This is a genomic window from Bradyrhizobium sp. in8p8 (assembly GCF_000426845.1).
In the GTDB taxonomy this organism is placed as follows: domain Bacteria; phylum Pseudomonadota; class Alphaproteobacteria; order Rhizobiales; family Xanthobacteraceae; genus Bradyrhizobium; species Bradyrhizobium japonicum_C.
Genome location: NZ_AUGD01000013.1, coordinates 1 through 57,671 on the forward strand (window position 1 = coordinate 1; position 57,671 = coordinate 57,671).

Sequence of the window (57,671 nt, forward strand, 5' to 3'; positions counted from 1 at the left end):
CGTAACCCTCCGGTGAGGGCCGCGGTCAGCAAAGTTTCGGGCGATGGCGTTTCAGTGGGTACCGAACTCAGGCCGAAGCTGGACTAGTAGTTGGGCAACCTGATCGCTCTTCTCAGCTAGGCGCCCGTGGTCGGTTAATCCCATATGCTCGGTGGCGACAATATAGAGATAGCCGGAGATTTCGCTCGCGGTCGCACCTTCGTCCATCAGCATGACGTAGGCCCTATTTGCGTAGGTGTCATACTCGTCGGTGGCCTGTGGTATGCCGTAGACCCCGATAGGGTCCCAGTCGCGAAGCAATATCTCACGGACACGAGCACGGTTCTCTCGTGATTGATACTTGTTTCGTCCGTGAGCCATTGTCTTGCCCTATGCTGCAACTGCTTCTGCTGATCCCGGTGTCCAATTCCAGGGCAGCAGCTCGTCGAGCCGATGAGCTGGGTGGGCGGCGATGCAGGCAAGGATATCCGTGAGCCATGCTTGCGGATCAATGCCGTTCATTTTGGCCGTGACGATCAAGCTATACATGGAAGCCGCACGCCGACCACCGCGGTCAGAGCCGCAGAACAGCCAGGCCTTTCGCCCGAGAGCTATACCTCTTAGTCCTCGCTCGGCGGCATTGTTGGAGAGGCAAACCCGCCCGTCCTCGAGGAAGAGAGTGAAGCTCGCCCATCGCTTCAGGATGTAGTTGAACGCCTTGGCCAGGTCGTGCCCACGGGACAGCTTGGCAAGCTGCTCCCGCATATAGACCTGAAGGTCCTCGACCAGAGGCCGGCTCAGCGTCTGTCGCGTCTCCAGACGCCCCTCGGGGCTCCTGCCATTGATGGAGCGTTCGATCTCGAACAGCGCATCGATCCGCCGCACGACCTCGACCGCGATGGGCGAGAGTGGGATCTCCTTTTTACCGGCGGCCTTGCGACGCGCATTCTCTTCGATGTCGGCCATGGCGAAGAATGGACGCCGCGCATGGACCCAACATGCGGCCTCCCGGATCAGTCCGGGCTGGCGCCCCGCCAGATAGAGCTGGTTATACCCATCATAGGCGTCGGCCTGCAGGATGCCGGCATACCGGGCCAGATGCGCCTGGGGATGCTCGCCCCTGCGGTCGCGGGAGTAGTAGAACATCGCCGCCGGCGGGCCGGTGCCGCCAAACGGCCGGTCGTCCCGGACGTAGATCCAGCACCGCCCCGTATCGGTCTTGCCCTTGGCCAGCACCGGCACGGTCGTATCATCGGCATGCAGGCGCTCGGCCGCCATGACATGAGCTTCGACCAGGCGCATCAGGGGATCCAGCGACGCGCAGACCGATCCCACGGCGTCCGCCATGGTCGACAGCGCGATCGGCACGCCTTCGAGGGCGTAGCGCTCAGCCTGGCGGTTCAAGGGCTGATGTTGGCCGAACTTCTCGAACATGATCATGGCCAACAGGCTCGGGCCGGCCCATCCCCGGGCGACAGCATGGAATGGCGCCGGCGCCTGGCTGATCTTCTCGCAGTCGCGGCAGGAGAACTTCTCCCGCACCGTTTCGATCACCTTCCACTGGCGCGGCACCACTTCCAGTGTCCTCGTCACGTCCTCGCCGAGCTTGCGCAGACGATTGCCGCCACAGCACTGGCAAGCCGTCGGCGGCTCGATGACCACTCGTTCGCGCGGTAAATGCTCAGGGAAGGTCTGTCGTTCGCCTCGCTTGCGCGTAAATCCGCGCACCGTCGTCGCCTTGGCCACAGCGTGCTCTGCCGCCAGCTCGTCTTCAGTGGCATCACTTTCCAGCTCTTCGAACGTCAAAGCCAACTGCTCGATCAGGCGCGACGAACGCTCCGACCGCTGGCCGTAGATCTGATGCTTTAGCTTGGCGATCTGCAGCTTCTGCTGGGCGATCAGCGCTTCGTCCTCAGACGACTTCGCGCGGGCGACCGCGAGTTCAGCTGCGATCTCCAAAGCCTTCGCGCGCTCGGCTGCCAGCGCCGCTTTCAGGGCGGCAATGTCATCCGGAACAGTGTCGCGCCCAGCATCCATGCGACACAGTGAATCACAGATTGGAAGCGTTGGGACTCCCCAAAAATGCAAAATCTGCTGGATTTTGTGCTCAACCCGCGCTTCTCGGTCGCCAGCTCAGTTGTGGATTCCGCCAGTCGATCCCTTCCAGCATATAGGCCATCTGCGCCGCTGAGATCGATACCGCGCCGTCTGACGCCGAAGGCCAGATGAACTTGCCTCGGTCCAGGCGCTTGGCATAGAGCGACATGCCCAACCCATCATGCCAAAGAATCTTGACCAGATCGCCGCTGCGGCCTCGGAAGATGTAGAGATCGCCGGCATGGGGATCGCGCTTCAGGCTCTCCTGCACCGTAAGAGCCAGGCTCCGCATGCCGCGGCGCATATCGGTGTGGCCGGTCGCGATCCAGACCCTGACGCCGCTCGGAATCGGAATCATCGTCGTCGCAAGAGCTCAAGAACCTGCTGCAGCGCCTCAACGTCCACGTCACGGTCAACGCGAACACGACAGCCGCCCCCGAGCTCAATCTCGATGATTCCAGCCCTTGCACGCTGCGCAGGCGGTGAAGACGCCAGTTGTGGTGTGCCGCTCGAGATCGGAGCCGCTACAGGTGTGATCTCGACGGGAACAAGAGCAGGCGCAGCATCTCCGCCCAGTCGCCCCTGGCGCGCTTGTCGACGCCAGGTGAACAGCAGGCTATGAGCCACCCCGTGCCGGCGTGCCACCCCGCAGACCGTCTCGCCGGGCTGCAAGGTCTCTTCGACAAGACGGACCTTCTCGTCGTAACTCCATCGCCGCCGACGCTCGGCGCCCAACACATTGACCTGCATTCCCGACGTGACCTTAAAGCTAGACTTAAGGTCAAATCCTCAGGCCGTCTCGCAAATTACGCAAGGCGGCCTTCGCCGGAGAGATACTATCATTCCCCAAACAATCTGTATTGATAAGCGCGGCTTCCGTTCGCTTTTCTTGACGACCGCGCGCGGTCCTTGAGCGATCATGCGCCTGCACCGCCTCGGCGCCAAAGCGCCGCCGGCATGACCGCTCTCATGCTGGTCGACGCGATCCTGAACGTGTTTCCAGCCCTAACCGCCCTGCCCTGCAAAGGACTTATGCGAGATTCAGAACACGATCCCTAGGCGCTGCACTGGGTGGCGAGACCGCAGAGTGGATCACCCATCGGGCGCTCAGGTCGGCAATAATATAGTTCCACGCCAATAATGATTGCTCCACGCAAGAATCTAAGATTAAATTACCTCATTGTTATATTTATTTCGGAGATCATAATGTCTCGCTTTTTGCCGCTGGCGGTGGGCTCAATTTTGATCGCAAGCGTGTGCCAGGTTCAAGCAGCTTCGATACTGTTTTCTGACGGTTTCGAGGCGCCCAAAGTCACTCATATCCCCGGACCGAGCGGCACTGCCGGCGGGTACGACAATTACGGCACTGGCTCGAACATTGGGCCGTGGACCGCGGTAGGGCCCGCTGGGGCGAGCGATGCAGTGTCAGTCGTCACGACTGACTTCAAACAAAGCGGATTTTCGTTCGTCGCCCAGAGCGGTCAACAGTGGGCAGATCTGGCCGGACAGAACGCCAATGGCACCGAGGGCGTTGCGATCACTTTGACTGGGCTCTTAGGAAAGACCTACTCGGTGTCATTCTGGGTTGGTAATGTCGTCGATCAACCTGGTGGATTTTTCGGCAATTCGACAACTGTGAATTTGCTGGTCAACGGCTCGCAGGTTTATTCGGCGGAGAACACGGCCGGTGCTGGCGAAACAACCCAGGCCTGGCAGCAGTTTACCTTTTCTGATCTGGCAAAAACTGACGCAGTCACCTTCACGTTCCTAAGCGGTGATCCTAGCGACGATTATAGCTCCGCCTTTGATAGCGTTGTTATTAGCGAGATCGGTGCTGTGCCCGAACCAGCGACCTGGGCAATGATGCTAGTTGGCTTCGCCGGGGTTGGTTTGATGACCTATCGACGTCGCGATCAGCGGTCTGCACTCGCCCGAGCCGCATAAACCGACCGCCTAGCGGCCGTGGCACGATGAGGACGCTCTCACCCGTTTTGTAGGTTTTTTCGATGCTCAGCCGCTCCCGGCGTCGGCAGTTTGATGATTGACTTCGGCCGCCGGTACTTTGTCCACACACGGCGCCGAGGATTGAACATTGCCAACGCAATGCTAGAAAGGTCGCGCGACCTGAGCCGGTCGCAATCTCAGTAACTCCCGCCGGGCTTCTCGGCGGGATTCTTTTTCATCTCTCGTGATGGTAGCTCGCGAATTCCCTGAGGCAGCTTGCGCTTATGCGCAGCACGAAAGGGTTAGGCGCGGACGACCAGCGCCATACGTATGGGGTGGCTTAACGCTAAGAAGTGAGGTTAAGCCGGGAATTGCCTTGCTGCCGGCCGACGAAGGAAATCACAATGCCTGTGAACTACCTCATACCACCAGACAGGGTCGTCGGGCATGGTCGCGCGCATTCGGAGCCGAAGCATGAAGTCGTCGCCAAAGTCGCCCCCGACCTCCCCGGCCCAAGCCGACGCTATCCGAGAGATACAGGAACGGCTTGCTGAGCTGGAGAAAAGGCGCCTGCGCATCGCTCGAGAGATGCAGGAAGACAGCAATCGTCCAGCACGGCGCAAGTGAAGAATTGGCGCGGCAGCTCGCGCCTCCTTCCGTAGCTCGCGAAGGCTGAGGACTAATACCCTACCCTTACGGCTGGGCGGCGACGTTCGCTTCTCCTATTCGCCCCACGCATCGTGCGAACCCGAGAAATCGATGCCGTTAAAATAAGTTAGAGACGCCAACCGGGAAATTCTGGCAACCTACCGATCTGGAGGACGGGCCCATGAAGAACCCGGCGCAGGTCTTGTTTCACCAGCAACGACTTAGGTCCATTCGCGAGGTCGAACGGCGGCTCGCCGTGATCCAGGAAATGCAGCGGCTCCTGGGAAATCGTGGGGTTCCTGACGACCCAAGCGCTGCCCGGAAAAGCACCGAGCAACCGCGCGCTCGGACGAATTCAGGAAGCACTAGTAAGACTTAAGTGAATGGACCTCAATCCCGCGGTAGCGGTCAGCATCGCCTCCTTTTTCCTCGGAGGCATCTGCGGCTACGGATTGCGACCTGCCAAGTCTGCACGACGGCGCGCACGCTCGAGACAACGCCGGACCTGAAGCCACGGACCTCGGCTCTCCCTGAGGCGACCAAGGTCGCGCTTGAAAACGCGAGCCAACTGGGGGTCGAATAGGACATTTCCTTTACGATCCTATTGCCGCCGACAGCCTCGGAATTTTTCGAATGAAAGTCCTTTTGCTCGCGCTGGGCAGTTGGCTACTGCTCAATGTTCTCTACGTCTTGATCGTCATCCCACCGCGCCGGCGAAAGCTGTCATCCGCGGTCCATCGAGCAATCAAAGCACTTCGCCGCTTTATCCTAGGTCGGCGCCTTCCACCATCCTGAAAGCAAGCCCGCCTGCCTTGCGGGGGGCGTGATCGGTTGCTGAGAAAGAAGGACTGCAACCGCCGAAGTGCCGGCCGAGCGCAATTTGCTGTTGCAACCTAACGATGGTTGGACCAAAGTTAGCTACTGTGAATGCCTCGACATTTTTGATTAAGGACCATTGCCGTGAAGCTCTTTCTCTCCTCCTTGCTCGCCTTTGGATTTTCGCGGCGATGTTCACCGTGATAACATCGGCTCCCGTCAGTTCGCCGGCATACGCCAGCAAGATGGACGGGAAGCCTGGTTGTTCGTGCGGACACTCTCATCATCGGCGGAGAAAGCGATTGCGGCCAGCTCTGGCTTGCGCTTTAGCGTATTGTTGCAGGTGGGCCTACTTATCTAGATGCGAGTCCAAGGCGACGAGAAACGAGACACGAAAGGCCGTCTTATCCGCATTGAAATTGAGCGAACGATGTTCGACAATGTCTTCGCGCACAAAATAACACGAGATGAGGTCACCATAGTCGGCGCTGGGCCCGCAGGACTCGCGATTGCCCTTGAGCTTGATCGCCGCGGCATTTCGAGCCGGATACTAGAATCTGGCGGCCTTCATCGAGATAAATCGCTAAGCCGGTTGTCGCAGGCAACCGTCCTCTCGGAAGCCACTCACGATCCCTTGGAAGCCGTGTCAGCTCAGATGTTTGGTGGCACATCAAACCTTTGGGCAGGCGCCTGTGTCCCGTTTGATCCAATCGACTTGAGCCGACGCCAATTCCTATCGAGTACAGTCTGGCCGATCGAATACCAGGAATTAGCACGATACTATGAGCCAGCTTGTGCCTTTCTAGATGCAGGCCCATCAGAATTTTCCGATCATCTGAGTGCCTGCTTTGACCAAACAACATTTCAAGCCAACAATTTGGCGCGGTTCGCGAAGATTCGTCGAACGCAAGTCAAGCACATGGCGCGGCTCAAGACATCGACGCGGATCAGCATCTCCCTCAACACGGTCGTCACCGATGTCCTTGTATCCGGACAAGGCAAAGTCGAAGCTGTGCGAGTAGCGTCATCGAACGGCGACCTCGTCACGACGCTGTCCGTCCGTACTCTGATCATCGCTGCAGGCGGACTTGAAACGACGAAGCTTCTCTTGAACATGCAGCGTTCTCATCCCGCCCTGTTCGGTGGGAGCGAAGGGCATTTGGGCCGATATTATATGGGCCACGTCACAGGTTCGATAGCGGACATTCGGTTCGCTCGCCCGGAATATACTGATCTTTTCGATTTTGCACTCCAGCGCGGAACATTCGTAAGACGCCGCTTCCAACCGACTGAAAAGACCCAAACTGAATTGGGCCTATCCAACACCGCCCTGTGGCCCGAAGGCGCAATTGCGGACCCGAGGCACGAAAGCGCAATGTTATCTACCCTCTATCTGGTGGTTGCAGCCAATCGCATCGGACGGTCCGCGCTACCGGAAGTAATGCGGCGGCGTCACACCGGTTCATCATTGACCAGTGCCTCCGATCACTTGCGCAACTTCAGATTAGGTAATTGGAGAAACTCCTACGCGGATATCTGCACGATCGTGAAACGACTAGCTGCTTCTCCGCGCCCTCCTGGGTTCTTTATCCGGAACAGGAAACACCAATATCGATTGATCTATCACGCTGAGCATCTCCCTCACGGCGACAGCCGCGTGAGGCTGACCCATCAAAAGGACTATCTGGGCCGAAACCAGCTGGCCATCGACCTTCGATTCCAGCAAGAGGATGCTGCTTCAGTTGCGAAGCTTCATTATAGAATGTCGCAATCGCTGGAGAATTCGGCATTCGCACGAGTGGAGCTCAGCAGTAGCAAAACAGATGATATAATGGCGAACGTCCTCCGGCAGGCCAGACATGGCACCCACCAGCTCGGAACGACTCGAATGGCTCTTAGTGCGGCCGATGGTATAGTGAACGGCGATCTCCAAACTTTCGATCTGCCCAATATGTACCTTTGTAGCGGGTCGGTATTCCCGACGTCGGGCCAAGCAAATCCAACGTTGACAGTGACTGCACTAGGGCTTCGATTGGCAGCTTTCATAGCTCTAAATCGAGATCATATTTAGCTGCGGCTAAGGGTGCGATTTCCTAAGAAGTACTGGCAGCCTGCTGAGGCGGAGGGCCGCCCATGAAAAAGCCTTCACAGGTTTTGTTTCAGAAGAACCAGCTTAGTAACCGTCCGGTGAGGCCGGTGAGGGCCGCGGGATGGTGGCCCGATCAGGCCGCAGACTGAACAGGGCTGTTCTTCCATGCCCAAGGCAGCAGCTCATTGATCCGACCTTGCGGGGTGCTGGCGATGCGGGCCAAGACGTCCGCCAGCCAGGCTTGCGGATCGATGCGCAATCCCGACCAGCTCCGCCGCTCGTCCGTTGCTCCACCCGCGCCGTTTGGCGTACACACCCCGAGACTCAAACTCCCGCTGGATGAACATTCAGTGGCAGGTCACTCCGCGCGCCCTGATCTGGGCGGGTGGCGCAGCGGTTCAAGACGAACGCACGGGCTCATTGTCAGGACCGCACCCTCAGGGCGCAAGAAAGACCGCCCGAAGGCGGTCTTTCAAAACTCTCGTGGCGTAGTTCGCTACGCCTCACTCATCGCTGTCGACTGGCGACGGCGGTAAGCCAGGAAGCCGACGCCAGCGAAGCCGAGGATCATCATGGCCCACGTGGAGGGCTCGGGGACCGGCGCGGTAAAGGCGAATTCAAAAGCAGTTTCAGACGTGCTGAACGTGATCTCGTTGGCGCCGTTGAGCTGCAGACCAATCAGATAGCCGGCCGGATTGTTCTGCTGATTGACGGTCGCGCCAAGACCCGCGGTGGTCAAGGTGTCATCACCTAAGGTGATTGTATTGTCGCCGTTCGGCGAGCCCCAGATGAGATAGAGAACATTGTCTTTGATGCTGTTCGCCAAAAGGCCCAAGTCGAAGGTCAAGGAGCCTGCATTGCCGATGTTGATCCAATTATGCGTCGCGTCTGACGTGCCAAAAGGATTCCAGCCGCAGTTGCTCAGACCGCAGGTACCATTGGGCTGGCCCACCCAATTTACAGCATTGGGACCAGGGACGGCGGGCTGAGCAAGGTTTGCCGTGATCCCGTCAGATGCACCATAGTTTGTGAACGGAATAGGAGCCGCGTTCGCACTGCCCGAGAACCCAAGAATTGCGGCAAAGGCCGCAGCGTATAAGCTGTATTTCATGACGACCTCATTTAAATAGATTTTAATATCTGCGGGGCGCAGCTTAAATTCAGTCTTTAAAGAGCGCAATACCGAATTAGGAATTCTTTAAGGGTTCAGTTCCCCCCAAGGCATCACCCAAGTCGTGGCGCCGCCGGCCTGATCGAGTCAGGAGGTGGAAATGCGGCACTGCGGGATAATTAAAGACCAAGGGAGCCCAGTCACGGACACCAATGGTCGTTTGACTGGTTCAGAGGTTCAGAGGTCGCTCCCGGGCGTTCTCTTGATCTGTCATTCCAGCCCGCAGGCACGACGCACCCGCGACTGATAACGTCGTCTGACGTTCGGGCTCAACTGCTCGACCTCGGCGCAATCGCTCTCATACACCGGATTGCCATAAACAAAGTTGCCTTTGTCGGCGGCACTCGGCGGCAAACCCTCGCGCTTGTTCGCGCGCCCATCGACACGCAGGTCGACAGGACCGTTGGGTTGACGCAGATCGACTTGAGCTGGCGCAGGAGCCGTCGCGAACATTATACAGATCAAGCAGGCGATGAACCGATACATTCTTGTCTCCGCAAACTACTCGCAGGGACAGGCCGCTACCGCAGGTGTTGTTCCCAGTGCTTTTGGCGTAATGCAGCGAAACCAGTCCGACGTGCGATCGGCAAACATGCTTTCCGTGAGTTGTGAGCCCCGCCTGAAGTCGCAACACACAATTGATTGATGCGCCGGCACAACGTCGTCGCCCAGAAAATACTCACCACGACAGAGCGCGCCCCGCATGCGCAGATCGCTATTGATATGTCCTGCGGCCCGCTTCCCGAAGCGAAGGAGCGCAACAATCGGAGATTTGCGGCCAGGCTCTCTAAGGGCAAGCGGTGATTGCTCCGGCTTTGGATCCGTCCATGCTGCTCATCGGGTCAGGCGGATTCGCCGGGCCGCCCCAAGACCTGCATCTTCCACTTCATCTTCGGCTGGCTCTGCCGGATGCAGAACCTGCCGTCGATGACTGGTAACTTGAGCACCGAGTTGGGCAGGTTCCGGCAGCAACTTTGAGCGCTGGCCGGGAAACCCGGCTGGTAAACATATAGCCGCGCGTAGAACGGCTCGACCGAAACCAGTAAGTCAATCGTCCTGACGGTGCGGGGCAGCTTGTCCCTGAGATCGATCAGCCGATCACCGGGAATGCAGGCGAGCACCGTCAACATAAGGGCCCAGCCTCATCGTGCCTCACCTTGCCGCTACGCCACCTCGAGTTTAGCCGAGAAGATGCTGATGATCACGTTCCTCTGAAGCACAACGAGACGGTGGGATCGTTGCAATTTCGTGCCGGACGATCGCCGGCACCGCACAAGAGACCGTCGCATTGAGGTTGAAAAATTCAACTTGAAACCGCGCTGATTGCCAAAAACTCCCGCTGCATAACGCACCGGCTTATATACATAACACTTTGATAATAATAATGTTATTACCCCGGAACTAATCAATCATACTATTTTTTCCCGACAAGGCCTCGACTAATAAAGTTCCCGAAATTACTATGCGCTCGATTTCTTCAAGGAGGCATCGGTGTTTTGTTCTGTTAGAGTTTTTCTGGGCGCCTCATTGGCCATTGCTGCCGCTTCGTCCGCCCACGCCGCCATAGTCATCCAGGCCGTAAATGGCCTTGGTGATTTCGATCAGAACGCTCTGTTTCAGGTCGCGCAAACCAATCAGCATTCCGTCACTGCAATCGGAAACCAGTCCCACGCGGATTTGATAACGATCACCAGCAATGATGCGCTGAGTACGAACGCCAACGGCCAAGCCAAGATCACAGCGTTCAATGTCGCATTCGATGACCTCTCCTTCGTCCCTGCGGGAACGGTTACAGGCTATAGCGCGGTGCTGTTCAACATCCAGGCCCCAAAGCTGGACAAGAACGAGGCTCCGACCACAGTCAGCTTCAGCTTCAACAACGGAGCCTATGGAGATCTGACGCTTGGCAACAACGTCTATGATTTCGTCCTGAAGGACGGCGGCAGCAACTTCTTTCTGGCGACCGTGGCCGATGGCAGCGTGATTACGCAAGGCTCCCTAATCACCAGCCGCAACATCGATGCGTTCGAACAGGTTAGGGTCGACATCGCGGCACCCGTGACCGCTGTTCCCGAACCCTCGACCTGGGCCATGATGATCCTCGGCTTTGCCGGCGTCGGCTTCCTGGCCTATCGGCGTCGCAGCCAGGCTGCTGCCAACCCAGCGTAGCCTCCCAGCATGAAGATCGCGATCTAAATTGAAGAGACCGCCGTAGCAGGCGGTCTCTGTTGCTGTTGCAGCTGCTCCAAGAAGCCTTCTCGTACCGGTCCACGGAATGCCCAAAGACCAGGGCCTCAGCCGAGACTATCGAGCACCTTAGGCTGGCGAGTGAGCGACGCTTCGCCGTCCGAAGGCCGGAAACGAACGCAGCAAACGATCCGAGTTGTCGTTGGTGGCTTCGTTCTGCTCGCAATCCAAGTCGGCGATAACATCCTCGAACGCAGAGATCGTCTGCTGGAGGACAGCAATTTGCGTTAGCTCGTCGTCTCCAATCGGGCCCTTATGATTTCTGAGCGCAACGACCAGCTCACGGCGGCGCTCTTTCAATTGAACCAGCGGCAATCCGTGATCTGGTGGATGATACATCTGGAACCCTCCCCTGCCAACTTGCTCAACTTTAAGCCAGATCAGCTGAAAACGAATTGAAACGACTGGTCAAATTTTAGATTTTCGCCGTTCTGAGCCAGACGAGATCAGAACACCGGGTGCTGAGCTCCTTCTCGTTGTAAGCGCCTGGATCTTTTAGCCCCCGCCCTGACCTCCCGCAGAGCCAATCCAACCCGCTGGAGCATCTCACGCGATGAGAAACGATGGTGCATAGGGCCCCTGGGCTGCTCCAAGCTACGATGACACCAGCCCACTGCTGAAAGAAGCACCGCCATGTGCGAGACGGAGCAGACGCATGACCCTGCCCCGCAGATGCCGCCAGCCAAAGAGGCTCGAGCAGGCTTGCTCTTATTGAGGCCCTTCTTCCGTCATGCGGATGAGCCACTGCCTTCCGTGCTGAATGCCTGAGAACTACCTCAGTAAGGTTGACTGGTTAGGTTAAGGGCTAAATCGAGTTGCTCGATCGCACGCCCCCGCTATGTCTCTTCCTATGAACAAGCAGAGATACAAGCCTCCGGAGCGTGATCTCCCGTCCACCAGGCTCGGCCGCATGCGTGACGAAGTGCTCAAGCTAAGGCGGGAGCTCGAAGCGGAGCAGGCACGAGCGGATGCCATTCAAGCTCGGCGTCTCGGTGGCACTACACTAACCAAGCAGGCCACCACAAAGGTCTCAACGCGATAAGCGAGACGAGATATTCCCGAGCTTTGACAGCCGGCAATGGCTGGCCTGAGCGCGATATTTTCGAAGTCGATCGCGGGAACTACAGCACCGGCTCTGGAATGACATGGGATCATCCAGCCTCGGCGGTTACACCCATGCTTTCAGCTCAGCTGCGTGCAGGACAAAAGCGTGCGAACCTGCATCAAGGCCCACGCTCAGAGGGATGGGGCCATCACCAGCGAGAGTCCTTCCTTCACAACCAGAAGCGCCGCGCCTGAGCGGACGCCCAGCAGACTTTTACCCGTTGTCGGCCCATGACCGGCCCGCATTCGCAGCAGAGGTCGGCTTCTTCGTTCCCTTCCCGGTGGGACCGAGCGAGTAGACATTGTACTCGCCCTGCTCCGAAACCGTGTACTGGTACGGCCGCCCCCACGGATCCAGAAGTGTCTTGGCGTTCTTCAAATAGGGACCGTTCCAGCGAGGCGCTTCCGGCGTCGCTTCGACCAAGGCTCTGAGGCCGGCGCTGGGACTGGGATAGGACCCATTCTCGACGTAGTACATCTCGAGAGCCGTGTTGATGTTCTCGATTTGCAGCTGCGCGGATTGTGTCTTCGCCTTTCCAAAATAGCCCATCACCTGCGGAGTCGCCATGGCGGTTAGCGCTGCGAGGATGCCCATGACGACGAGCAACTCGAGCAACGTATAGCCCGCTACCGCCGACCGGCGCTTGTCGTAACGCGGTTTCTTGAAGCACCGAGACGCTGAAGATTTACTCGTGTCGACGGTCATGACGACGCCCCCAAACAAGTACCCTTGCATTTCGGGGTATCCTCATCGCGCCACGTGTTCACCAGGTTAATTCGATGAATAACTTCGAGCCAGCCTGAATACGGCCGTAGTAGACCGGTGAGAATGCCAGATCTCGTGATAGGCTTGCGTTAAGCATTCCAGCAAGTTGACGGCGCTCGCTGCCTGGAGGCTTGGCTCCTCGCGCTTCACACTGCACAACGCATCGATCAACGTGAGGATCAGTCCCGCTGACGTCCGCCCAATCAGTTGCAGCGGTTTAGACTTCGCACTCGCGGGCCGTCGAACCAGACCAGTCGGCAACGCGCCACGTCAGGCCGGCCAAGAGCATCACGCGCCCACTTTCCATAGACGGCGTACTCGCCGTAACCGAAGGGGTAATCATATCCATCGTCGAGTCTGTTGTACGCGTAAGGCGCGACGGGATAGTAGAGATCTGGCGTCACGACGGTCACAATGGGAGGCGCGAGTCGAGCATGAAATCCGTATGCACTGCGCCAATGGTGCTTCCGATAGGGACCCGCCCCTTCGCGAGCCTCGGCCATGGAAGGTAAGAGCGCCGCTAATACGGCGGCAGCGGTGACCGTAATCCCCTTGGCTTTCATCTATGTACTCGCTTTCTCACGTCTCCCTGCTGGCACGACAGGGGTCATTCTATACCGCCCGTAGGCCGGACGAACACTGCTCGCCCGAGACGTGGTTAAGCCTTCAACCCCGGTCTTGGAGAGAGGCGAACCAAGTTGATGGCGTTACCGAAATAATTGAACGCCTGACACTTGGCCCTGCATAAGGCGACGATGAAGAGATCGACCGTCACAACCGTGCTTGCGATTGCCGCCTGGGGTGTCATTTCCCTCATCGGTTATGCCACGCTGACGAAGGTTCAATTCATCTACACAGTTTATGGAAAGATCAAACCGTTCCTTTTTGGGGTCGACATGGCGACATGGGCGCATCTGGAACACGCGATCGCCTTCCTGACGTTGGGCTGCCTCTTCGCCGCGACATATCCTCGTCGCACAGCTTTAGTCTGCCTGATCGTGGTCGGCAGTGCGCTAACGTTCGAGGTGCTTCAGACGCTGACACCCGACCGGCACGGCACCCTGTTCGACGCATTCGAGAAAGTCGTTGCGGGCTGCGCAGGGATTGCCGCGGTCAAGGTCGTCCAGTTTATTCGAGCCAGGAAACGCGCTTGAGACCCACAAGTGCCGCGACTATTGCGAACCTATCCCGACAGCAAGCCCATCGGATCGAACACCCAAGCGAGCCAAAGCCCGACGGCGAGATGGGGACCGAACGGGATGGCATGCCGACCATTGACTTCGTAGCGCTGCGACGCCAGCAGGAATGCGCTGGCGAGCGCCGAGACAACGGCGACCAGAAGCACGACCGGCAGCGAGCGAAGGCCGATCCACAACGCCGCAGCGGCCAGAAACTTTACGTCACCGAAGCCAAGCCCATCGTAGCCGCGGACCCACCGAAACATCGAGCGAAAGCTCGCGATCGCAATCGCCACGATAGCGGCGTCCGCGAGGCGAGACATGATTGCGTCCGGGTCCTGGAGCGATACCGCGGCCACCCCTCCCATCGCCAATGCGCCGACCAGGCTATCAGGGATAATGCCGAACCTGGCGTCGATCGCACAGATCGCCGACAGGAGGGCGAAAAGACCAAGGCTGAGTAGCAGGTGCAAGATCCACATGGAGCTTGGCTGCGCGTTCACCAGGATCCAGCACAACCCAACGACCAGAAGCCAGGCCAGTAGAAACTGATCGCGATAAGGAGCGCGGCCGCAAAGGGCGCACGCAAGGTAGCGGCTGATCCGCACCAGCATTTTGCGGAGCGGTTTGCTCATTTCGCCAAGACGGAAAGATGCAGGGTCTGTCTTTCGCCATCCGCCTCGAGCACGATCTCGTTAGGCTTGATCTCGGAGAGACGCCAGCCAGACCACTGCTCATTCAATGCAACCCAGGCTCCTACCGGGTTGTCCGACGAGGTCATAAACGCTTTGGCTCGCTCCCCGTTCATGAAGACCCCCCGAAGCGCGACGCTGGAGTCGAGCATCATTCTGTCCGGTGGCGGGGACGCGCCGAATATTGCGGGCGCTGCCGCGATTGCCGGCGCCTGACGGCTCCTCGAAAAGAGTGGATGCTGCAGGATGTTATCGTGCGTCCCGACGCCCTGGTTCTCCCGCTCCAGGGAAGTCCGGGCACCGGCGCCGCCGGCGGCGGATTGGCTGGCGATCGCGAACTCCAGAGACGCGATCGCCACGATAGGCGCTGCCAACGCGAGCAACAACAACCCGGCAAGGCCTAGCAAAAATCCCCGTTTGATCGGCGCGATAGACCTCAATTCCCGTTGGCCGGGGACATAAGCACGCAAGAGGTCACGGAAGGGCCCGGGCCCAAGCGCGCTCCGCGACGTCACGATGGCTTGCATCAGTTGCCGCCGACCGAGTTGGGTCGCCTTTTTGATCATCGGCTCGTCGCCTTCCCCTCGCCGCCGGGCCGAATCTCGCTCAACAGCGGGCCGCCCGGGGAGGGCTTTGGCGTGCGTAGCGCACCCTCGACCGTCAAGCTCACCCGCATACGACTATCGTCACCGTCGGCAAGTGTTCGCAGCGACAAGTCGGTGATGAACAGAAAAGGCGTCTGGGTTTCGATTGCGGCAACCAGTTCCCGCACCGCCGCGGCCGTCCCCTCCACCTCCAGCCCGACCGGAACGGCGCGCCATTGCGCGGCTTGACGTCCCGGCAGCCCGCGCACGGCCTGCACCGCCAATCCCTTGGCGCCCGCCAACGCTTGGAGGTTGGCTTGGAGGTCGGCACTGGCGATCCGTTCCTCGGCACCCGCAAGGTACGGATCGGCTTCCGGTGTCGAAGCCTTGGCGAGCCTGAACGTGTCATGCGCGACACGCCGGACCTGAGCGAGTTGCGCTGCGCTATCCAATATCTCGTCATTGCGCAGACCGAAATGCGAGACAATTGGCTCGAAGATTGCAAAGCAGACAGCCAGCACGATCGCTCCGTTGAGCCCGTAGAAAATCAGCCGCCGCCGGAGCAACTCGCCAGTCATGAACCGGACCTTTCCGCTGATTTGGCAACGCGTCCGGCGCCGAAATTCCGCAACTTCAAGCTGATGCGAAATCGGTCCCTTTGCTCGGTCGCGTCGGGGATAATCGCGCCCAGCAAAGTAGCCCCGGTGAAAAGGCGTGAGTCCTCCAGAACCCGCACGAGCCGGGCCGCATCGGAAGACAACCCCGACAGAGCCACAGCCCCGCCCGAAATCCGGAGTTCAGTCAGGAAAGTGTGGTCCGGAATGACGCGAGACAGTTCATCCCACGTTGCGAGGCTGCCCGGCAGGGCTTTGAGAGCCAGTAGAGGAACGGGTGATCCGGCTGCGTGCTGCCCTTGCTGGACGCCGCGCCGAGCTTCTTGGAGTTCGTCCTCGAGCGCCGCCGCTCGGCTTGACTGCCACCACTCGAATCCCAGCAAGCCGGCCGTCGTGGCGACCAGCAGAGCGGCTGCGAGGACGCGCATCGTTTGGATCACGCACGGCGGGTCGTCGTGCCGAATCTCGCGAAGCGGAACGACCGCGACGGGGACATCCGTTGCCGACTTGATCCCGATGGAGTCGACCTCGCCCACTTGCAAGCCCAATAGAACGATCTTGGCCTCAGCCCGATCCTTCGGAATAATCCAGTGGCGGAAAGTCGCCAGCCCACTACTCGGCTGGCCGTCCGGCGTGACGCCATGCCATATCTCGGCCGGCTGGAATGGTGTGCGGTGAACGATCTCCTGCTCGAGTATTCGTTTCAACGCGCCGATTTCGGATCGCGGAAGCCTGAACTCGCGTTGAAAGAAAAGAGCGGGCTCCAGCGCAACGCAAATCTGTACGGCATCACGATCGCAGCGAAGTTCCGCGAGCCATTCGTCGATCTGCGCTCCGTCAGGGGGGCCGTCGTGAAATCGGCGTTCCTGCACGCCCGACGGCGTCACCAAACGACAGACGACGGTACCTTCGTCGCTCCAGACGAAGAGCTGCGTTTCGACTCGAGCCTGCAGGACGTGACGCCAGGCCTGAGGTGCGCAGTCGCGCAGCTCGTTCAGCCACCAGCGCACGAATTGTCGCCCCCTGTCCGCAAGCCCATGCGAGCCCTGCAATCGCGCCACCGAGACTTCAGTCATCGGCCCTGTTTCCCTGCAAATACGAACATCGATCCGATCAGTATATTTACCAATTGTTTACGAGGCGTAACGCTCGGCCGCGGGTTAGGAGCCTCCCGAAGGCCCTTCGTTTCGAAGCGCCACGACGATGGCAGGGCCATTGCGCGCCGCATCCTTGAAGTTGAGGCTTATCTCGACCAGGGCAGGCAGCCCACCGAGCTTGATCCAGTCATTGCGCCAAGCCGCTTCACTTTTCGTAGCGGCGTTTCCAAAGTAGCGGAAGCGGATATCGCTCAAGCCCCTCACGATGGTCGTCGAGGACACCGGCAATTTGTGATCACCATTCTCTCTCGGCGATCCGAAGACCTCGACAATCAATTCATCGTTTCGGCGCCGAATACGGACGTCCTGCAGGCCCCCGCGCAACGCGCGGCCCTCGCTCAGGATGACCAGCCGCAACTCCTCGCGCTGGCCGTCGAACGAAATGTTGCCAGCCTGCGGCAGATTGATCGCAGAGGCGATCAGGCCTCGGAGGTTCTCTCCAGCAGCAGTCGTCGCCATTTCGAGCCTATTGCGGCTGTCCGCCTCGAATGCTCGGACAGCTGCAGATAATCCACCGACGGTAAAGCTTGTCAGGATCATCAAGATTGCCAGTGATACCAGCAGCTCGATCAAGGTAAGCCCGCGCTCTGAAGCACGACGAGCCAGACTGCGAAACTTTCGGATCCGTCCATGCCGGGTCATTGCGCCGTCCCCGGTGCCAGCTTGAGGACAGCCACCTTTGTCTCCAGTCCGGCTTCGTCTTGCACGACGATCTCCACCCAGGACGGCACGAGCATTGCGCCGAGCGGAGCCGCACGGTCCTGCACAGCGGCTTTCCCAAGCTGCACGGGCGTCACGTTCTCTCTCCAGCGGTAACGCCCGATCCGTCCCTCGCGGCGACCGATCTTCAGCGGGCCACTGCGGCCGATCGCTTCGAACCTGGATTCCGCAATCTGATCGATGACGTGCTTGCTACGCACTTTGGCGTCGGACCGCAATGCCGCCGTGACACCAACTGCCAGACTGCTGAGGCCGACGGCAAGGACAACGAAAGCGATAAGAACTTCCACCAGGGTGAAGCCGCGCTGAGCCGCGCGAAGGCGGCGTCGAATGGGCAATCTGCATGCCGAAACCCAGGCCGACATCACTCGATCCTCGCGGTGCCGGTAAACCAGTTGACGACGATGCGCTCCGAGCGTCCGTGATAGGTGAGGACAATCTCGCCACCGCTCGAACCACCGTCCGGATAGAAGCGAACGCCGCCGACGGCGCCATGACGTTCGCTAGTCGCGACAGTCAACGAGACCTCCATGCCAGTCGGTAATTGGCGCATGGCGCGGGCAACGCCAATGCGTCGATTCCGGGTATCGACGCTGACGATGATTTCGTCGTTGCCGGCACGAGCCCGGCTGCGAACCAGTTGAAGGTTTGCCGCGATCGCACGAGCTTCCGCGCTGACGCGCGCTGCTGCCGTCCTTGGCCTGGCCACCAGGACGGCGGCCGAGACCAGCGCCATGATCGAAAGCACAACGAGTGTTTCGATCAGAGAGAAGCCCGCTGACTTTTTTGCGTCCGACAGCCTCATTGATAGGCCAGATTGTTGATCGACAGGACGGCGCTCATCACCTGGAGGATCAAGGCGCCGACAAGGCCGCCGATGCCAACGGTGAGAAGCGGGGTGAGGAGGCCGACGAGTTGCTCGATCCTGCTCTGTACCTCGCCTTCCAGGCTGGAAGCGATACGGACGAGCATCTTCGCGAGCTGGCCTGTTTCCTCGCCGACCGCGATGAGCCTTATCATCGCCGGCGGCAGCAATTCCATGCCCTCGAGCACCTGGCTTAGCGCCCTGCCCTCGGGAACCCGGGTGATAACCTCGCTGTACCGAGCACTCAGATATCGGTTGGTGACCAGCGATCGCGCAGTCTGCAGCGCGGTCATGAGCGGCACCCCGGCTTCGAGAAGGGTGCCGGCAGAGCGCGCAAATTGACCCGCCTCGCGTCGCTGAACGATCGGCCCCATGACCGGCAGACGGCATATGAGGCGATCCAGCTTTCTCATCGTCAACTCGTGGCCGGCTATTCTGCGATAGGCGAGCCAGCAAACGATCGTTCCAAACAAGAACCAGGAAAGATACCTGGGCCAATGATCGGGCAGATCGGCAAGCGCGGCCAGAACGCCAGGCAGAGGAAGGCCTGCATCGGAAAAAATCGGTGTGAGATTCGGGATGAGCACGAACACGATCACGACGATTGATACCGCCGACATCGCCAACAGAATGGCCGGATAGACGAGAGCTCCGCGTATCTTGTTTCTGATATCGACGCGGCGCGCCAGCATCTCTCCCAGCAAGGTGAGCGCCTGCGCCGTCTGACCTCCAGCCTCGCCCCCAGCGAGAATCGCGATGTAGTCGGGAGGAAAGGCATCGGGCCTCCGGCTCATGGCCTCGGACAGTTGCTGACCAGCCAAGATGTCCTTCAGGAGGCCGGTCGCAAGGGCAAGCCGCCTGGGCGACGCGCCCGCGCCGGCCAGCACCCGAAATGATGCATCGAGAGAAACGCCGGAGTTGACCAGCGCCGCAAGCTCTGTCGTAAACGCGGATAATTCCTTCAGTCCTAGGTGCGGTGAGCTTTGCCAGCGCAAGCCGGGCGCGTTCCGCCCGATCGGTCGCGATGCTGAAGCGCTATCCGAAGAGAGCACCGTCTCGATCGGCGTAAGGCCTGAGCCATAGAGCGCCTCGACCGCCGCATCAAGTTCTTCGGCGACGATCGTGCCTGAGGTCACGACCCCTTCCCTGGTATAAGCGCGATAGTGGAATATGGACACGCCGCACCCTCTAACTCGATCGCGACACCCTGAGCACCTCCTCGATCGTGGTCTCTCCCTTGGAGACCTTGATGAGGCCGGCCTCATAGAGCGTGCGAAAGCCCGCATCTCGGGCGAGCGAGATCATGGTCCGCTGGTCATCGCTACGTCTGCCAACCGCTTCCCGCATGTCATCATCGATGACAAGCAGCTCAGCAACGCTGGTTCGCCCAAGATAGCCGGTGCCATGACAAGAGTCGCAGCCAACCGCTTCCCGTGCGCCCGACCAGTCGATTACAAGGTCATCCGGAACCGGCCATCTCATGCGCGAGGGAGCTTCGGCGCGATAGGCCGCCCCGCGCGCGCAATGCGAACATAGCCGGCGCACGAGACGTTGTGCCATGATACCGGTGAGCGTCGAGGCGAGCAGGTAACGTTCGATGCCGATGTCGATTAGTCGCGTGATCGCGGCAACGGCACTATTGGTGTGAAGTGTCGAGAACACGAGATGTCCCGTGAGCGACGCCTGAACGGCGATCCGCGCCGTTTCCAGATCGCGAATCTCTCCGATCATGATGATGTCTGGATCCTGACGCAGGATCGAGCGAAGCGCGGCAGGAAAGTCCAAGCCGATCTGCGGCTGGACCTGGATCTGGTTGACGCCGCCGAGTTGATACTCGATCGGATCCTCGACAGTGAAGAGCTTCAGCTCCGGCCGATTGAGCTCCTTCAGGGCGGTATAAAGAGTGGTCGTCTTTCCACTCCCGGTAGGGCCCGTGACCAGGATAATGCCGCTCGGCAACTCCATCAGACCGTGCAGCCCAGCCTGGATCGCTGGATCGAGACCGAGCTTGGAAAATTCGAGCTCGACACGGGTGCGATCGAGAATTCGCAGGACGAGACTTTCGCCGAAGGCTGTCGGTAACGTAGACACACGCACATCGATCTCGGTCCCGCGCACCGCAGTTTTGATACGGCCGTCTTGCGGCAGACGGCGCTCGGCTATGTCGAGCTTCGCCATAATCTTGATGCGCGTGGTTAGTGCGGCCCTGAACGTCGAGGGCACCACGCGCTCCTGCTGAAGAAATCCGTCGAGCCTGAAACGGACCATAACCGCGTCTCGTCCGGGCTCTATGTGAATATCGGACGCGCCGCGCTCGACTGCACTGGCGATGATCTGGTTCACCAGACGGATGATCGGAGCTTCATTTGCGATGTCCCGCAGCCGCTCGACATCGATTTCGTTCCCATCGCCTGACCCGACAGTGATCAGCCCCTGATCTCCGCCGACCAATTCGGCGCCATCGTCCTGGTAAAGCTTACGAAATGCCCGCTCGATGTCGGCTGGGGCGATGACCGCAAGATCGACCCTCCAGCCCAGCATATAGCTGATGGCCTTGTGAGCCTCCTCGTCGAAAGGGTCGACCGTGGCGAGCAGCAGGACCCCGTCGGACACCGATATCGGCAAAGTGCGACTGCCCTTGAGGAACGTCAGCTTCAACCGGTCCGCGAGGAGCGGCTGCAGCGGGAGGTCGGACGATCGCACGATCTTGAGCCCGCAATAGGCGGCATACGCGCCGCAAAGATCCGCCTCCGACAGCAGTCCGAGCTTCACCATCACGGCGTCCAGGCGCTCGAAGGTTGCTTCCGAGGCACGCTTGGCTCTGGTAACGGCCGCTGCGTCCACGAGGCCTTCGCGCAACAAAAGCGCCGAGAACGCGTCGACAAATCCGGCTTGCCTCGGCGACAGGACCTTCGCCCCGCCCGTCGTCGGCGGTTCCTCGCGCATCAACGTCTCTGCATCGGCCGACATAGGTCTTGCGGGGCCCTGACATCAAAGTATCAGGCGTCAGGCTAGAGCCATTCGGTTAATTAAGGCTTTTCATACTTTATTTGCCATTTTCATTTACCAGCTCGAAACGGATGCGGCGAAAGAGGCAACCCCGTGCAAGCACGATCCAGGTCGATTGCGCCTGCCCGACGCGGAACGCGACATGGCCGTGATGTTCCGCGTGGGCTTCCGCCGGGCTCACGCGGGCGCCATGGCTTCGCATTGATCACCGTGATCTGGAGCCTCGGGCTGTTGACGCTACTCTGCGCAACCGTGATCGTCGGCGCTCGCTATCGGGCAAGGACTGCGCTCACGGACGGCTCGGTGCTCGCGGCGGCAGCTGCCGCGGAAAGCGCGGTGAACTTCGCTCTTGCGAGCATTCTCTCGCCGACGCGGGAGGCGAGCTTTCCGAAGCAGTGCCGAATGCCGGGAGGTGAGCAGGCAGAGATCGTCGTCGAAGAAGAGGTCGGCAAGATCGACATCAACGCCGCCAGCCTCTCGACGCTGGAGCGTTTCTTCTCGGCGCTCGCGCAAGACAAGGCCCTCGGGAGCAAGATCGCGTTGAATGCCGTCAACTTCCGAACGGCACTTCAGCGCACGGAGTCCGGCAATCAGACGGGCCCCGGCGGGACGGCTCCGCTGAATGTTTCGGACGGCGCCAAAGGCCTGGGCTTTTCCACCATCCTGGAACTGGATCAGATCGACGGCATGTCGCCGGCGTTACTCCGCGCCGCCATGCGCTTTACGACCACGCTCTCTGGCCGGAGCGAACCCATGCCGGAAGCAATGTCTCCTGCTTTGCGTCTGCTGATGGGCTTCGGCCCAAACCGGGAAGAGCGCAGGCGGCCACCACCATCCGGGCATTTCACCATCCGGACCGACATCCGCACGAACAATGGCTCGCGATATATCCGAGAAGCTCTCGTATCCTTCGGAGCCTCGTCTGGGCAACCTTACACCATCCGCGAATGGCGGCGCGGCGATATCGCACGAGAGACTGCCGCCTCCTTCTCTTCCCCTTCGCCGGTACAAGCTTGCTTCAAGATGTGATGGCAGCGAGATGGCGTAATCATCCCTTCGATCGAAGAACGGCCTGAGGCCTCGAATTTCTCGCCGACTCTTCCAGCCTCGCTCTCTCTTCCACGACGGCGGGACCAGGCTCGATCACCGTGCATCCCTTCATACGCTGAAGATCCGTCAGGGCATCCAGGCGTCGACGCTCCTCGGCCAACTGTTTGGGAGCATCGAGTGGAAAACGGTCGGAATCATAGCCTGCCAGGGATCCAGCTGCGAGCCAGTACTCAAGACGAGCAGCGCGCCTGACCGAGAAGCGGAAGGATCCAGCGATTGCGCTGCAAGACATCGATTCATCTACGGGCAGAAGCATATAAGGTTGAGGCGGCTCGATCACATAAGGCTGCTCAGTCACGCACCCCGCCAAGAGAAGAGGCAGCGCACAGATTTTCGCCAACCCGCCTATCGTGAATGGAGTTCGTGTCACGGCGTCACCAGACGCTGGGCGGTGTTGAGAGGCGCCCGTTGGCGCGCCGAAGTGTGCGGCATATAAACGTTCATCTTGCGTCGGTACTCCTCGGTGATCAGCCGACTTTCCGTGCCGTCGCGGACCACTTTCGGGGTAATCAGGATGACCAACTCGGTCTTTTGAACCGCGTCCTTCCTGTTTGCGAACACTGCGCCGATACCAGGGATATCTCCCAGGATCGGCAACTGATTGCTGCTCTTGTTCGCGCTGTCCTGGATCATGCCGCCGAGCGCCAAGACCTCCCCATCGCTCACAACAACCGTTGTCTTGACCCGACGTTGCTGAATTGTGGGAGAGTTGATGTTCGAAGTCGTCGTCTTCACGACGCTGCTGACTTCCTGCTCGATATCGAGCTGCACTCGTCCGCTTTCGTTGATGCGTGGCGTCACCGAGAGAATGACGCCCGTATCCTGCATCGAGATCGAATTTACAATCGCGGGCTGCGTGGTTATCGTGCTGGTCGCCGTTTGCGTCGTGATCGGAACCTGATCGCCGATTTGCAAACGCGCCGTCTTGTTGTCCAGCACCATAAGCGATGGTGTCGAAATGATATTGACGCGCGTGAGGGCATTCAGAGCACTGAGGGTTGCCGCTATGTTTGCAGTGTTGACGGCATAATTGAACCCCGGGAACGAAGCGGCTACGCCTCCGGTGAGGGCATTGGAGAATGTCGCCGTAGGCGTGCCGTTCTTGGCAAACTGCCACTGGAGGCCGAACTGGAGATCGTCATTCAGCGACACCTCGGCGATCACCGCCTCGATCAGAACCTGGCTGGCGACCACATCAAGCCCCTGCACCACACGCAGCACGCGCTGGTAGTCGCGATCGTTTGCCATGATTAGCAACGAGTTCTTGGTGTCGTCAGCAACGATCTTCATCATGGGCTCTGCACCGGAATTTGGTACGACATTGCCGCTATCGGCCGTGTCCATTGCCGAAGCATCGGGATCATTATTCGTGGAACGTGAAGCACCGAACGGATCCGCGGCCTTCGCGACTCCCGCCTGCATGGCTGGATCCGAAAATCCGCCGCCAGTTGCTTGCGCCTTGGTCGATTCGCTGCCAAAGGAAACCTGCTTGGATTTCGGCGACACATTTCGGGTCGAACGCACGACCTTCATCTCTTGCGCAAACATCGACTGCAGGATGCCGGCAAGCTCGGCCGCAGTTCGGTTCTGAACCTGATAGATGTGCAGCTGCGGCTCTGTGCCGGCGGCACGAGCGTCGAGGCGCCTGATCCATGATTGCGCGCGCGGCAGATAGCTCGGGTTGGATGTCACAACGAGAATGGCACCGAGCCTCGTGTTGGCGATGAAGCGCACTCTGCCCTTCAGAGGCCCCTCCTTGTCTGAGGCAAATACCGCCTTCAGCTCATCGACCATCTTCTCGAGCTGTGCCGCTCGGACAGGCACGACAGCGAAAGACATGCCCTTCATGACGTCGACGTCAAAGATCGAAACCGAATCGAGCATACTGTCGATTTCGGCCTGAGAGCCCTTCAGCGCGATGATATTGCGTGCGTCGTCGGCTTGCACGATGGCCCCCTTGGGCACCATCGGCTCGAGCACGCGTGCGACTTCAGTGGCGGCCACATATTTGAGCTGCACGATGCGGACGCCATTCCCCGTCACCGCACTGTTCGTGGCGTCACGGACGGTGCTGACCGCTCCGGTCGCCGCCTGATCCGCCGGAGCGATCCGGTAAATGCCGCGGTTTTGGACCAGCACCGCACCGATCGGCGCAATCGCGGTCTGGAATAGCTCAAGGGCATCCGCCTTGGAGACCGGGGTGCTTGTCTGGACTGAAACCACCCCATCCACCCTGGGGTCGACCACGTAATTGACCCCAATCAGATCGCCCAACACGGTCTTGGCGGCCTGCTGGAGGGGAACATTGGCTAGATTGAGAACCACGTTGCCATTAGCAGCAGCAGAGCTCGGCTTCGTCACTGCCGAGCCGATCATCCGGCCGTCGCCTCCCTCAACGCTGGCAACCGCCCTGGATGAGGGCGACGGGAGCGCGATAGCCCCGGTAGGCATGAAATCCTGCGCGTTGGCTTCGAGAGATACCGGCTGGACGGACAGTCTAGGCTGAGCGTTCAGGGTCGGACCGATTGTCCCCGGGGCGCCACAGCCGGCAACAAGGCTTGCGAGCAGGCAAACCACAGAACCCGTAACTGGGCCATGAGATATCGGCAAAAGGGGCTCCGGACAGCAAAAAACGCGCGCGGGAAATGAGCGTAAAGAATGGGTAAATCATCATGGTTAACCCATCGTAAAGGCAGTTCCGGGGGATCTCTCGGCAAAGCGCAAGAGTCGGCAGACGGCGAACCACCGGCCAAAGACCAGTCCACAGCAGACAGTCGGGAGCATCCGACGATTTTGAGCCCAGCCGGAAGCTACCTGGGTCGGCAGCCCTGACGGCAAACTTGCGCCTGGCTGTCGCAGGACGCGGCGCAAGGAGCGCCGAGGGTCGTGGGGCAAACCCGCTTGCACGCCGCATTCTGATTGTCGCAATTTGCAATGCAAGCTTGGGTGCTGGCATCGGCAACCCGAAGCTTTGCGCGACTGAAATCTTCCGTCGATGCCTGCGCGAATTGAGACAATGAGAGTCCGATGATTAGGGCCACAACAACTCTCACAGCAGCCTCCTCGAATGCAGCATCAACAATGTCCGCCATGGCTGGCGATAGAGGAGCCGATCTAGCCCCTCGAAATCAGGAAGTCATCTATCGAACGCCCGGTTCGAAGCGCCGCGGTGAGCCACTTCGGCTGCTTCCCGCGGCCGGACCAGGTCTCGTAGGGAGCGTTTATATTGCGATATTTCGGGTGAACCTGAGGATAGGGCCGTCGCTTGCGCTCGGCGGGAACGGTGGGCGCGTTGGCGGCCTCGTTCTCACGGCGAAGCTGCGCCAGTCGTCTCTCCAGCGCCCGCTTCTCGGCGTTCAACCGCACCGATAATAGCTGATTGAGTTCCTCATGTAGTTGCCAGAGCTCATCCAGCGACAAGATTTCCAGGTTTAGCTTTTTCATCCGCTCTTCACAGTGTTGCAGCTTGGGCTGCATCATGATTCGATTTATTCTATAATGTTCCAATTCCCTAAATTCTTCCAAGTACGTTTTTTTGTCGCACGCGCGCCTACTGGCACCGCGCACCGCCTCGGTCAAGTATTTAATAATAAAAAGCTTTTCCTCGAGAGGCCATCGCGCGCGACTGCAACCTATTGGCGGCAAATGGCCGCCACATCGCGCGCTAATAGGCATTCCGTTTTCGAGCGACCTCGAAAATCGTCTTAATCAAAATCTGGACGTCAAGCCAGAGGCTCCAATTGTTGACGTACCAAAGATCCAATTTCACACGTTCGGCGATATGTTCCACCGTTGGTGTAGCGCCGCGCGAACCGTTGCACTGCGCCCATCCGGTGAGACCCGGCTTTACATGATGACGGAAGGCGTAGTCTTCAAGGATTTTTTCGAAATAGCTGTCATGAGCAAGGGCGTGGGGCCGTGGCCCGATCAACGACATCTCGCCGCGCAGAACATTGAGCAGTTGAGGCAATTCGTCAATGCTCGTGGCGCGAAGGAATCGCCCAATCGAAGTGACGCGCGGATCCTCCCGCGTCGCTTGAACCACGACTGGTCCGTCTTCCTGCACTCTCATGGTGCGGAATTTCAGCATAACGAATTCTTTGCCGTTGAAGCCTTTCCGGCGCTGGCGGAAAATAACGGGACCGCTGCTATCCAGCTTGATTGCCACAGCCGTGAGAACAAAGATCGGGAGCAGTGCAAATAAGGCCGGTCCAGCCACCAAGATGTCCATGGCACGCTTGACCACCCGCTCAATCGCGCTCAGCGGAGCGCGCTGAATTTCGATAGCAAGCACCCGTTGCCGCGCCGACGACACGAAATTGGACAGGGATCGGACATGCCGATCGGGCAGCAGCCGCGACGAAACGGGTAAGTTCTTGACCTTGTCGCGGGCGAACTCTATGCGTGCATCGTCGTTCCACGGCAGCACGAGGAGCACCTCCCGGCAGTTATTCCGCCGAACGAATGCCCCCAGCTGGTCGAACACGGCCTCGTCGGCAGCCGATCGGTGCTCGGAATCAATCTCACTGCTCAGCCGAAATTCCTTGACGTCCGTTGCCCCAAATAGCGCGAGGCGATCCCGCGGAGCGAGAGCGACGAGTTCGTTGCGATCCCCGACAAGGACCGCATCTCTGCGTCTAATTCCGCCTCGGTCGACAGCGGATGCCAAATGGGTCTTAGTGGCCTTGCGGACAGCAAGGAGACCGATTGGGGTCACGAGGTAAAAAGCGAAAAACGCGCCGCGCGAATAATCACCGCCGATCTTAAGAAGAAATGCAAAGAACGCCAGCAGGACCCCGGTGCTAAACCAACAGACAAGAATCCCGGTGATCTCGACCCCTGGCTTAGCGCTGTCCGGCAGGTCGTAATAACCCATCCCGCTCATGCGCAGGATGTGTATAAAGGCAGCCATTAGGCCTACCGCGCAACACGGCAACAAGTTCGGTACGGGACTGCCCGCGACCAGATGATAGACCAGTCCGCCACCTATGCTAGCCAAAATGATGACGAGAGCATCGGAAGTAGAGAGCACATAGGGAATGAGGTCGGACGACCAAAATGTTCCCCGTTCGCCTTGCGTCTGGCCGACTTGACGCGCTTTCTCGCGGATATCCGACCCAATCGACATCAAATTTCACCAAATTTCTGACGGCAATTTAATCGTGCGATCAATCACACATGGCCTCTGCAAACCAGAGTAACCTTTCGTTAGTCATTTTAAACCTATGCCGGTCCAATGTGCGGCGCAACAGGATTTGTAAGTCCCTGGTCGCGGCTCGTGGGACACGGTTAAATGGCTTCCAACGCCGCACCGCGGCCGTCCGCGATCAGGCTTCCAAACACTACGATTTCGGCAACGTCATTGTGACCCGGCAGACCTTGATCAGCCCCGTACTGGCTAGCGCGTGGGCGGCCGGCTCGGGACGCAGCTGCCAGACCGTCAGAGCAGGGACAATGCCCTTACTCTGTCAGGTAACTCAGTGCTCCGGGTGAGAGGCTCGCCTGTCTGCCTGGTTCTCAACAGCCAACGTGCAACCCATCAACCTCGATTGGCTTCAGTCAACCCTCGGCGGCTTTGACCGTCCGATCGGGATGGGTAATCCCAAGCTCGGTTGCCATTGGCAATTGCTCCTTCCATTGCGAGCGGATTATAGTCCGCCGGAACCCGTTTGCGCTCGAGTCGGGAGATAATTCAGGTGGTCTATCGGGAAGCCCCGAAATCGTTCCTCGTCAGCTTTCTCTTCACTGCGAGGCGATTACTCGGGATCGCGACATTTGCTCTTGTGCTTGCCCTGCTTGCCCCGAAGCTTTTTCTCTTTTTCGATAACCCGAAGGGCGCCAGCTTCTCTTCTGCGCTGCTGGAGACGCGTGATGTTATTCTCCACAAGTCGGCACCGCTCCTTCATCGCTACATACCCACGAATATAGCCGGGGCTGATCGTTCTGATTGGATTCTGATTGCCCTCGCAGTACTCACCACTTTCCTGGTTGGATCGCTAGCCCAGAGCTGCCAGCAATCTCTCAACCGTCGCGTGCTCAGAGCCTCCGCGCAGGAGTGGCGCAAGAACGAGGGAGTCAAACCCGGCTCGGCCCTCGACAAGGAGCTGGAAAGTACACTGAGGGTGGCTGAGAGCGGCAACGCGGTGAATCGACAGGACCTCCTGCGTGTGTTCGCTGAAACCAAGAAAAAGCTCGATTCGTTCGGACGAGAAGTTGCATTTCTGGCGGTTGACGTCGTTGGATCGGCTCAGATGAAGAACGGCGAGGATCCAGCCTCAGTGCAGTATGACTTTGCCGAGTACCGAAAACTTGTAGAGCGCATCTTTCGGGCGCGCGGCGTCTTGAAGACGGCCTGGACACCCGACGGTGTCATGGCCTGCTTCGCTCATGTCGAAGATGCCTGCCAGGCTGGCAAAGATGTGATCAAGAGCCTCAAGACGTTCAACCGCGACGTTAAGATTTCAAAGGCCGACTTCTCGGTGCGCTGCGGCGTCAATGCTGGCCTCGTCTATTTTGACGATGCGACACCCCTGGAGACCATTTCCGATCGGGTTATCGATGTTGCTGGCCATATGCAAAAGCACGCCGAGCCCAACACCGTCCTCATTGCGAGAAAAGTCATCGAACCGCTGCGCCAGCTCGAAGAATTCACGCATACGAGCCAGATTATAGACGGCTATGAGGCCAGTGTATGGCGCGATCCCGAAACCTCTTCGCGCTGAGCTCGGCGCTCTATGGCAAGCGCGCCATTCCCTCCGCCGCATCCTTAGGCGGGCTCGGCTTCGTTCGAGCGAAAACCGGTCTCTCGCGACCAACATTTACCCTGTATTGTCAATGCTTTGGATTTTGTACAGGATAACGGAAACATCATTTGTCTGGCAGCAGGGCTCCGTCTAGGCTGCATTGCTGATTACCAACAAGTTAGTTTGGCCTTTGCGCGGCACGCCGACCGCACTGGCGCGTCGATTTAGGGCTTCGGACATGCATCACCCTCATCGCGACGAGTTCTCGCGTTCTATTCCTATTCGAGCTTTTCTCATCGTCATCGGGACCCGTCCGGAAGTCATCAAGCTCGCCCCGCTCGTCCGGCGCCTCCGTGGTACCGGCTGGGCGAGCGTCAAGATCGTGACGAGTGGTCAACAGAGCGATCTTCTTGATCAGACACTGGTCGAACTCGGCCTTGCAGCGGACATCGCCATCCGGCATCGCGGGGCGCCTCATGGCCCCGCGCAGACCGCAAGCCGTCTTCTCGGCAGGCTGGACCGCATTCTCGAAAATGAACGGCCGGATTGCGTCATCGCGCAGGGCGACACGACCACGGCATACGCGGCCTCAGTTGCCGCATTTTACCGGAAGATCCCATTCGTTCACATCGAAGCCGGCCTGCGAACGCCAGAACTCGATGCACCCTTCCCCGAAGAATTTCATCGTCGGGCCATCGCCGTTTCAACCGCTCTCCATTTTGCCCCGACGACAGCCGCGGCTCAAAACCTGATCCGCGAAAACGTGCCGAAAGACAAAGTCTTTGTGTCTGGCAATACGGTCATTGACTCGTTGCTGGAAATTGCCGCCACAAAGCTCCCCCCTCCGCCGGAATTTCAGGCGCGGCGCACTATTCTGTTGACTGCACACCGCAGGGAGAATTTCGGCGCGAGGTTGCGTGACGCTCTCACCGCGGTGAGAGCTTTTGTCGATCTCACGCCGGACGTTGGCGTCTACTTCCCCGTCCACCCCAATCCGAACGCTCGCGAGGCGGCCGAGGTCCTCACCGGGCATCCGAGAATCCATCTCGTGGAGCCCCTGAACTATCGCGCCATGGTCGCAGCGATTCAGAATGCCTGGTGCGTGGTGACGGACAGCGGGGGATTGCAGGAAGAGGCTCCGGCGCTGGCCAAACCGGTCCTTGTCCTCCGGGATGTAACCGAGCGCCCGGAGGCAGTCGCGTCCGGCGTTGTGAAGCTTGTGGGAACCTCCCGTGAGGCCGTCTTCAAGTCGCTTTACGAGCTTCACAAAACGCCGGCAGAATACGCGAGGATGGCGCGCCCTGTTTTTCCTTACGGCGACGGGCACGCCAGCCGCCGAATCGTGGATGTCCTCTACCGCCATTTTGTGACCGACCGAGACTCGAACCCAGCAATGATCGCTCCACTTCAGCATGCATCCTGACCAATGGCCAATCTGACCGCCTACCTTCCCGGCTATCTTTACTCGGTTGAGATTATGATGCTTGTTGCAGGCGTCATCATTGCCGTATCCAGCTTCGACGATCTCGTGGTCGATATCCTGTACTGGACCGGCAGATTGTTCGGCACGGCAAGAACCAGAGACCTGCCGGACGTCGAAATTCTGGAGCAGCTGCCGGAGCGGCCAATTGCGATCATGATTCCGTGCTGGAAGGAGCACGACGTGATCTTCTCGATGTTGTCTTCAAACTCTCGGCTCCTTCGCTATCGACAGGCCCACTATTTCGTCGGCGTCTATCTCAACGATCCCCAGACCCAGGACGAAATACGAAAAGCGCAAGGCTTGTATCCGAACATACATATGGTCTTGGTGCCTCGTGACGGACCGACCAGTAAGGCTGACTGCCTGAACCAGATCGTCTCGGACATTTTCACGTTCGAAGCGGAGCAATCAATTCGCTTTGCGGGCGTCGTCATGCACGATTCCGAGGATCTTATTCATCCGCTCGAACTGAAGCTCTTCAACCAACTCGTCGAACTCTACGACTTCGTTCAGCTGCCGGTCTATTCATTCTCGCGTCCCATTCTGTCTCTGATCGGCGGAATCTACATGGATGAGTTCGCGGAGATGCACACAAAGGATCTCGAGGTCCGCCAACGCATCTCCGGCGTCATTCCTTGCGCTGGGGTCTCCGCCTGCTTCAGCCGTGAAGCGATGCTTCATCTCGTTGACCAGAACCATGGCGAAGCGTTCCGCGTTGCATCCTTCACCGAAGACTACGACATCGCCTTTCGCGTGTCCGAGCTTGGCTTCAAGTCCGCCTTCATTGCCTATCCCGCGAAGTACGCCATCGACATTGACATCGACACAGGCAATCCGGGTGTCCTCCACCGGACTCTTCCGATCGCGACACGCGAGTTCTTTCCTTCCGGACTGGAGGCCGCCTATCGGCAGCGTGCACGATGGCTGCTTGGAATTGTCTTTCAGGGAACTGAAGAGATCGGATGGAAGGGGAAGCTCGGTACGAAGTACTTTCTCGCCCGCGACCGAAAAGGCGTCATTACCAGTCCAGCCATCATGCTCGCTTATTTTTCAATGGCAAATCTCGTTTTGTTTGAGGTGCTCCGCTCCTATCTCGATCCCACCATGACACTGTCTTACACCCTGTTGTCTTCTGATTGGACAAGAACACTGTTCTGGTGGACTTTCGGATTTCTCGTCTGGCGCCTGCTAAATCGAATGATCTTTACAGGCATGATCTACAACATGCGCCACGCATTCATGTCGGCGCCGCGGCTCATTGTCGGAAACTTCGTGAATTTTTTCGCTACTTGGCGAGCCGTTCGTATCTATGTGGGCCACCGCATTTCCGGGAAGCCACTCGTGTGGGATAAGACGTCGCACTCTTATCCCGTTCAGATTGGCGAGTTGGAGCTTCCTAGTGAGAGTGCTCAAGTGTCCGGCGCGAGTGTATCCTAGCTATATCGGACAAGAGGACCGCCGGCCGGAAGTGCGCGCGGGTAGCTCCGCTCGCGAGGTCCGAGGACAAGCCGCCAAATAGAGCGCAAGGCAATCATGCCGACGCAGAGCCCGATCGCTGCGAGCTGCAGCTCAGGGTGAAGCACTACTGCGACGAGCACGGCCCAACCTAGCGCGATTGCGCACATGTCAGCGAACTGCGGGCAACGGGGACTAGTGGTCGGAGCGACCAGCCCCTGATCAAGCGCCGAGGCAATCGCCGCAAGCCCATCGACGGCATCCCGTGCGGGGGGGGCGGCGAACTCGGTCGAAAATCTATAGCTCGAAGTAGACATTAACACCCCCGTCGTCAGCCTCTGGCGGGCTACATTGGGGCTTTTGACATCTGAGCTCTTTCGTGCGGCTCAAACCAAACAATCGAGTTTTAACGACCTCAAGGATTTCGCGCCGGGGTCAAACGCTTCCGCCGGAAGGGATAACCATTGCCTAACGCCGCACCTCCATTCCGACTCGTCCGGAGAATACTAAGATCAATAAATGCCGAACCCGCTGGCGCGTTCCGCGGGTATGTTCAATTTTTCACAACTTCGTTCAACAGCGTGAAGGAACTGCTCTCCAGGCACGTCACCTCTTCGAGGTAAGGGGCCAATGACTTGGCCTGCGCTCTCAAGTTGCGCCTACATGGACTGCAACCAACGGCCCCAGCCAGTGCACCTATCTATGCTGCCTCACCTAACTTGCGCTGACGCGAGAGTTCCATCGCTGCACCGTGCCTCGCTGTGTGGTACGAATGTCCCAGCATAATGACAGCAGCGCTTTGCAGTGCGCGGCCACGACCGTGTCTCAAAGATGTCGGTAGTGCGGCGCACGAGCTGATTGTGGCAAGAAAGCAAACGCGTTGCTCAATCCGGCATCACATGCGAGGCGGTTTGCGTTGCACGAAGGCCACAAAGCTCCAAGTTTATTTCGATAAAACTCGATGAGAGTGACTTCGCGCGAGGATGATTGCTACGGTCGAGCGCAGTAAGCGACGCGTGAGGTCATAGTGGTCACCGAGACAACAAAATCATCGATCCCGATCAGCATTCATTTCGCGGCCCTGATCTTGGTCCCTGTGATGACAACCGGCTGTGCGGGCTTCATTCCGATGGACGCCCCTAACTCTGCTGCCGTTCACGAGAATGCTGCGATCGTGACGGAACCATCCGCGCCACTTCCCTACATTTTGATGCCGATCAACCCAGCCATTCTCAATGCCTCAAACGCGATCACCAACGCGGCCGGCATGTCCTTCGCTTCAATACCGGGAGGACACTATCGTGAAGCACCTGTCAGCGTGGGCGATATTCTGACTGTCACCGTGTTTGAGGCACAAGCGGGTGGCCTTTTCATTCCGGGCGAAGCCGGCGTCAGGGCTGGCAATTTTGTCGACATACCGCGGCAACAGGTCGATCAATCTGGCAGCATCAACATTCCCTATGCTGGCTCAATCAAGGTTGCAGGTCAGACCCCCCGCGCCGTGGGCAACATCATCCGCGAGCGGCTCAAGGAGCGCGCGATCGATCCGCAAGTCGTGGTCGCCGTTGCCGAGCAACGCGGCAATCAAGTCAGCGTCTTGGGAGAGGTCAACTCACCTTCTCGCTTCCCAATCGATCCGGGAGGGCTACATCTGCTTGCAGCCATCGCAAGGGCTGGCGGCCCCAAGTTCCCGGACTATGAGGTCACTGTAACTCTAAAGCGCAGGAACCGGACCTACACGCAATACGTCTCGAGCGTTGTCCAGCGGCCTTCGGAAGACGTATTGCTGTCTCCGGGCGACGTCGTCTTCCTGACAAGGGTACCGCGAGTGTTTATGGCGTTTGGTTCCACCCCGACTCCAGGTTCGATCGGTGGCACCAACAACCGTCGTTTCACGTTTGAGAATGCCGAGATGTCGCTCGCGGAGGCCTTGGCCAAGGCTGGCGGTCTAGACGGTAGTCGCGCCAATTCAAGATCGGTCTTTCTTTACCGGTTTGAGCCTAAGCGGCTGTTGGAGAGCGTTGGCCTCGATGTGGCTGGATTTCCGACCGTACAGGTCCCTGCAGTGTACAAGTTCGATATGAGCAAGCCGGACGGCTGGTTCCAAGCAGATTCATTTAGAATGCGGGACCATGACGTCATCTCTGTTGCCGAGTCCCCGTCGACTGAGTTCATCAAGCTCATGAATCCGTTGGATGCAGCGACGACCAACGCGGCCAATATAAACGCCATCGTGACCTCGAGGTAACGCGTGCACAAATTGAGTACCGCGGCGGCTCTCCGAGGACGTGCGCCGCGGCTCAATCGATACAGTGGATGGAAATGCTGGTTGTCTAGGCATGTCTAACAATGGATCGCCGTCCCGAAGACGCGTTATGGAGAAGTTGAAGTATCGGCTTCAGCCAATGTTATCGCGTGCAACCTAGACTGATGGGGCTATTTCTGGAGTCCCTGAGTCATGCTGTTGATTGTGGGTAGTGTAGTCACCGGGCTCGCCCTCGGTCTGCGATATCGAGTATTTGTTCTCTTGCCGGCCATTCTAGCTGGCGCGTTCGCAATCTGCGCCATCTCCCCGGAGCCACTTTGGCAGATGTGGACTTCAGTCCTCACCTTCGCCGTCGTAGTGCAGATAAGCTACGTCGGTGGCGCGCTCGCGAAGCTCGGCACCCAGGGCGGAGTTGTCGCACAGATTCCGAGTCAGCTTCGGCAATCGTGATGATCGGGCAAGCCTCTGGGCGCTCGACCGCCGGCTCGCCTAGGCTTACTGACTATTGATGTCACCGCCGCACGGCCGAGACCGATAGTCCGGGAAGCGGCTCTGCATCGCGGCCTTTATGAACCTGAAGTGAGCAATCGCCGCCCCCAACTCCCTTAGCCGCTTCTGGCCGTTGACGATTTCTGCGTCGAACAGATCCTGATGATGGCTATCCAGCGGTTCGCGATGCAAATACTCGTCGTCCCCATTCCCAAGCGTGACGGCGGCCCGTGCGAGAACGTCATCGACTCTGCGGCCTAGCCCTGCTCGCTCGCGTTCAGCGGCTTGAAGGGCATCCTCGATGGCAGCCATGATAGCTCCCACACGGTGTTGATCTGTTTCGACATCCCGGTCGGCCGAGCGGACACGAAATTCGGACACTCCAACACGCCGAAGGAAATTCTGGCCGCGGGCTCTCAGGAACAACTGGAACATGGTCGTCATTTCTTTAGAGGTCAGCGTCCGGAGAACATCGCTCTTCTGTGGTTAACGAAGATTTAACGGGCGCAAACAGGCCCGTTGGCTATCCAGTTCTGCCAGGCGCTCTCATGCTTATCGTAGAGCGCCGACCATCTCTGTCCAACCAGACCGAAGGAAGCAACGGCAGCTTCTTCCACGAAGCATGCGCTGAGGTCGGCATGAGCCCGATCCAGGCCTTCGAATTCTCGTGTCTCCTCGATCGTCAAGCCAATCAAAACTCGCTGGCCTGCCGCATCGACAAAATACCTTCGAGGAGCCGCGTTGCTTGGAGCAATCATGCTGAATCCTATGGGTCCGCCCCAGCTTAGCCAATGGGGCCGATTTCAGGGATAGCATCCGCAACTACCGGCCGCCGTCAATCTCCGCAACTCCAATGTCGCAGCAACGTTAAAGCGCCGGACCGAAGCAAGCTGAGCGTAAGCTGCCGGAAATTCGCCGCGCGCGTTTATGTCCTACGAGCTTCGCTCAGTAACGTTGAGGAGTTAGCTTAATATCCGTTGTTTGTTGCGATGTTCTCGGAAACTTTTATCCATCTCAGCATCGGGCTTCCCCAGGCCCGACCCCACCCAAGCAAAGCCGTCGGGCGAACACGGGCCTGTTTGGCGGCTTTGTCTTGGTACGTCGTATAATAGGATCATTGCAGAGATGGCGCGCAAGCCCTGGTCATTCAAAGAGGACCGCCGGCTCATGGAACTGGCCAAGTCTTCAACCACACTGGAGAATGCTGCAAAGCAGCTTGGGCGGTCGCCGGACGCGATCAAGCGCATGGCGCTGCGACTCGGTCTTTCGCTCAAGTCGAGAGAAGCTGGCACAAAGAAGGGCTAGCCAACATATCGAGCATGCCCGGCTGATCTCTACGTCTGCCTTCCAAGCTCGTCGCTTCGTTCTACCCAGCCCTTGTCGCTCGGATTGCATCATATCGGCGTATGCTGCTGGCCAAGGATTCATCGCCAAGCCTATGGCCGAAGCCCATCAACGAGACGCATCAGTACAACTGAACCCGACTCTGCGGACAACGCCCATCGACGCGTGTACGAGCGCGCCGGTGTCAGGTCTTTAAGGATATTTTCGCCTTTCGCGGCGGCGAGGCGGTTGACCGACTATGTTGGCGCGATGCGCCGCAACCACCTCCTCGCCGCAGCGGGCGTCTGCTCCGCACTCATCGCCTACGCAGTTCTTGCTCGCCTTGCAGGAAGACCAGTACTGGTGGGTCACGCCGTAGCTTATTGGGTCATTGTCATAGAGCGCATTAGCGTTTATGGCCTGCTAGGTGTCCTGTTTTCCTTCCTGCTTCCCGGACGAACGGCCGTAGCTTGCAGCCTCGTGATATCTGTTGCTATCGGGCTTGAGCTTGCACAGTTACTGATCCCTGATGGCGTTCATGCGTTCACGGACGTGCTGCAGAAGACGGCCGGCGGAATCATGGGTGTCCTGGTCGCTCAGACAATCCTGTCGTTCCTGCCCAGGCCGCCGGCCTGACCCAACGGCAGACCGGAACGGGGCATTGCATTTCGCAAGTAGAGGGGCTGCAAACCACAAGCTAGCAGCCTAGCGCCAGACGGCAATTCTCCGCGTCCGAAGCCCGGTCGACATTTGTTGATGTGTCTCGCGCAGTGCCGCGATTGCAACGTCAAGTTCGGAGTCCGATTCGCGAATTGTCTCCAAGAACCGGGCGATCAACACTGCGTTCAACTTGACTCGGGTATTCCCATCACGGCTCCGGCGACGATCGAGCAGCAGGTGCTGCGCTTCGATCCTGGCCTCGTCAGCACTAAAGCCGCAAAGTGCTCCGAGTTCCTGATATGTCATCCAGATCTGAGGCATATTTCCTATCCGCCCACTGTTGTGGCCTCAAGCTAACTTTCACCTCTAAAGACCCAGTTGCCGCAGTGCAGTTGCGCTCCGTTTTCGCGACAACAGCGTCAACACGAACCTAAGATGCCGCCGTTCATGATACCGGCGTCTTTGGAGCCACAAACGCATGCCGCCCGCGCGAACGGCCGTCGAGCCTCTTGGGCAGCTTGTCGGCCTTGAGCTTCACCACCGCGCTTCGGGCGTCGATAGCGGCCGGAGCGTCTTCCTGGCTGTAGATCAGCGTCGCCTCGAAATTCACGCCGGGCGCTTGGCGGGCCGTGCCCGAACAGGTCGCCATCGCGCCGGTATACACGCCGGAGAGCTCGACCTCGACCTCGTCGAGCCCGAACACCGTCGGCGGTCCCTCGGCATGCCGCCGCGTGGTCAGAACAGCCGTGAAGCGCCGGTCATCATCGAATTGATAGGAGCCGTCATAGGTGAAGAAGCTGTCACTGCCGGAGATGCGGCCCTCGGCCAGGTTCACGATACCGGTGCCCTGCGCTTGCGCGGTCCTGAACCACGCCGCGTATTTGCCCTCTTTCAGCATGGAAACATCCACCCATGGAATTCATGCGTATCTGCAACGAAGTGTGAGGCGCAACAATGACCGAGACGGCGAGCATTCCGCCACGGTTAACGCCCTGCAAAACCAATCGATCAAAATTTCTGCGGCGCACGAGACGGCGCGCAGGGACTTCAAAACAGCTCTATGCCGTCGTCATCCGTTTCCGCGACTTCGACACGGCGCGTGGTGGCGACCGACGTCAGCCCGAGCGTTTGCAGAAACCGCCGGTGGACGTCCCGCTCGCGCTCCATCGTGTAGCGCGCAAACAGCTCGTCGAGCATCGCTTCGTCTTGCGCTTGCGGCTGCGGCTTCTGCGCGCCCGAACTCGCGGTCTCGAGCCGCGCCGCGGCCGCCGGCAACGCCGCGGAGCCTTCGCCGAGCGTCGTCATCAGATTTTGCGCCGACGTGATCAGCCCCTCGAATTCCGCCCCTTCATTGACGAGCCGGCCCATCAGCCTGCCGAGCCGCTCATTGCCGGCCTCGACCTCACGCAGCGCCTGGAGGATCTGCGGTTCGAGCTTGACGAGCTGCGTGGTATCGCCCTGCACGCGGAGCACCTTCAATTCCCCGGCCGATCGCTCGATGGCGTCGAGCACGGGCCTCAGGCGCCCCGCTCCCGCCGAGACCTGGTCGGCGGTGGCCTTGAGCTCGTTCGCAATAACCACGAAGGCGCTGCCGCGGCTGCCGAGATGACTTGCTTTGAGGCCCGCATTCATTCCGATCAGCGTGATGTCGACGGTCGCCTCGGCGAGCCCTGCGATCGCCTGACGAAACTTCATCAGCGTATCCTCGACGATCGCGAGCGCCTCGTCGACCGAGCGGCCGGCGCCCTCGCAGGTCGTGATCAGGTTCGAGGCGTGCGCCAGCGTCTGCTTGATGCGCGCCAGGAACGACGACGAACCGCCGTCCTCGCCGCCGATCAGCGTGCGGCCGTGGCCGACCACGCTGCGCGCATCGTGCAGGATGGCGGTCAGCGCGCGAACGATCTGGCCGATGTCGCCGCTGAACTCGCGTTGAGCATCCCTGAGCTGGGCCGCCTGCAACTGACAGATCGCGCGCGCGCCGTCCTCGCTCGCCATCGGTCCGGGAACCAGGCTCGGGACGGATGGCGAGGCGAGACCGAGACCGTATGAGACGTGCTCGAGACGCTGGCGTGTGCTGTCGCCGGCCTGCAGGGAGATGATCGCGCTGCCCACCGCCTCGGCGATCTTCCTGGTGCTGGAGCTGGCGAGATCGGCCAGATGGCCGCTGTTGCTGCGCTGATCGCGCAACCCGGAGTAGGCGGAGCCGAGCTCGACGCTCTCCGCCGCCAGTTGATTCCGGTAGCGGCTATCGAAGTCCCGCTGCCGGCCGAATGCGGTGGCGACCGCTTCGGACAGGCGCTGCTGATCCCGCGCGCAGCCCTCGATCGCGCCCTGCACGGCCTTGCCGAGATCGTAGGCCTCCTGCGTGAAGGCGAGAAAGCCCTCGCGGTCGCCGTCGAGCGCAGCGGCTTCGATCCGCGCGCTGCGGGCGATGATGGTGATCATCTGGATGTGCTTGAACAGCGGCTTGAGCAAAGCGGACGCCTCCGCCGTGCTCTTGCCGATCGTCTCCAGCAGGGCGGTCTCCGCCGGCAGCGCCTGCGCGAGCTCGCCGAGCTGCGCGGCGATCTCCTGCAGCGCGGTCGCGGCCCCCTCGATCTCCGCTCCGGAGAGTTCCGAGGAAAGCGCCGCGAGGCCCTGGTTCAGCTCCTTGAAGATAAGATGCCCGCGTCCAAGCTCGTGACCTACGCGCGCGAACACGTCCTCGACGCGCGAGGAGACGTCCTCGATCGCGACGATGGCCTCGGTGAGCGTGCTGGCCGGAATCACGGACATCGCGGTCAACCTGCCACCACGGGCTGCCCGGCCTGATACCAGAGCATGATTTCGCGCGGGATCTGGTGCAGCGAGACGACCTTCTCGACGCCGCCATGGGCGATGGCTTCCTTGGGCATGCCGAACACCACGGAGCTCTCTTCATCCTGCGCCCGGGTCGAGGCGCCAAGCTTGCGCATCTCCAGCATTCCGCGCGCGCCGTCATCGCCCATGCCGGTCATGATCACGCCGAGCGCGTTGGCGCCTGCATGCTGGGCCGCCGAGCGGAACAGCACGTCGACCGACGGGCGATGCCGCGATACCGGCGGGCCGTCCTTGATTGCGATCTGGTAGCGCACGCCGATGCGCTGGAGCAGCATGTGCCGGGCACCGGGCGCGATATAGGCGCAGCCCGGCAAAACCGGCTCGCCGTCCTCGGCCTCCTTGACCCTGATCTGGCAGACACTGTCCAGACGCCTGGCAAAGGCCGCGGTGAAGCCTGCCGGCATGTGCTGGACGATCACGATCGGCGGACAGTGGGCCGGCAGCATTTCAAGGACGTCATTGAGCGCTTCGGTTCCGCCGGTCGAGGCGCCGATGCACACGATGCGTTCCGTCGTCGGACGGACCTTGCCCTGCACCGGCGGAGGGATGATGGCATCGGCCGTCAGTTTCTTCTCGATCTCCCGGCGCGCGGCACGCGGACGCACCCGGGCTCGGGCTGCCGACTTCACGGCCTCTCGCAGCCGTGTGGAGCATTCGAGCAGTGCCTGCCGCGTGTCGATCTTCGGCTTCGGAACGATATCGACCGCACCCGCTTCGAACGCCTCGAACATGACGCTCGATCCCTCCTCCGTGAGCGAGGAGCAGATGATCACCGGAATCGGCCGCTGCGCCATGATCTTGCGCAGGAAGGTCATGCCGTCCATGCGCGGCATCTCGAGGTCGAGAATGATGACGTCGGGCAGCTCCTTCTCGAGCCGCTTGGCGGCAACGAACGGGTCGGATGCCGTGGCCATCACTTCGATCTCGGGATCCTCACTCAGGATCGTCAGCAGGATTTGGCGCACCGACGCCGAATCGTCCACGATCAGTACGCGAACTTTCTCCTTCGGCATTTGGGGCGGCGCTCCGATCAAACCTGGAAGATGGTGGGCTGGACCTGCTTCAGACCCGGCACCGCGCTGTGAATCATCGATTCCGAGTGCCCGACCAGCAGATAGCCGCCCGGACGCAAATGGCTGCACAATTGCTCGACGACCTTGCGCTGAGTCTCGCGCTCGAAATAGATCAGGACGTTGCGGCAGAAGATGATATCGACATCGCGATCGACGGGATAGGACTTGTCCATGAGGTTCATCCTCATGAAATGCGTCATGCGCCGCAATTCCGGCACCACCCGCACCTCACCGCTGACCTTGTTCCGCGACGACAGGAAATAGCGCTTCACGAAAGGCTCCGGCACCGGAGCGAGCACGTCGCGGGTGTAGATCGCGGTCTTGGCGAGGCGCAGCACCGCCGTCGAGATGTCCGTCCCGAGGATGCGATACTGAAAGCGCAAGCCGTTCCGCGTCATGTCGTCCAACACCATCGCGGCCGTGTAGGCTTCCATTCCGGTAGAACTCGCCGAGCTCCAGACCTTCAGATTCGCGTTCTTCCGTCCATGCGACTTGAGCAAGGCGGGGACCGCGACATCCCGCAAGAAGGTGAAATGCTGGGGCTCGCGGAAGAAGTCGGTCTTGTTGGTCGTTACTACATCGATGAGATGCGTAAGCTCGGTGTCAAAATGATCGCCCTCGAACAGGCTCTCGACGTATTCATTGAGGTCGGAGAAGTTCAATGCGCGCACGCGCTTGTGCAGCCGCCCCTCCAGCATCAGCCGCTTGCCCTGCGGCAGCTTGATGCCGACCTGCCCCTCGATGAGTTCGGCGATGGTCCGGAAGTGGCGGTCGGACAGATGCACGGCGGTATCTTGGATGGCGGGCATCATGAACGATGGCCCAAGTCCGGAAGGGCAGCCTGCACTGAATGTCGGGCCATAAGGGCCATCTTGATCCTATGCGTTGACAGAAAGCGGGCTCGACCGGGGGCGGACCGGTTCCGGAGGTCCTAGCGCTGGAAATCGGCGTCCCGATCGTCCTCGCCGTCATTCAGGTCGAAGGCGAAACCGCCGCCGCCGGCAGCTTTGACGGCGCGCGCCGGCTTGGCCTGCGGCTTCCTCGCCGGACGCTCGACGGCCGCCATGGTCGCAGCCTTGGCCCGCAGCTGATTGACCGCGCGGTCGATCGGCGCCGATGCCTGCTTAATCGAGCCATGGTCGATCCGGAAATAGGCGATGGTCGACTGCAGTTGCTCCGCTTGCGAGGCAAGTTCCTCGGAGGTCGAGGACACCTGCTCGGATGCGCTGGCGTTTTGCTGACCGACCTTGTCGAGTTGCTGGATGGCCTGGTTGATCTGGGCCGAGCCCACGTCCTGCTCGCGGCAGGCTGCTGTAATCTCTTCGACGAGCTCAGCCGTCTTCTTGATGTCCGGAACCAGCTTGGAGAGCATGGCGCCGGCCTCCTGCGCCACCTTGACGGTGTCGGTCGAGAGAGTGCCGATCTCGGCCGCAGCCGCCTGGCTACGTTCGGCGAGCTTGCGCACCTCCGAGGCGACCACCGCAAAGCCCTTGCCGTGCTCGCCTGCGCGCGCGGCTTCCACGGCCGCGTTGAGCGCGAGCAGATCGGTCTGGCGCGCGATCTCCTGGACGATCGTGATCTTCTCGGCGATGGTCTGCATCGCGCTGACGGCGCGGCCGACCGCGGCACCGGAAGCCTCCGCATCCTTGGCGGACTGCGCCGCGATCTTCTCGGTCTGGCTGGCATTGTCGGCGTTCTGCTTCACGTTCGCGGCCATCTCCTCCATCGAGGAGGAGGCCTCCTCTGCGGACGACGCCTGCTCGGTCGCGCCCTGCGAGAGCTGCTCGGCGCTGGCTGACAGTTCCTGGCTGCCGGCGGAGACGTTCTGCGCCGCAGTGAGAGCTTCGGACACGATCTGGCGAAGTTTCTCGATCATGCGTTCCAGCGCGATGCCCAGTGTGTCCTTCTCCGACAGCGGCTTGGCTTCCACGGTCAGGTTGCCTTGCGCGATCTCGTTGGCGACCGCCGCAGTGGCATTCAGATTGGCGGTCATCGCGTTGAGAGACGACACCAGGTCGCCGACCTCGTCGTTGCTCGAAACGCTGATCTTCTGGCCGAGATCGCCGACCGCGACCGCATTGGCAAGACCGACTGCACGGGCCAACCCACGGCTGATATTGAGCGCGATCCAGGTCGCCGAAGCGATTGCGATCAACAGTGAGGCGCAGATCATGCTGATCAGGAGCATCTTTGCGAAGGTCGCGTCCCTGGCACCCTCCTCCGCGACCTCGGCCATCTGCTTCTCGTTTCTCTGGACATATTGCTCGATGGCATCCAGCGCCTCATTGAAGGCCTTACGGCCTTCACCGCTGGCGATGGCCGCCGCCTTCAGGTTGCCGGCTTCCAGGGCAAGACGCGCAACATTCTCCACGACGTTCGTCAGGCGATCCAGCTGCGCATTGATGGCATTGGTCGCGCCCGGTTGACTCGCTTGAGCCACGGATGCCTTGAGATCGGCCAGCCGCTGCATGGTCTCCTTCACATCCGCATCTGCTTCCTGCGCCGTCGAGGTCGAATAGGTCAAGACGATCGAGCGCGCGAGCCTCGCGACCTCGGCGCGGGCTGTCAGCAACGCAGCAGCACGCTGGCTCTCGGAGCCGTTGCCGCCGAGCTCCGCGAGCGCTGCATCCAACATCGCGTCCAGATTCTTGACCGCGACCTGTCCTTCGGACTTCCACAGCTGCGAAGCCCGGTGATTGGAGTTGAGCAGCGCAAACTTGCCAGCCTGATCTTCCAACTCGTTCATGCGCTTGATCGGACCGGCGGCCTGATCAAGCAAGCGGCGACCGGCCTCGCTTGCTTTGCTGTAGAGCTCGCCGTTGAGCTTGAGCATCTTCTCGCGACGGGTCAGCATCGCATTGTAATTGTCTTGAGTGTCCTTGTCCGAGACCGCCTGGATCATGCGGCTTTCGGCGCGCTGTTGCGCCTGGATTGCACTCATGACGTCGGCGGCCAATTTCGTGCGGTAGGCCTGGTCGACGATGCGCTCCTGCTGCTCGGTCAAAGTGGAGAGAGACTTATAGGCGACCCCGCCCGTAATCATCGAGAGAATGATGACTGCGCCGAACGCGCTCGCAAGTTTGGCCTTGACGGTGAATCTCATGTCAGTCTCGTTGGTTCGAATTGGGGTGCTTACGTGTGACGACGCATCGCTTTTGCGGACTCAGGCGGCGCAGAACGCATCCGGGACGGTGTCGCGGACTTCTGGAACCTCGTCGTTGGCCATCAACTTGGCGAGGTCGAAGATCACGACGAACTTCTCCCCCTTGCGGCCGATTCCAGCCGCATAGTCGGACTGCCATTTTCCGCCGACTTCCGGGATCGGCTCGATCGCCTGTTCATCGATGTCGGTAACCTCGAACACGCAGTCGGCGACAAAGCCCACGCCGACCAGACGGTCCTTCATCGGCACGTCGAGGATGATGATACGCGTCGCCTCGGTCGCGGCCACGTTCGGCAGGCCGAGCTTGGTCCTGAGGTCGACGATCGGATAGCCGCTGCCGCGCACGTCGATCATGCCGAGCAGGAAGCTCGGCGCATGCGGCAGGCGCGAGATCGGCCGCATGTCGAGGATCTCCCGGACATTGCGAATGCTGATGCCGAACGTCTCGCCGGCGAGCCCGAGCGTCAGGTATTGCGAGGTTGCGGCCATGATGCGTCCATTCGATCAAGAGGTTCGAGAGAGGCCCGTTCGGACCGTTTAGCGTTGAAACTCCGCGTCGCGGTCGTCGTCGGCGTCGTCCATTTCAAAGGCAAAGCCGCCACCGCCGACCCTCAGGGCGCGAGCCGGCCTGACAGCCGGCCTCCTGGCGCCGCCATCGGCTGCGGCCATCTTCGCCGCCTTGGCGCGAAGCCGACCGACGGCATGCTCGATCTCCTGCGGAGCAGCCTTGGCCTTCCCACCTTCCTCGATTCGGAAGAACGAGATCGTCGACTGCAGCTGCTCGGCCTGCGACGCCAGTTCCTCCGACGTTGAAGATACCTGCTCGGACGCGCTGGCATTCTGCTGGCCGACCTTGTCAAGCTGCTGGATCGCCTGGTTGATCTGAGCCGCGCCGACGTCCTGCTCGCGGCAGGCGGCCGTGATCTCCTGGACCAGTTCAGCCGTCTTCTTGATGTCGGGAACGAGTTTGGACAACATGCCGCCCGCTTCCTGGGCGACCTTCACGCTTTCAGTCGAGAGGGTGCCGATCTCGGCGGCTGCCGCCTGGCTGCGTTCGGCGAGCTTGCGCACCTCCGAGGCCACCACGGCGAAGCCCTTGCCGTGCTCGCCGGCGCGAGCGGCCTCTACCGCCGCGTTGAGGGCGAGCAGGTCGGTTTGCCGCGCAATTTCCTGCACGATGGTGATCTTCTCCGCGATGGTCTGCATCGCCTGAACGGCCCGCCCGACGGCCGCGCCGCTCGCCTCTGCGTCCTTGGCCGATTGTGCGGCGATCCGCTCGGTCTGATTGGCATTGTCCGCGTTCTGCTTCACGTTCGAAGCCATCTCCTCCATCGAGGACGAAGCTTCCTCGGCGGATGAGGCCTGCTCGGTCGCTCCCTGCGAGAGCTGTTCGGCACTTGCGGACAGCTCCTGGCTCCCGGCCGAGACGTTCTGAGCCGCGGTCAAGGCTTCGGACACGATCTGCCGGAGCCTCTGCACCATGGTTTCCAGCGCGACGCCGAGCTTGTCCTTGTCAGAAATCCGCTTGGCTTCGACCGTGAGATTGCCGCGCGCGATCTCGTTGGCGACCTCCGCACTGGCATTCAGGCTCGCGATCATGCGCTCGAGCGCAAGTCCCAAAGTGTCCTTGTCGGACAGACGCTTGGCTTCGACGGCCAGATTGCCTTGCGCGACCTCGTTGGCGATCGCCGCCGTCGCGTTGAGGTTCGCAGTCATTGCGTTCAGCGACTTGATGAGATCGCCGACCTCGTCGTTGCTCTTGACCTCGACATTCTGGCTGAGGTCGCCCATCGCGACCGCGTTGGCAAGACCCACTGCGCCGCCAAGCGCACGGCTGATCGAGATCGAAATCCACAAAGCAGCCCCGATCGCGATCACCAGCGACACGCCGATCAGCGTCATCAGCATGAACTGTGCCTTCTGCCCCTCCTCTTGCGCGTGGACGGCCTGATCGCTCATCTGTGTCTTCGTATTCTCGACGTAAGCGCTCATCGCCTCCAGCGCATCCGCGACGACCTTGCGGCCCTCGTTCATCGAGCGCTCCGTCGCCTTCGCCTTATCCGTCCTTGCCAGCCGGATCGTCTCGTCCTGGTACGCGTTCATCTTGGCGTAGGTTGCGGCGAAGTTGTCGAGCAGCTTTCTACCGGCTTCGCTCGCCAGAGCGTGCACTTCGTCCCGCGTCTTCGTCGCGTGCTCACGACGCTTGGCGGCGTCAGCGGCAAACTGTTCTACATCGGCGCCGGTCGCCAGGATGGCGTTCTTCTCGGCCCGAAGCTGGAGCAGAATGTCCCTCTCGATCTGGGTGGCCTTTTCCATGCGCTTGGCGCGAAGGACCATGCTGTCGGCCGTCGCCATCATATCACCGAATTTCATGTAGGCGACGCCACCGGCAATCATGGACAGGACGATGACGAGGCCGAAAGCACTGGCGAGCTTTGCCTTGACGGTGAATCTCATGTTTCAAGTCCCTTGAGTTCGACCTGGTCTGATTTTGGAAGGAACGCGAGCGCGACTGCCCGCGTCCCGGAGGAGCGTCTATCGCTGAAACTCGGCGTCCCGATCGTCGCCGACCTCATCCATATCGAAAGCAAAACCACCGCCACCGGCGACCTTCAACGCTCGTGCCGGCTTGGCAACGGGCGCCCTGCCGCGGCGATCAGCGGCCGCCATCTTTGCAGCCTTGGCGCGAAGTTGACCAACGGCCCGGTCGACTTCCTGAGGAGCAGCCTTCGAATTGCGCGCGGCGTCATCGATACGGAAGAAGGAAATCGTCGATTGCAACTGCTCGGCCTGCGAGGCCAGTTCCTCCGAAGTCGAGGAGACCTGCTCGGATGCGCTGGCGTTCTGCTGGCCGACCTTGTCGAGTTGCTGGATGGCCTGATTGATCTGGGCCGAGCCGACATCCTGCTCGCGGCACGCGGCGGTGATCTCCTGAACGAGTTCTGCCGTCTTCTTGATGTCGGGCACCAGCTTGGACAGCATTTCTCCCGCTTCCTGCGCGACCTTCACCGTCTCGGTCGACAACGTGCCGATCTCGGCGGCTGCCGCCTGGCTCCGCTCGGCGAGCTTGCGTACCTCGGACGCGACCACTGCGAAACCCTTGCCGTGCTCGCCCGCGCGCGCCGCTTCCACGGCCGCGTTCAGTGCAAGCAGGTCGGTCTGCCGCGCGATCTCCTGCACAATAGTGATCTTTTCGGCGATGGTCTGCATCGCGTGAACGGCACGGCCGACGGCACTACCGCTGGACTCGGCATCACGCGCCGACTGTGCGGCAATCTTTTCGGTCTGGTTGGCATTATCGGCATTCTGCTTCACGTTGGAGGCCATTTCCTCCATGGAGGACGAGGCTTCTTCTGCCGACGACGCCTGCTCCGTAGCGCCCTGCGACAGCTGCTCGGCGCTGGCGGACAGCTCCTGACTGCCGGCAGATACGTTCTGAGCAGCAGTGAGTGCCTCCGACACGACTTGTCGGAGCTTCTCAACCATCGCATTCAGCGAACGAACAAGGTCGCCGATTTCGTCATTGCTCTTGACCGAGATTGTCTGGCTCAGATCGCCGTTTGCGACGGCTCCGGCAAGGTTGACCGCGCGGGACAGTCCACGGCTGATGCTAAGGGCCATCATGATCGCGGACGTCGCACCAACCAGGAGTGACAATCCGATGACGCTGACCAGAAGAATCTTGGCCTGACCTGCCTCCTGCGCGGATGCCGCCGACATTTCCGCCATCTGCTTCTTCACCAGGCTGATATACTCGCCCGAGGTGGAGATTGCCTCGGCCGCGTTCGCTCTTCCTTCGACCGCGGCCATCGCCGACGCCTTTATGTTGCCGCCTTCTTTCACGATCTCGACCACGCGGGAGACGACATTGAAGAGACGATCCGTGTAGCTGACAATGTTCGTCGACGACAAGCCGACCGCGGACATGGGAGCGGCGCCCTGCTTGAGTGCGACCCTGAGTGCCTCTTGCTCGTCCGCGATCGCCTTGATCGCGGCATTGAGCTCCTCCATGCTCGACGCCGAGAACGACAGGGCGACCTGCCGTTGTAGACGCACACCTTCCAGCCTGATGGCATAGATGGCTAGAAGCGCGTTGCTCTTCTCGGGCGAAGCCGTCAAACGATTCAATTCGGCAAGAGAGGCATCGAGAGCGTCGTTCCACTGCTTCAGAACCGGCGCTCCATCAGAGGTCCACAATTGGGCGCCCCGATAGTTGGAGTTCTTCAATGCCAGGCTGAGCATAGCGTCCTCGCCGGCATTCATCTTGTCGTAGGCCGCCGAGAATTTGTCCAGCATATGCTTGCCGACATCCGACGCCGTGGCCTTGATCTCGCTGAGAAGCCGGGTCGCCTCGGAGCGATGCTTCTTGATTTCGTCGACCAGCTTGAGCATCTCCGCATCGCTTGCCGCGAGTATGATGTCTCGCTCAGCCCTGGTCTGATAGAGTACGTTGTTCTGCAGCTCTCCGGCCTTATCTATGCGCGCGGCGCGCACGACGAAATCCGCGGAAACCTCGACTTGTTGCGCGAGCTTCAGATATGCCAGTCCGCCCGTGACTCCTGACAACAGAATGATCACGCCGAACGCACACGCCAGCTTTGCCTTGATAGTGAACCGCATATCGAGCCCCCAAGCCCCCACAGTCTTTCACAGACCGACTTCAATTCAGAATGCGTTCCATGTTCGGAACGATGACGAACTCTTCACGCCACTTCGCGATGAAGCGAATGAACTCCGGCTTCCAGTGCATACCGACTCGCGGTGTCTGCTGCACGTCGGCTTGCGAGATCTCTGTGACCTCGTAGACCTTGTCCGCGGTTACGCCGACCAGAACCGGCTCCCCGTCGAGATCGAGCTCGATGACAACGATGCGTGTATCGGCAGAATCATCCAGCTGCGGCATCCCGAAGCGGATACGCAAGTCCGCGAGCGGAATGACATTGCCGCGCACGTTGATCACGCTTGGAACGAATGCGCGCGCGCCCGCGACCTTGGTCACGGGAACGGGATCGATGATTTCGCGCACGAGGCCCGCATCGAGCGCGAACTTTTCCTCTCCGAGACCGATCATCACGACCTGCATCGCGCCGGACTGATGCTCGCCCGCCACCCCCTCGTTCATCATGCCGCCTCGCTGATGTGCTGTTTTTCGACCTGGGACTGCGCCAGCGTGACCAGCTGCGCAACGTCGAGGATCAGCGCCGCCGTGCCGTCGCCCAGGATCGTCGCACCCGAGAAGATCGTGACGTCCGAATGCAGCTTGGACAGCGACTTGATCACCGTCTGGTGATTGCCAATGATCTGGTCGACGACTAGGCCGACCCGGGTTTCGCCTGTGGAGATGATGATCGTCTTCTGGTGCCGGTCGGGTGCGCCCGACGAGGACATGATCTCGCGCAGACGCAGGAAGGGCACGAGATTGCCGCGCACGTTGAGGAAGTTGCGGCCGCGCGAACGCTCGTCCTCCGCGGTCAGCTCGACGCACTCCTCCACCGCCGAGAGCGGAATGATGTAGCGGCCTTCGCCGACCCGGATCAACAGACCCTCGATGATCGCGAGCGTCAGCGGCAGGCGTAGCGTCACGGTGGTACCCTGGCCCGGCCTGGTCGACAGGTCGATAGAGCCGCGCATGTTCTCGATGGTGCGTTTGACTACGTCCATGCCCACGCCGCGGCCCGACAGCGCCGAGATCGTCTGCGCGGTCGAGAAGCCCGGGTGGAAGAGGAACTGGTGGATCTCGTGATCGCTGAGCACGGCACCGGCCGCGATCAATCCCTGCTCTTCCGCCTTCGCACGGATGCGCGCCGTGTTGAGGCCACCGCCATTGTCCTTCACGGTGACGAGCACCTGCGCGCCGGAATGGACGGCGGCGAGCTCGATGCGGCCCTGCTCGGTCTTGCCGTTGGCAGCGCGCGTGGCGGTGTCTTCGATGCCGTGGTCGATGGCATTGCGGATGAGGTGCACCAGCGGATCAGCCAGGCACTCGATCATGGTCTTGTCGAGCTCGGTATCCTCGCCCGAGGTGACGAATTCGACGGGCTTGGAGAGATCCCGCGACAGATCGTGCACGAGGCGACGGAAGCGGCCGAACAGCGAGCCGATCGGCACCATGCGCGCACCCATCGTGGTGTCGCGCAGAGAAGAAGCAAGACGCTCGATTTCCTCAGCGATCATCTTGATCGAGAGGTCGGAGCCGGAGGCCGCGAGCTGGGTCAATCGCGCCTGGGCGATGACGAGCTCGCCGACGCGGTCCATCAGCTCGTCGAGGCGCTCGGCCTGGACGCGGACGGTGGCGATGCCCCGCTCCTGCTTGGCGTCCTCGCGGCGGGCGGGGGCCGCTTCACGCTTGATCTCGGCCTTTGGCTCGGTCGCAGCTTCGGACTTCGCAACCTGCGCCGTGGGCTCTGCCTTTGCAGCGGGTTGCTCGGCAACCGGCGCGGGAGCGGCATCGGCCATCACTACGGCCGTCTCGGCCGGCGGCGCGGGCTCTTCGTCGAGAAGCTGGAGCAACGGAGCCGGCGCGGGCGCTTCGACCTGCTCCAGCGGCGACAGCGTCAGCCTCATCTCGTCCTGGACGAACATGAAGACGTCGTCGATCGCGTCCTTGTCGCAGGCCGCGTGCAGCTTGACGTCCCATTTCAGATAGCAATCCTCTGGCTCCATCTCATCGAGAAACGGGACGCCGTCGGTGACAGGCACCACGAAGCAGGGACCGAGCTTGCAGAGATCTTCCAGCAGATCGAGCGGATTGGAGCCGTTGCGCAGGATATGGGATTCGAATTCCAGATAAAGGTGCCAGCCGGCCCGCTTGCTCTCCACTGGCGCCAGCGGCGGCGCCCCGGCGATCTCGACGACCGGAACGGTGGGCGTGTCGGCCGAGACGAAGCGCTTGAGATCGTCGAGGATGGCTTCGCCGATAATGTCGTCGGTCGACTGCGGATCCTCGATCAACGCTCGGATATAGTCCTTGGCGGCAAGCGCGACCGAGATCAGCTCCTGCGTCGGCTTGATCTCGCCCTTGCGAACGCGATCGAAGGCGGTCTCGAATTCGTGGGTGAACGAGGCGACCTTGTCGAAGCCGAACATGGCGCCCGAGCCCTTGATCGTATGCAGGGCACGAAAGGCGGAATCGACCAGTTCGCGGTCATCGGGACGTAGACCGAGATCGAGCAGCGATCCTTCAAGAACCTCGAAAAGTTCGCTGGCTTCCTGACGAAAGATCTCGGTCGGATCCATCGCACTCATGCGCGCACCAGCTTGCCGACCACGGCCAGCAATTGCTCGGGTTTGAAGGGCTTGGTGATCCAGCCGGTGGCGCCGGCGCTCTTGGCTTCCTGCTTCACCGTGTCATTGGATTCGGTGGTCAGGAATACGATGGGCATTCCGACAGCGTTCGGCAGCTTGCGCAGCGCGCGGATCAACTCCAGCCCGTTCATGACCGGCATGTTGAGGTCGGTGATCACGAGGTCCAGCTTGCCGGCTTGCGCCTTGGCCAGCCCTTGGGCGCCATCACCGGCCTCGATCACGTTGTGACCGGCCGGCTCGAGCACGACCTTGATCATCTGCCGGATGCTGGGCGAATCGTCGACGGTGAGAATCGTGGCCATCAGGTGCCATCTTTCTTTTGCGGGAAGTGCTGATCGATCATCGCTTCGCTGGCAAAGCCGGCGCGGCGAAGGGTGTTGCGCAGAGATTGCGAGAAGGAGGTCAAGACCACGGGGCGGCCCTGGGCCTCGCCGGTCTTGGCGGTCGACAGCAGAAGCTGGATCGAGGTCACATCGGCCTTGTCCACGTTCGAGCAGTCGATCTCGAGCCGCTCCTGGCGGCCGAACGCCTCGCGAATGAGGTCATAGACGCTGCGAATGGCGGCGATGCTGCAATCAGCGGGCAACCGCAACGACCATTTTGGCTCCGTGGAATTGAGCGACATCGCTGCATTCGCCTTTGCTAAAACTTCGCTACACGTTTGGCGCGAATCGAGTGAGCAAAACCCTAACGCGGCGGTCCGTACAACTACGGGTCACATCCTCGGGGATTTCGCGCAACTTCATGCCGCGGGCACAACCTGCCGAAATTTCAGGCGACGCCTCCGCGCCGGCACTGTTTCCGCGCATTTGCTTCGCGTTAAATTCGCCCGGGTTATGGCTTGGCCTCGTGTCTTTGGCAGTGAAGAGAGCCCCCGCCACCAATGCTGACCCAAGCGCTGCTGGTTGATGACAGCCGCTCCGTCCTCAACTTCCTGAAACGTCATATCGAGGCAGAAGGTCTGGTCGAGGCCACCGCCTTCCTCGATCCCGTGGAGGCGCTGGCTTGCGCGCGGGGGCGCGTCTTCGATCTGGTGCTGGTGGATTACGAGATGCCGCATATGGACGGCATCAGCTTCATTCGCAGCTTCCGCAGGCTTCCCGGCTGCGCCGACATCCCGATCGCGATGGTCACCTCGCGCCAGACCGACGACATCAAGATGGAAGCGCTGCAGGCCGGTGCAACCGATTTCCTGCCGAAGAAGCCACAAAGCCTCGAAATGACGGTGCGCCTGCGGAATTTGATTCAGCTTGGTGCAGCCGTGCGCAAGCTCAACGACCGCGCCGCGCACCTGGCCAGCGAAGTCGCAGCAGCAACGCGAAAGCTCGGCGAGCGCGAAGAGGAGATCATCCTGCGGCTCGCGCTCGCGGTCGAATACCGCGACAATGATACCGGCGAGCACACCCTGAGAGTCGCGCGCTACAGCCGCGTGATCGCCGAACAGCTCGGCCTGCCCGCCCGGCTTTGCCGCGACATCTATCTCGCCGCGCCTCTGCACGACGTCGGCAAGGTCGCCATCCCCGACAATATCCTGCTCAAGCCAGGCAGGCTCACCGAGGACGAGATGGCGGTGATCCGGACGCATGCCGCGATCGGCGAACGAATACTGGCCGATTCCAGCTGCGAGCTGATCCGGCTCGGTGCGCAAATTGCCGCGAGCCATCACGAGCGCTGGGACGGCGCGGGCTATCCGAACGGCCTCAAGGCGGAGGCCATCCCGGTCGCCGCCCGCGTGGTCGCCGTCGCGGACGTCTTCGACGCCCTGACGACGCGGCGGCCATATAAGGAGCCGATGGCGATCGAGATGGCGCGCAACTACCTGATTGAGAATCAGGGCAAGCAGTTCGACCCGGCCTGCGTCCAGGCGTTCCTGTCGCGCTGGGACGAGGTGGTCGGGATCGCCGCCGGTGAGACGCCTCTTCAGAAAAGCGGGGCCCCTCTCGCTCCTGATATAGAGAGTGCGGCCGAGAGCTGCCCGGTGGAGGATCATTCGGCCGAGGCAGCCCCGACCGCCTGACATGACGAACCGACCAACTTCTTGCCCCGGCTCCATTTTCTCTGGTCGCCGGTTTGAACCTGTTCCTGCTAAAGTGGCACCAACAACTAAGAGTGATTCTGGTCACACTTGCTTGGGGCACCCTGCTGTAAGCATCGAACCGGGACGGGCCGGTAGTGCATCGTCGAATTGGATGAGAATTCCCATGAGAAGCCTGATCGGCGCCGTCCTTGGTGCCTTCTGCCTTGCGGCCCCCGCGCTGGCGGAGACTCCTGCCGCGATCGTCGAGGACGTCCAAGGAAAGGTCGACGGCATCGCCTTCATGGACTATGTGGCAGCGGGAAAGATCATCAAGCTCGGGCCCAAGGCCAGCATCACGCTCAGCTACCTCAAATCATGCGAGCGCGAGACGATCAGCGAAGGCGTTGTTCTGGTCGGCACTGAGCAGAGCACCGTGCAGCTGGGCGAGGTCAAGCGGGAGAAGGTGCCCTGCGATACCAATGCGGCAAAGCTGTCGGAACGCCAGGCGAACCAGAGCGCCGCAACGACCTTCCGCAACGTGCGGTCGGACGCCAAGGGCCCCCCGTCCAAGCTGCCGACGCTCTACGGCGTCGCCCCGCTGGTGCAGGCCAAGAGCGGCAGCACGCTGGTCATCGAGCGCACCGATGGCAAGGAACCCACGATCACCGTGCCGCTGAGGAGCGAAACCATGGTCCGTGGCAAATTCTACGACTTTGCCAAAGCCGGGAAGTCGCTGACCCCAGGAGGAAGCTATCTCGCCATCCTCGGCGCCAAGCGCTACGCCTTCCAGATCGATGCCAGCGCCACCTCGTCGCCGACACCGATCGTCGGTCGCCTGCTGCGGCTCGAATAGGCGGCCCAGCAACGGGAGATGCGGCGGATCGGCAGGCGCGACATCGTTGCGGCATTCCTGACTGCGCTCATCGCGGGCGCAGTCTTCACATCGCCGCCGCTTCAGGCCCTGCAAGGCCTCTCTCTCGACCTCCTAACGGCGCTGCGCGGCAAGACCATTGGCGACCGCCGTGATCCCGCCGCCTCGCCGGTCGTCGTCGTGGCGATCGATGGGGAGACTTACGCGACGCCACCCTTCAAGGGATCGCCGACGCAAACCTGGACACGTGAGATTGGGCGCGTGCTCGGCAGCATCAGTGAGGGCGGCGCCAAGGTGATCGGCTACGACGTCATCTTCCCAAGCTCGATCGAGCTGTCCGAGATTCCGTTTGGCGACGGGCCGCTCGGCTCGCGCATGAGGGGATTCGACCGGGACTACCTGATCGCGCTCCGACAAATCTCCGACAGCGGCAAGCTCGTGCTCGGCGAGGTCCTGAGCAACGACCACCCGGAGCGGCCCTACCAGGCGCAACGGGTGGCGGTGCGAAACAACATCCGCGCCCTCAACGTCCACACCGATGCGGACGATGTCATCCGGCGGATGCCGCTCACCTTCTCCATCGACGGCAAGCCGGTGCCGGCGATGGCCGTCGAACTCGCCGCGCGCGCACTCGGCGCGAAGGTCGAGGTGGCGCCATCCGGTAAGGCCGAGCTGGCCGGCTATGCGATCCCGGGCGTCGTGCCGAACACGCTGACGCTGAATTTTCGAAGCCTTAGCCGCGACGTTCCGACCTACTCCTTCGCCGATCTGCGAGCCTGCGTCGAAAAAGGCGACCACGACTTCTTTCGCCGTGCCTTCGAGGGCAAGGTCGTTCTGCTCGGCACCATCCTCAACTTCGAGGACCGCAAGCTCACCTCGATGCGTCTCTCCGGCGGATATGACGGGACCCCGGCGCCGCGCTGTGCCATCCCCTCACCTGCAGGCGCCGCGCAGAAGGCCCGCAGCGACGTGGCCGGCGTGTTCGTTCACGCCGCTGCGGTCCGAAATCTGATCGAGCGGGACGCCGTGACCGAGCTCGGATTCCCCGGGCGGTCCCTTCTCACGATCGCATTCGCTGCCGTCGTCGCGATCGCAGCCTGCATGCTCGCGCCCGGCGCCGCACTGATGGCCTGGTTCGGCCTCACGCTCGTCTACGGGGCCGTCACCGTCAGCGCCTTCGTGCACGCCTTGGCGCTGCCGCTGGCCGAGCCGGCTCTGGCCGGCCTTGCCGCGCTCGCGATCATGATCGGCTACCGCTTCGTGCTGGCCGATCGCGACGAGCGTTTTCTGCGCAAGAGCTTTGCCCTCTACCTCGCGCCCGAGGTCATCGAGACCATGGTCGCCTCCGGCAAGATGCCGGCGCTCGGCGGCGAGATACGCAACGTCACCATGTTCTTCTCCGACCTCAGCGGTTTCTCGTCCATTGCCGAGACCATGACCCCGGGCGAGCTGGTGACGCTGATGAACGAATATCTGTCCGCCATGACCGACATCATCGAAAATCATGGCGGCTACGTCGACAAGTACATCGGCGATTCCATCGTCGCCATGTTCGGCGCGCCGGCCGACGATCCCGCGCACGCGCGCAACGCGGTTCGCGCCGCGCTGAAATGCCACGAGAAACTGGCTGAGCTCAACGAAGCCCATCCCGCCTTCGCCGGCCACGACATATCGCATCGCATCGGACTGAACAGCGGCGAGGCCGTGGTCGGCAATATCGGCTCGCGGCGCCGCTTCAACTACACCGTGATGAGCGATACCGTGAACGTCGCCTCGCGGCTGGAGGGGGCCAACAAATATTACGGCACAGCCATCATGGCCTCTGAGAGCACCAAGGCGCAGACCGGCGACACCTTCGCCTGGCGCGAGCTCGACGCGATCAGGGTTCAGGGACGCGGCGAAGCAATCAGGGTGTTCGAGCCGCTGGCGGAGAGCGGTGCGGAGAGCACCGAGCAGACGAAGGCAGCTGCCGCGTATGCGGAAGGTCTTGCCTGCTGGCGAGCCAGAGAGTTTGCGAAGGCGGCGAATACGTTCGAGCGGCTGGCGGAGTCCGATCCAGCCTCGGCAATGTTCGCCAGGCGAGCGAAGGCGCTAGCCGAGACGCCGCCGCCGCCGGACTGGACGCCGGTCAATACGCTGGAAGGAAAGTAGCCGCCCCCTTGCCCTCCCTTGGAGGGTACGCGGGGCGACCGCCTAGAACGGCAGCCCCACGTAATTCTCCGCAAGCAGGCGCTGCGCCGTCTCGGACGAGAGCAGATAGTCCAGCTCCGTCTGCTGGAGCCGATCCTCGTAGTCGAGCCGGTCGGGAAAGCTGTGCAGCAGCATCGTCATCCACCAGGAGAAGCGTTGCGCTTTCCAGATCCGCGCGAGCGCCTTGGCGGAGTAGCCTTTGAGACCGGAATCGTCGCCGCCCTGATAATGCGCGAGCAAGGCGTGGTAGAGATAGTAGATGTCGGAAGCGGCGCTGTTCAGCCCGCGGGCCCCGGTCGGCGGCACGATGTGCGCGGCATCGCCTGCAAGGAACAGGCGGCCATAACTCATTGGCTCGGCGACGAAGCTGCGCAAAGGCGCGATGCTCTTCTCGATCGAGGGTCCCGTAATCAGGCGGCCGGCGACCTCCTCCGGCAGGCGGCGCTTCAGCTCGGCCCAGAACGCATCGTCGCTCCAATCCTCCACCTTGTCCGTCAGTGGCACCTGGATGTAGTAGCGGCTGAGCACCTGCGAGCGCAGGGAGCACAGCGCAAAGCCGCGCTCGTGCTTCACATAGATCAGCTCGGGCGATACCGGCTTGGTTCGCGACAGCACCCCCAGCCAGCCGAACGGATAGACCTTCTCGTATTCGCGCAGCACGTCCTTCGGGATCGACTTGCGGCTGACACCGTGAAAGCCGTCTGCGCCGACGATGTAGTCGCAATCGATGCGGATCGTTTCGCCGTTCGAGCGGTAGGTGACGTAGGGACGATCCGATGTCAGATCATGCGGCGTTACGTCCTCGGCATTGTGCACGACCTTGCCGCCGAGCCGGTCGCGCGCCTCGTACAGGTCGCGCGTCAGCTCGGTCTGGCCATAGACCAGCACCGAATTGCCGCCTGAGTGCTTGTGCAGATCGATCTTGGAGAGCACGCCGTCATGGGCGATCTCGAACCCGCGGTGGATCTCCCCCTCGCGGTCCAT

51 protein-coding genes and 2 pseudogenes (1 of these 53 running past the window's edge) are annotated in these 57,671 nt (G+C 60.6%); 15 read left to right on the forward strand and 38 right to left on the reverse strand.

Annotated elements, in window-relative coordinates; genetic code table 11:
* Positions 1-51: 51 nt before the first annotated feature.
* The 4 genes from K408_RS0128015 to tnpA all read right to left on the reverse strand — a co-directional run bounded on the left by K408_RS0128015 (position 52) and on the right by tnpA (position 2,826).
* Positions 52-213 carry a hypothetical protein gene (locus K408_RS0128015; RefSeq protein ID WP_245269062.1) on the reverse strand — a complete coding sequence of 54 codons (162 nt, stop codon included), beginning with the start codon at positions 211-213 and terminating at the stop codon, positions 52-54.
* A 156-nt stretch (positions 214-369) separates the two neighbouring features.
* Positions 370-2,016: an IS66 family transposase gene (gene tnpC, locus K408_RS0128020; protein ID WP_024336871.1), complete on the reverse strand. Its 1,647-nt coding sequence runs from the start codon at positions 2,014-2,016 to the stop codon at positions 370-372.
* Positions 2,017-2,086: 70 nt separating this feature from the next.
* Positions 2,087-2,434 (reverse strand): IS66 family insertion sequence element accessory protein TnpB, encoded by a 348-nt coding sequence (gene tnpB, locus K408_RS0128025; protein ID WP_018272609.1) that lies wholly within the window; start codon positions 2,432-2,434, stop codon positions 2,087-2,089.
* The gene (tnpA, locus tag K408_RS44355) at positions 2,431-2,826 is read right to left on the reverse strand and encodes an IS66-like element accessory protein TnpA (protein WP_024336872.1); all 396 of its coding nucleotides are present in this window, start codon (positions 2,824-2,826) and stop codon (positions 2,431-2,433) included. The genes tnpB and tnpA overlap by 4 nt, the downstream gene beginning before the upstream one ends.
* Before the next feature lie 456 nt (positions 2,827-3,282).
* Between tnpA and K408_RS42330 the strand changes: the two genes are divergently transcribed.
* Together K408_RS42330 and K408_RS41305 are read left to right on the forward strand one after the other, a co-directional pair.
* Positions 3,283-4,020, forward strand: coding sequence for a PEPxxWA-CTERM sorting domain-containing protein (locus K408_RS42330; RefSeq protein ID WP_196232406.1), 738 nt, complete (start codon positions 3,283-3,285; stop codon positions 4,018-4,020).
* A gap of 1,894 nt (positions 4,021-5,914) precedes the next feature.
* Positions 5,915-7,555, forward strand: a complete 1,641-nt coding sequence (locus tag K408_RS41305) for a GMC oxidoreductase (protein WP_196232407.1) — start codon at positions 5,915-5,917, stop codon at positions 7,553-7,555.
* A gap of 151 nt (positions 7,556-7,706) precedes the next feature.
* Here K408_RS41305 and K408_RS41310 read toward each other — a convergent pair.
* From K408_RS41310 to K408_RS0128060, 4 genes and pseudogenes are all read right to left on the reverse strand, one after another.
* Positions 7,707-7,826 (reverse strand): annotated as a pseudogene (locus K408_RS41310) (transposase domain-containing protein); the annotation flags it as partial.
* A 243-nt stretch (positions 7,827-8,069) separates the two neighbouring features.
* A pseudogene (locus K408_RS44360) lies at positions 8,070-8,195 on the reverse strand (PEPxxWA-CTERM sorting domain-containing protein); the annotation flags it as partial.
* A gap of 759 nt (positions 8,196-8,954) precedes the next feature.
* Positions 8,955-9,230 (reverse strand): hypothetical protein, encoded by a 276-nt coding sequence (locus tag K408_RS0128055; RefSeq protein WP_155248657.1) that lies wholly within the window; start codon positions 9,228-9,230, stop codon positions 8,955-8,957.
* 356 nt (positions 9,231-9,586) lie between these two features.
* Positions 9,587-9,874 carry a hypothetical protein gene (locus K408_RS0128060; protein WP_024341570.1) on the reverse strand — a complete coding sequence of 96 codons (288 nt, stop codon included), beginning with the start codon at positions 9,872-9,874 and terminating at the stop codon, positions 9,587-9,589.
* Positions 9,875-10,271: 397 nt separating this feature from the next.
* Between K408_RS0128060 and K408_RS0128070 the strand changes: the two genes are divergently transcribed.
* Positions 10,272-10,913 carry a PEPxxWA-CTERM sorting domain-containing protein gene (locus K408_RS0128070; protein WP_196232408.1) on the forward strand — a complete coding sequence of 214 codons (642 nt, stop codon included), beginning with the start codon at positions 10,272-10,274 and terminating at the stop codon, positions 10,911-10,913.
* A gap of 147 nt (positions 10,914-11,060) precedes the next feature.
* Here the strand turns inward: K408_RS0128070 and K408_RS38890 are convergent, their stop codons facing one another.
* Together K408_RS38890 and gspG are read right to left on the reverse strand one after the other, a co-directional pair.
* A complete protein-coding gene (locus tag K408_RS38890; protein WP_024341572.1) occupies positions 11,061-11,330 on the reverse strand; it encodes a hypothetical protein in 270 nt (89 codons plus the stop codon).
* Between the two features lie 979 nt (positions 11,331-12,309).
* Complete coding sequence (gene gspG / locus K408_RS38895) at positions 12,310-12,801, reverse strand: type II secretion system major pseudopilin GspG (protein ID WP_080654934.1); 492 nt, start codon at positions 12,799-12,801, stop codon at positions 12,310-12,312.
* Between the two features lie 815 nt (positions 12,802-13,616).
* On the opposite strand from gspG, the gene K408_RS40435 reads away from it, so the two are divergent.
* Complete coding sequence (locus tag K408_RS40435; protein ID WP_057196219.1) at positions 13,617-14,015, forward strand: VanZ family protein; 399 nt, start codon at positions 13,617-13,619, stop codon at positions 14,013-14,015.
* Between the two features lie 29 nt (positions 14,016-14,044).
* On the opposite strand, the gene K408_RS38905 is transcribed toward K408_RS40435, so the two are convergent.
* From K408_RS38905 to K408_RS0128130, 9 genes are all read right to left on the reverse strand, one after another.
* Positions 14,045-14,653 carry a prepilin peptidase gene (locus K408_RS38905; RefSeq protein ID WP_196232409.1) on the reverse strand — a complete coding sequence of 203 codons (609 nt, stop codon included), beginning with the start codon at positions 14,651-14,653 and terminating at the stop codon, positions 14,045-14,047.
* 17 nt (positions 14,654-14,670) lie between these two features.
* Complete coding sequence (locus K408_RS0128095) at positions 14,671-15,297, reverse strand: hypothetical protein (protein ID WP_024341576.1); 627 nt, start codon at positions 15,295-15,297, stop codon at positions 14,671-14,673.
* Positions 15,294-15,893, reverse strand: coding sequence for a type II secretion system protein GspM (gene gspM / locus K408_RS0128100; protein WP_024341577.1), 600 nt, complete (start codon positions 15,891-15,893; stop codon positions 15,294-15,296). The genes K408_RS0128095 and gspM overlap by 4 nt, the downstream gene beginning before the upstream one ends.
* Complete coding sequence (locus K408_RS0128105; protein ID WP_024341578.1) at positions 15,890-17,005, reverse strand: PilN domain-containing protein; 1,116 nt, start codon at positions 17,003-17,005, stop codon at positions 15,890-15,892. The genes gspM and K408_RS0128105 overlap by 4 nt, the downstream gene beginning before the upstream one ends.
* A gap of 84 nt (positions 17,006-17,089) precedes the next feature.
* Complete coding sequence (locus K408_RS0128110) at positions 17,090-17,728, reverse strand: prepilin-type N-terminal cleavage/methylation domain-containing protein (RefSeq protein ID WP_080654929.1); 639 nt, start codon at positions 17,726-17,728, stop codon at positions 17,090-17,092.
* The gene (locus tag K408_RS0128115) at positions 17,725-18,171 is read right to left on the reverse strand and encodes a type IV pilus modification PilV family protein (RefSeq protein WP_024341580.1); all 447 of its coding nucleotides are present in this window, start codon (positions 18,169-18,171) and stop codon (positions 17,725-17,727) included. The genes K408_RS0128110 and K408_RS0128115 overlap by 4 nt, the downstream gene beginning before the upstream one ends.
* Complete coding sequence (locus K408_RS0128120; RefSeq protein WP_024341581.1) at positions 18,171-18,611, reverse strand: GspH/FimT family pseudopilin; 441 nt, start codon at positions 18,609-18,611, stop codon at positions 18,171-18,173. Before K408_RS0128120 ends, K408_RS0128115 begins: the two co-directional genes overlap by 1 nt.
* The gene (locus K408_RS0128125) at positions 18,608-19,807 is read right to left on the reverse strand and encodes a type II secretion system F family protein (protein WP_024341582.1); all 1,200 of its coding nucleotides are present in this window, start codon (positions 19,805-19,807) and stop codon (positions 18,608-18,610) included. The genes K408_RS0128120 and K408_RS0128125 overlap by 4 nt, the downstream gene beginning before the upstream one ends.
* A 52-nt stretch (positions 19,808-19,859) precedes the next feature.
* Positions 19,860-21,617, reverse strand: a complete 1,758-nt coding sequence (locus K408_RS0128130) for a GspE/PulE family protein (RefSeq protein WP_080654935.1) — start codon at positions 21,615-21,617, stop codon at positions 19,860-19,862.
* A 264-nt stretch (positions 21,618-21,881) separates the two neighbouring features.
* Here K408_RS0128130 and K408_RS0128140 point away from each other — a divergent pair, with 264 nt between their 5' ends.
* Positions 21,882-22,709: a type II secretion system protein GspK gene (locus tag K408_RS0128140; RefSeq protein WP_024341584.1), complete on the forward strand. Its 828-nt coding sequence runs from the start codon at positions 21,882-21,884 to the stop codon at positions 22,707-22,709.
* Positions 22,710-23,156: 447 nt separating this feature from the next.
* On the opposite strand, the gene gspD is transcribed toward K408_RS0128140, so the two are convergent.
* From gspD to K408_RS0128155, 3 genes are all read right to left on the reverse strand, one after another.
* Positions 23,157-25,166 (reverse strand): type II secretion system secretin GspD, encoded by a 2,010-nt coding sequence (gene gspD, locus K408_RS0128145; RefSeq protein WP_051160711.1) that lies wholly within the window; start codon positions 25,164-25,166, stop codon positions 23,157-23,159.
* Positions 25,167-25,904: 738 nt separating this feature from the next.
* Positions 25,905-26,270: an H-NS histone family protein gene (locus tag K408_RS0128150; RefSeq protein ID WP_230646641.1), complete on the reverse strand. Its 366-nt coding sequence runs from the start codon at positions 26,268-26,270 to the stop codon at positions 25,905-25,907.
* Positions 26,271-26,454: 184 nt separating this feature from the next.
* Complete coding sequence (locus K408_RS0128155) at positions 26,455-27,918, reverse strand: undecaprenyl-phosphate glucose phosphotransferase (RefSeq protein ID WP_024341586.1); 1,464 nt, start codon at positions 27,916-27,918, stop codon at positions 26,455-26,457.
* 568 nt (positions 27,919-28,486) lie between these two features.
* Between K408_RS0128155 and K408_RS38910 the strand changes: the two genes are divergently transcribed.
* The 5 genes from K408_RS38910 to K408_RS0128185 all read left to right on the forward strand — a co-directional run bounded on the left by K408_RS38910 (position 28,487) and on the right by K408_RS0128185 (position 35,187).
* Positions 28,487-29,512, forward strand: coding sequence for an adenylate/guanylate cyclase domain-containing protein (locus K408_RS38910; RefSeq protein WP_155248659.1), 1,026 nt, complete (start codon positions 28,487-28,489; stop codon positions 29,510-29,512).
* Between the two features lie 181 nt (positions 29,513-29,693).
* Entirely contained in the window at positions 29,694-30,956 is a 1,263-nt protein-coding gene (wecB, locus tag K408_RS38915) for a non-hydrolyzing UDP-N-acetylglucosamine 2-epimerase (RefSeq protein ID WP_210164263.1), read from the forward strand.
* Positions 30,957-30,959: 3 nt separating this feature from the next.
* Entirely contained in the window at positions 30,960-32,453 is a 1,494-nt protein-coding gene (locus K408_RS38920; protein WP_051160713.1) for a glycosyl transferase family protein, read from the forward strand.
* A 1,045-nt stretch (positions 32,454-33,498) separates the two neighbouring features.
* Positions 33,499-34,719 carry a polysaccharide biosynthesis/export family protein gene (locus K408_RS38925; RefSeq protein ID WP_245265918.1) on the forward strand — a complete coding sequence of 407 codons (1,221 nt, stop codon included), beginning with the start codon at positions 33,499-33,501 and terminating at the stop codon, positions 34,717-34,719.
* Positions 34,720-34,929: 210 nt separating this feature from the next.
* Entirely contained in the window at positions 34,930-35,187 is a 258-nt protein-coding gene (locus tag K408_RS0128185; protein WP_024341590.1) for a hypothetical protein, read from the forward strand.
* A gap of 45 nt (positions 35,188-35,232) precedes the next feature.
* On the opposite strand, the gene K408_RS0128190 is transcribed toward K408_RS0128185, so the two are convergent.
* Both K408_RS0128190 and K408_RS41315 read right to left on the reverse strand, forming a co-directional pair.
* Positions 35,233-35,661 carry a hypothetical protein gene (locus tag K408_RS0128190; protein WP_024341591.1) on the reverse strand — a complete coding sequence of 143 codons (429 nt, stop codon included), beginning with the start codon at positions 35,659-35,661 and terminating at the stop codon, positions 35,233-35,235.
* Between the two features lie 62 nt (positions 35,662-35,723).
* Entirely contained in the window at positions 35,724-35,984 is a 261-nt protein-coding gene (locus K408_RS41315) for a hypothetical protein (protein WP_024341592.1), read from the reverse strand.
* A 367-nt stretch (positions 35,985-36,351) separates the two neighbouring features.
* Between K408_RS41315 and K408_RS0128200 the strand changes: the two genes are divergently transcribed.
* Complete coding sequence (locus K408_RS0128200; RefSeq protein ID WP_024341593.1) at positions 36,352-36,531, forward strand: hypothetical protein; 180 nt, start codon at positions 36,352-36,354, stop codon at positions 36,529-36,531.
* A gap of 288 nt (positions 36,532-36,819) precedes the next feature.
* A complete protein-coding gene (locus tag K408_RS0128205; protein ID WP_024341594.1) occupies positions 36,820-37,185 on the forward strand; it encodes a VanZ family protein in 366 nt (121 codons plus the stop codon).
* 69 nt (positions 37,186-37,254) lie between these two features.
* Here the strand turns inward: K408_RS0128205 and K408_RS0128210 are convergent, their stop codons facing one another.
* The 13 genes from K408_RS0128210 to K408_RS0128270 all read right to left on the reverse strand — a co-directional run bounded on the left by K408_RS0128210 (position 37,255) and on the right by K408_RS0128270 (position 52,234).
* Complete coding sequence (locus K408_RS0128210; RefSeq protein WP_024341595.1) at positions 37,255-37,530, reverse strand: hypothetical protein; 276 nt, start codon at positions 37,528-37,530, stop codon at positions 37,255-37,257.
* Positions 37,531-37,654: 124 nt separating this feature from the next.
* Positions 37,655-38,107, reverse strand: a complete 453-nt coding sequence (locus K408_RS0128215) for a hypothetical protein (RefSeq protein WP_024341596.1) — start codon at positions 38,105-38,107, stop codon at positions 37,655-37,657.
* 149 nt (positions 38,108-38,256) lie between these two features.
* On the reverse strand, positions 38,257-39,984 hold the full coding sequence (locus K408_RS0128220) for a hypothetical protein (protein WP_024341597.1): 1,728 nt from the start codon (positions 39,982-39,984) through the stop codon (positions 38,257-38,259).
* A gap of 5 nt (positions 39,985-39,989) precedes the next feature.
* A complete protein-coding gene (locus K408_RS0128225) occupies positions 39,990-41,081 on the reverse strand; it encodes a protein-glutamate methylesterase/protein-glutamine glutaminase (protein WP_024341598.1) in 1,092 nt (363 codons plus the stop codon).
* A gap of 17 nt (positions 41,082-41,098) precedes the next feature.
* A complete protein-coding gene (locus K408_RS0128230) occupies positions 41,099-41,953 on the reverse strand; it encodes a CheR family methyltransferase (RefSeq protein ID WP_024341599.1) in 855 nt (284 codons plus the stop codon).
* 119 nt (positions 41,954-42,072) lie between these two features.
* Positions 42,073-44,244, reverse strand: a complete 2,172-nt coding sequence (locus tag K408_RS0128235; protein ID WP_024341600.1) for a HAMP domain-containing methyl-accepting chemotaxis protein — start codon at positions 44,242-44,244, stop codon at positions 42,073-42,075.
* A gap of 60 nt (positions 44,245-44,304) precedes the next feature.
* Positions 44,305-44,793 carry a chemotaxis protein CheW gene (locus K408_RS0128240; RefSeq protein ID WP_024341601.1) on the reverse strand — a complete coding sequence of 163 codons (489 nt, stop codon included), beginning with the start codon at positions 44,791-44,793 and terminating at the stop codon, positions 44,305-44,307.
* 48 nt (positions 44,794-44,841) lie between these two features.
* Positions 44,842-46,761, reverse strand: a complete 1,920-nt coding sequence (locus K408_RS0128245) for a HAMP domain-containing methyl-accepting chemotaxis protein (protein ID WP_024341602.1) — start codon at positions 46,759-46,761, stop codon at positions 44,842-44,844.
* A gap of 78 nt (positions 46,762-46,839) precedes the next feature.
* Positions 46,840-48,924 carry a HAMP domain-containing methyl-accepting chemotaxis protein gene (locus K408_RS0128250; protein WP_024341603.1) on the reverse strand — a complete coding sequence of 695 codons (2,085 nt, stop codon included), beginning with the start codon at positions 48,922-48,924 and terminating at the stop codon, positions 46,840-46,842.
* Between the two features lie 40 nt (positions 48,925-48,964).
* On the reverse strand, positions 48,965-49,429 hold the full coding sequence (locus tag K408_RS0128255; RefSeq protein ID WP_024341604.1) for a chemotaxis protein CheW: 465 nt from the start codon (positions 49,427-49,429) through the stop codon (positions 48,965-48,967).
* On the reverse strand, positions 49,426-51,549 hold the full coding sequence (locus tag K408_RS0128260) for a chemotaxis protein CheA (RefSeq protein ID WP_024341605.1): 2,124 nt from the start codon (positions 51,547-51,549) through the stop codon (positions 49,426-49,428). Before K408_RS0128260 ends, K408_RS0128255 begins: the two co-directional genes overlap by 4 nt.
* A complete protein-coding gene (locus tag K408_RS0128265) occupies positions 51,546-51,911 on the reverse strand; it encodes a response regulator (RefSeq protein WP_024341606.1) in 366 nt (121 codons plus the stop codon). The genes K408_RS0128260 and K408_RS0128265 overlap by 4 nt, the downstream gene beginning before the upstream one ends.
* The gene (locus tag K408_RS0128270; RefSeq protein WP_024341607.1) at positions 51,911-52,234 is read right to left on the reverse strand and encodes an STAS domain-containing protein; all 324 of its coding nucleotides are present in this window, start codon (positions 52,232-52,234) and stop codon (positions 51,911-51,913) included. Before K408_RS0128270 ends, K408_RS0128265 begins: the two co-directional genes overlap by 1 nt.
* A 258-nt stretch (positions 52,235-52,492) precedes the next feature.
* Here K408_RS0128270 and K408_RS0128275 point away from each other — a divergent pair, with 258 nt between their 5' ends.
* From K408_RS0128275 to K408_RS0128285, 3 genes are all read left to right on the forward strand, one after another.
* Positions 52,493-53,626 (forward strand): HD domain-containing phosphohydrolase, encoded by a 1,134-nt coding sequence (locus K408_RS0128275; protein WP_024341608.1) that lies wholly within the window; start codon positions 52,493-52,495, stop codon positions 53,624-53,626.
* A gap of 184 nt (positions 53,627-53,810) precedes the next feature.
* On the forward strand, positions 53,811-54,479 hold the full coding sequence (locus K408_RS0128280) for a hypothetical protein (protein WP_024341609.1): 669 nt from the start codon (positions 53,811-53,813) through the stop codon (positions 54,477-54,479).
* A gap of 18 nt (positions 54,480-54,497) precedes the next feature.
* Positions 54,498-56,648, forward strand: coding sequence for an adenylate/guanylate cyclase domain-containing protein (locus tag K408_RS0128285; RefSeq protein ID WP_024341610.1), 2,151 nt, complete (start codon positions 54,498-54,500; stop codon positions 56,646-56,648).
* 42 nt (positions 56,649-56,690) lie between these two features.
* Here K408_RS0128285 and pobA read toward each other — a convergent pair whose 3' ends face one another.
* Positions 56,691-57,671: the 3' portion of a 4-hydroxybenzoate 3-monooxygenase gene (gene pobA / locus K408_RS0128290; RefSeq protein WP_024341611.1), read on the reverse strand. Its footprint extends 192 nt past the window's final position; the window shows 981 of its 1,173 coding nt (coding positions 193-1,173); the start codon falls outside the window, past its right edge — the gene reads right to left on this strand; it ends in the stop codon at positions 56,691-56,693.

Bases quoted from the DNA above. Each gene is read 5' to 3' on its own strand.
- K408_RS0128130 (WP_080654935.1), bottom strand. From the start codon at position 21,617: ATGCGCGAGGAACCGCCGACGACGGGCGGGGCGAAGGTCCTGTCGCCG.
- K408_RS0128225 (WP_024341598.1), bottom strand. From the start codon at position 41,081: ATGCCGAAGGAGAAAGTTCGCGTACTGATCGTGGACGATTCGGCGTCG.
- K408_RS0128285 (WP_024341610.1), top strand. From the start codon at position 54,498: ATGCGGCGGATCGGCAGGCGCGACATCGTTGCGGCATTCCTGACTGCG.
- K408_RS0128205 (WP_024341594.1), top strand. From the start codon at position 36,820: ATGCGCCGCAACCACCTCCTCGCCGCAGCGGGCGTCTGCTCCGCACTC.
- K408_RS0128015 (WP_245269062.1), bottom strand. From the start codon at position 213: ATGCTGATGGACGAAGGTGCGACCGCGAGCGAAATCTCCGGCTATCTC.
- K408_RS0128110 (WP_080654929.1), bottom strand. From the start codon at position 17,728: ATGACCCGGCATGGACGGATCCGAAAGTTTCGCAGTCTGGCTCGTCGT.
- K408_RS0128275 (WP_024341608.1), top strand. From the start codon at position 52,493: ATGCTGACCCAAGCGCTGCTGGTTGATGACAGCCGCTCCGTCCTCAAC.
- K408_RS0128280 (WP_024341609.1), top strand. From the start codon at position 53,811: ATGAGAAGCCTGATCGGCGCCGTCCTTGGTGCCTTCTGCCTTGCGGCC.
- K408_RS42330 (WP_196232406.1), top strand. From the start codon at position 3,283: ATGTCTCGCTTTTTGCCGCTGGCGGTGGGCTCAATTTTGATCGCAAGC.
- K408_RS0128095 (WP_024341576.1), bottom strand. From the start codon at position 15,297: ATGATCAAAAAGGCGACCCAACTCGGTCGGCGGCAACTGATGCAAGCC.
- K408_RS0128210 (WP_024341595.1), bottom strand. From the start codon at position 37,530: ATGCCTCAGATCTGGATGACATATCAGGAACTCGGAGCACTTTGCGGC.
- gspD (WP_051160711.1), bottom strand. From the start codon at position 25,166: ATGATCGGCTCGGCAGTGACGAAGCCGAGCTCTGCTGCTGCTAATGGC.
- K408_RS41305 (WP_196232407.1), top strand. From the start codon at position 5,915: ATGTTCGACAATGTCTTCGCGCACAAAATAACACGAGATGAGGTCACC.
- tnpC (WP_024336871.1), bottom strand. From the start codon at position 2,016: ATGGATGCTGGGCGCGACACTGTTCCGGATGACATTGCCGCCCTGAAA.
- K408_RS0128265 (WP_024341606.1), bottom strand. From the start codon at position 51,911: ATGGCCACGATTCTCACCGTCGACGATTCGCCCAGCATCCGGCAGATG.
- K408_RS0128155 (WP_024341586.1), bottom strand. From the start codon at position 27,918: ATGTCGATTGGGTCGGATATCCGCGAGAAAGCGCGTCAAGTCGGCCAG.
- K408_RS0128250 (WP_024341603.1), bottom strand. From the start codon at position 48,924: ATGCGGTTCACTATCAAGGCAAAGCTGGCGTGTGCGTTCGGCGTGATC.
- K408_RS0128105 (WP_024341578.1), bottom strand. From the start codon at position 17,005: ATGACTGAAGTCTCGGTGGCGCGATTGCAGGGCTCGCATGGGCTTGCG.
- K408_RS0128055 (WP_155248657.1), bottom strand. From the start codon at position 9,230: ATGTATCGGTTCATCGCCTGCTTGATCTGTATAATGTTCGCGACGGCT.
- K408_RS0128240 (WP_024341601.1), bottom strand. From the start codon at position 44,793: ATGGCCGCAACCTCGCAATACCTGACGCTCGGGCTCGCCGGCGAGACG.
- K408_RS0128270 (WP_024341607.1), bottom strand. From the start codon at position 52,234: ATGTCGCTCAATTCCACGGAGCCAAAATGGTCGTTGCGGTTGCCCGCT.
- K408_RS0128220 (WP_024341597.1), bottom strand. From the start codon at position 39,984: ATGTCCGTGATTCCGGCCAGCACGCTCACCGAGGCCATCGTCGCGATC.
- K408_RS0128060 (WP_024341570.1), bottom strand. From the start codon at position 9,874: ATGTTGACGGTGCTCGCCTGCATTCCCGGTGATCGGCTGATCGATCTC.
- K408_RS0128230 (WP_024341599.1), bottom strand. From the start codon at position 41,953: ATGATGCCCGCCATCCAAGATACCGCCGTGCATCTGTCCGACCGCCAC.
- K408_RS38905 (WP_196232409.1), bottom strand. From the start codon at position 14,653: ATGCTGGTGCGGATCAGCCGCTACCTTGCGTGCGCCCTTTGCGGCCGC.
- K408_RS0128120 (WP_024341581.1), bottom strand. From the start codon at position 18,611: ATGAGGCTGTCGGACGCAAAAAAGTCAGCGGGCTTCTCTCTGATCGAA.
- K408_RS0128200 (WP_024341593.1), top strand. From the start codon at position 36,352: ATGGCGCGCAAGCCCTGGTCATTCAAAGAGGACCGCCGGCTCATGGAA.
- gspM (WP_024341577.1), bottom strand. From the start codon at position 15,893: ATGACTGGCGAGTTGCTCCGGCGGCGGCTGATTTTCTACGGGCTCAAC.
- tnpB (WP_018272609.1), bottom strand. From the start codon at position 2,434: ATGATTCCGATTCCGAGCGGCGTCAGGGTCTGGATCGCGACCGGCCAC.
- K408_RS41315 (WP_024341592.1), bottom strand. From the start codon at position 35,984: ATGATTGCTCCAAGCAACGCGGCTCCTCGAAGGTATTTTGTCGATGCG.
- K408_RS0128190 (WP_024341591.1), bottom strand. From the start codon at position 35,661: ATGTTCCAGTTGTTCCTGAGAGCCCGCGGCCAGAATTTCCTTCGGCGT.
- tnpA (WP_024336872.1), bottom strand. From the start codon at position 2,826: ATGCAGGTCAATGTGTTGGGCGCCGAGCGTCGGCGGCGATGGAGTTAC.
- K408_RS0128255 (WP_024341604.1), bottom strand. From the start codon at position 49,429: ATGATGAACGAGGGGGTGGCGGGCGAGCATCAGTCCGGCGCGATGCAG.
- gspG (WP_080654934.1), bottom strand. From the start codon at position 12,801: ATGACCGTCGACACGAGTAAATCTTCAGCGTCTCGGTGCTTCAAGAAA.
- K408_RS0128235 (WP_024341600.1), bottom strand. From the start codon at position 44,244: ATGAGATTCACCGTCAAGGCCAAACTTGCGAGCGCGTTCGGCGCAGTC.
- K408_RS0128185 (WP_024341590.1), top strand. From the start codon at position 34,930: ATGCTGTTGATTGTGGGTAGTGTAGTCACCGGGCTCGCCCTCGGTCTG.
- K408_RS0128115 (WP_024341580.1), bottom strand. From the start codon at position 18,171: ATGTCGGCCTGGGTTTCGGCATGCAGATTGCCCATTCGACGCCGCCTT.
- K408_RS40435 (WP_057196219.1), top strand. From the start codon at position 13,617: ATGAAGAGATCGACCGTCACAACCGTGCTTGCGATTGCCGCCTGGGGT.
- K408_RS38920 (WP_051160713.1), top strand. From the start codon at position 30,960: ATGGCCAATCTGACCGCCTACCTTCCCGGCTATCTTTACTCGGTTGAG.
- K408_RS0128150 (WP_230646641.1), bottom strand. From the start codon at position 26,270: ATGATGCAGCCCAAGCTGCAACACTGTGAAGAGCGGATGAAAAAGCTA.
- K408_RS0128260 (WP_024341605.1), bottom strand. From the start codon at position 51,549: ATGAGTGCGATGGATCCGACCGAGATCTTTCGTCAGGAAGCCAGCGAA.
- K408_RS38890 (WP_024341572.1), bottom strand. From the start codon at position 11,330: ATGTATCATCCACCAGATCACGGATTGCCGCTGGTTCAATTGAAAGAG.
- K408_RS0128245 (WP_024341602.1), bottom strand. From the start codon at position 46,761: ATGAGATTCACCGTCAAGGCAAAGCTCGCCAGTGCTTTCGGCCTCGTC.
- K408_RS0128215 (WP_024341596.1), bottom strand. From the start codon at position 38,107: ATGCTGAAAGAGGGCAAATACGCGGCGTGGTTCAGGACCGCGCAAGCG.